Genomic DNA, 40,499 nt, shown 5'->3' with positions numbered 1-40,499 from the left:
GGACGCTGCACGACTACTCGCCGGTGTGCCACCGCAACCACCTGGTGCAGCCGGACGGGCGCTTCTGCGGCCTGGCGGCGGTGGCGGAGTGCCGGGTGTGCCTGGCGTCGGACGCGGACGGGTTCGAGGAGCCGGATCCGGGCGAGCGGCGGGCCACGTTCGGGCGGTTCCTGGCGGGGGCGGCGCGGGTGTTTGCGCCGTCCGCCGACACGGCGGGTCGGATCGCGGGGGTGTACCGGGATCTGGCGATCGCGGTGCGGCCGCACGCGGAGCCGGAGCGGGGGGTGCGCTCGACGGCGCTGCGGCGCCCGGGCCGGGTCCGGCGGGTCGCCGTGCTGGGGGCGATCAGCGCCACGAAGGGCGGGCTGGTCCTGCAGGCCCTGGCGACGGATGCGCGGGCGCGGGGCCTGCCGCTGCGCTTCGCCATCGTGGGATTCTCCGATCCGGCCCTGGCCGACGGTCTCGACCGCGAGGGCGTCTCGCAGACAGGCCGCTATGCGAGCGACAACGAGGCGCTGGACCTCGTCTGGCGTGTCTCGGCCGATCTGGTTCTCCTTCCGGCGATCTGGCCGGAGACGTACTCGTACGCGCTGACGCTGGCGCTGCGCACCGGGCTGCCGGTGGCGGCCTTCGACCTCGGCGCCCCGGCGGAGCGGCTGCGGGCCGAGCCAGATGGCCATCTCCTGCCCTATGACCTCCTCAACGACCCCGCCGCCTGCAACGACCGGCTGCTGGCCCTCGATCTCCCACCACCGGGCCGCGGCCGCACCACCATCCCGGCCGCCGCCTACGACGACCTGATGCGCGACTATTACGGCCTTGCCCCCATGTCGGCTGAGATCCGGCTCCCGCACGAGGCGGTCACCGCATGACGGGACACGACCCCATCTCTGCGCATGAGACCTATCATCGCGATCTCGTCGACGTCGCCCAGGGCGGGTCGTTGTCCATCGTCGAGCGGGACGGTGCCTCCCCCTGGCTCCGGATCGACCTCGGCCTGCGTGTCCCCATCCATTCCCTCGAGGTCGGTCCGTTCGACGGAGGGTCCGTTCCGGATGGCGATCCGTCCATCGGCTTCTCCGACGAGGGGGAGACTTGGTCGCCCCCCGAGATCCTGTCACCGACGGAGGGCGGGACGGTCCCGTCGCGGATCCTGATCGCGCCGGGGCCGGCGAGCTGGACGCGCTACATCCGTGTTCCGGTCCCGCCGGGACGAACACCGGAGGAGAGCAGGGCGCGGGTCTGGAGCGAGCGCGCCGCCTTCGACCTGATCGTCATGCGAAAGCTCTGGAACGTCGAGTTCTCCATCCTGACGGAACATCCGGAGATCGACGTCTATCGGGCCTACCGGCTGCTGGGCAGCCCGAACCAGCAGGGGTTGTCGCTCGTCGGCATCGATCTCTACGAGAACGGCGCCTTCGGGAACTTCATCATCCAGTGCCTGCTGGCGATCGGCATCTGCCGGGCGCTCAAGCTCAAATACCTCAAGCTGTCGATCATGGACCGCAGCGAGGTCCTGGCCCTCGAACAACCCCAGGAGATCGGCGGCATCACGTTCATCCCGGCGAACCACCCGCTTCCCGACGACGGGTATTTCCTGTCCGGCATGTTCTTCGACGTGAACATCCAGAAGCTCGCCGGCGAACTCGATCAGGCCGAATCGCGCCACATCATCACCCACTACATCCGGCCGCTCTTCGGCCGGCTGCCGGCGCAATTTCCCGAGAAGCCGGACGACCAGCTGCTGATCCATATCCGCTCGGGCGACATCTTCAGCACCTGGGTGGCGCCGCACTACCCGCAGCCGCCGCTGGCCTTCTACAAGCTCGTCATCCAGCGCCTCCTGCGGGAGAAGCGGATCGGCTCGATCAAGATGGTGTTCGAGAACCGCCTCAATCCCGTCATCGACCAGCTGGAAGCCTATATCGCCAACCTCGGCATCCCGTTGACGACGCAGAGCGGGACGCTCGCGGAGGACGTTGCGGCGCTGGCCAACGGACGATACCTCGTGTTCGGCCTCGGCACGTTCGGGCCCGGCGTGTGCCACCTGTCCGACCATGTCGAGCAGGTCTTCTACTTCGCATCCGGCTGGCCGCAGCATTTCCGGGGCATCCCGACGATCGGACGCCTGATCGAGGTCGTCGACACGGCGGGCGGATACACGAAGGTCGGGGAATGGGATAACTCTCCCGCGCGCCGCCAGTTGATGATCGACTACCCGATCGAGAACCTCGCCTTCGACGATTCCGGCGCCGAGGCATAGCCGGCGCGCCGCGATCGGGATTTGCGCCGCCGTGCCGATCGGCGGGACATCGGCGAGCCGCGTCGGGTCACGGCGCCGGAGAACGCACTTGGCCAGCATAGATCCGTCACCCACGCTCCTGCACGTCAACGCCTTCGCGATGCACCGGGCCGAAGTGTTGATGCGCCTGCGGCGCCGGCTCCGGCCGCGCCACACGACCCTCGTCAGCTTCGCCGCCAAGTACCATTACGTGGAGAGCCAGCGGCGCCTTGCCGCCGCCGCGGCGGCCACGGGCGATTTCGACACGATCGAGAGCTGGTCGCCCGATCGCCTGCGGGAGACGCCGTACTATCAGGCGCACCGGGAGATCCTCGACCGGTCCCGGGGGGCGGGGAACTGGGCCTGGAAGCCCTACATCATCGCCGAAGCCCTGGAACGGCGGCGCGACGGCGACTTCATCGTCTTCACCGATACCGGGATGCAGGCGATCGGCGAGGATCCGATGCCGCCGGTGGCGCCGTTGCTGACCTGGCTCGCCGGCTCGGAGCGGCGGGTCGCGGTGGGCGTGCTGCACGGAAAGCCGCAGCGGGCCTGGACCAAGCGCGACTGCTTCGTGCTCATGGAGTGCGATTCCGAGCGCTACTGGGATGCCGATCAGATCCAGGCCACCTGGATCGCCTTCATGGTCAGCCCCGCCACCCGCCACCTCGTCGCCGAATGGCTGCGCTACGCGGGCGACGCCCGGGTCGTCACCGATAGGCCGAACCAGATGGGCCTGCCCGATCTCGACGGCTTCATCGACCACCGCTTCGACCAGAGCATCCTGTCGAACCTGATCTACAAGCTCGACCTCGAAATCGCGCCGCTGCGGCAGCCCTCGAAGCAGATCCGGACGCTGATCGAGGAGCTGGAGACCGACACGCTGGTGGCGACGCGGCCCTCCGCGAACATCGCGCTCGGCAAGACCTGGACGGCGAGTTCCGCCTCGCCCTGGTCGGGGACGACCGGGACCTACGGCGAGCGGACGACGGGCGATCCGTCGTTCTTCTTCCACACCGCGCTCGAGCGGGACCCCTGGTTCGTCCTCGATCTCGGCGCCGTCACGCGCGTCTCGGAGATCCGGATCTACAACCGCTGGGGGCAGCTCAGCGAGCGCGCGCAGCTGATGCGGGTCTGGCTCGGCGAGACCGAGGACGCGTACCGCCTGGTCTTCGATGCCGTGGATGCCCATTGCCATCCCGGCCTGCCCCTGCACCTGCGGTTCGATGGAGCCCGCTTCCGCTACCTGAAGATCGATCTCGACGAGGAACAGCACCTGCATCTCGACGGCATCGAGATCTTCGCCGCCCCCCGGGACGGCGACGCGACCGAGCGCGCGTGAGCGGCCCGGTGTCGGACAAGCCGCTGTTCCCCCTCGGGCCGATCCTGTTCTTCGGCGATTCCCTGACCGCGGATCTGACCGCCGAGACGCCAAACCTGTTCTCCGGACCCCAGACAGTCGCCCGGGGCATCGCAGGCCAATCGACCCGCGACATGGCGCGGCGGCTGCGCTCCGACATCGCCCTCTACGGCGCGAAGGGCCTCCACCTGATCGGCGGCCGGGACGACATCCTCACCTCCGGTCGCGCGGTCTCGCTCGACGGCATCGTGGCCGACCTCACCGCCTTGCTGCGGGACGCGCGCGACCTCCATGTCCGGACCTGGGTCGGCGCGATCCCGCCGGTCGACCCGGCCGCGCCGGCGGCGACCGGGCGCCCGGTCGCGCTCATCAAGGCGGTGAACGCGTGGCTGCGCGACCACGCGCAGGATTACGGGGCCCTGTTCATCGATTACGAGGCCGTGCTGGCGGGGGAAGCCGGGGTGCTCCGGAGCGCCTTCAGCGATGACGGCATCCGCCTCAACGCCGCCGGCATCGCAGCGCTGCGAGAGGCCATGATGGCGGCGCTCACGGCCCCGGGCGTCGAGCAGATCTGGGCGCCGCCCGAGAGCGAGGATGCCGCGCGCCGGCGCAAGTTCCTGCACCATTTCGGCTATCTCGACTCGAACACGCGCTATCCGAGCCCGTTCATCCAGTTCGCCGGCAAGCCCGGGGCGAGCCATTACGGCGTCCCGTTCGACGCCGACGGCTTCCTCAACGCCGCCCCGATCGTCGAGCGGAAGCCCGAGGGCGAGACCCGGATCCTGGTCGTCGGCGACTCGACCACGATCGATGGCGGCGACATCGCCAACACGCTGCCGGGCCGGATCGAACGGATCCTCCGGGCCAGGGGGCTGACGCGCGCAAAGGTCTACAATTTCGGGGTGATGTCGAGCTGCCTCACGCAGATGACCCACCTGATCTGGTCGCGTCTCGTCACCTACAGCCCCGATGCCATCGTGGTGCTCAGCGGCAGCACGGATCTGTTCCAGCCCTGGACCTACGATCCCCGGCCCGGCCACCCCTACAACGCCTTCATCACCCAGCGGCTCTACGACCACTTCTTCGACACGCACGACCCCCGGGCGCGGGAGGACGGCCTGTCGTACGACGCGCTGGTCACGCTGATCTACGAGGAGCTGAAGCGGCTGCGCACGGAGGTGGGCTGGCAGAGCCCGGGCTGGGAGGACGCCATCGTCCACCATTACGAACGCGCCACGCACCGCCTCACCAAGCTGTCACACGATCACGCGGTGCCGATCGTGAGTGTCCTGCAGCCGACGGTCCTGCGCAAGCGCCACCTCACCGAGGTGGAAAGCAGCGTCGCCTCGGGGGCGTTCCTGGCCTATCTCGACCGGCAATACGCCAAGCTGGAGGCGTTCACCGCGCAGCTGGCCACGCGGCGCCCGTACCGGCGGACCTTCACGGCCCTCGACCTCAGCGGGATCTTCCGCGATCGGGAAGAAGGGACCTTCTACGACATCGTCCACTACGACGACCCCGCCCGGGAGATCGTGGCGACGCGGTTGGCGGGCGAGATCCGCGAGGCCCTGGAGCGGGCCCGGGGGCGGACGCCCCTGGAACGGGCGCGCCGCTTCCTCAGCCGCCTCAGCCCCGCGCGGCCGCCCACGTCACCCGATGCGTGACGATGACCAGGAGCCAAGACGCGAGCGGGTCCGCGACTGCGATGCCCCCTGCGACCGGGGATTCAGCACCGCGTTCGTCGTCAGGCCGCCAAGCTGATCGCATCCTCCGTCCGCTCCTCGAAGGCGGCCGGGGGCTGCGGGCTGCGCAGGCGCCGGCCGACGACGATCAGGATGGCGGCAGGAACCGACAGAATCAGACAGATGCCGAGGATACCGATGCGGCCCGCAAGGTGGCCGTAGAATCCGCCCGTGACACCGTAGGCCCACGAGGCCAGAGTCATGCCGAAGGCCGCGACGAGGAGCAGCGCGGCAATCTTGAACCACACGGGCAGGGCGCCGGGCGGACGATCCTTGACGGCGCGTGCGCGCGTGAACGACCGAGCCGTGTCCCGACTGGTCAGGAGCGCCTCCACTTGGCTCTCGAAATCCGCCCCGGTCAGGGGAGCCGCGGGGCTTCCGGCTGGCGCAGCCCGCGGCGGGGCGTCCGACCCGTCCAGACCCTCGGCGAGCGGACCCGGGATGGCGGCCTCGGCAGCGGCCATCAGGCGCGCCTCGTGCCGGCGCATGAACAGCCACAGCGCGACGGCTCCCAGCAGGACAAAAGCCAGGAGCCCGAGGCCGACCGGCCCCATGACGTTCTCGATCGACCGGCCGCACAGATAGGCGCCGAAGCCCATGATCGAGGCCCAGGCGACGCCGCCCAGCGCGTTGAAGGCGAAGAAGCGGCGCGCGTCGAGCTTGTTCACGCCGGCCAGCACCGCCGCGTAGGCGCGCAGCATCGCGGTGAAGCGACCGAAGAACACGATCTTCCCGCCGTGCCGGCGGAACAGGTATTGGCCGAGCTTGAGCCGTCCGTGATCGAGGCCGATCAGGTGGCCCTTGCGCAGGAGCAGCGGCAGACCCCACCGGCGCCCGACCCAGTAGCCGGCATTGTCACCCAGGACCGCGGCGGCGGCGGCGATCGCAACCACGACGGCGATGTTGATGTTGCCGGTGCTTCCGGCATAGGCGGCCGAGGTCAGCAGGACCGTCTCGCCGGGAAGGGGCAGCCCGGCGCTCTCCAGGGTGATGATCACGAAGATGGCGATATAACCGTAATGCGCGATCAGGTCGGCGATCGGCAGATCGTGCAGGAAGGACATAGGATCTCCTCGGATCTCCTCGCGGATCGAACCGTCGCGCTGTCGACGATAAACGTGGCCACTCAAGGGCGGCCGGCCGGAGAGGCCGGTCCGGCCCCTCAATCCGGGCGGATGGCCCGAGGCCCTGGAGAGCCCGCCCGCATCTCCGCCAGATGCGCCTTCATCCACGCGATCGTACTGACGAGTCCTTCGCGGAGCGGGACGCGGGGCTGCCAGCCCAGTTCGGACCGGATCAGCGCGGTGTCGAGGACGTTGGCAGGCACGTCCGCAGCGCGGCTCGGCTTGTGCACGCAGGGCAGGCGATCGCGCCCGAAGGCCGCTTCCAGCTCGGCGATGATCTGGATGACGCTCAGACCCACGCCGCTCCCGACGTTCAGGATCTTGTGAGCTCCCTGATAGGTCACGGCCGCGAGAAACGCGTCGCTGACATCGTCCACGTGCAGGAAGTCGCGCACCACGGCGCCAGTCCCCCAGACCTCCAGCGGCAGGTCGGAAAGGACGCGATGGATGTAGCTTCCGATGAGGCCCTGATGCTTGGTGCCGAGCTGAAACCGGCCGTACGGGTTGGCGATCCGAAGGATCTGATAATCGATCCCATGGAGATGCCGATACAGGTGGAGCGACTTCTCGATCATCAGCTTGCTGATGCCATACGCGGAGATCGGGTCGGTCGGCGCCTGCTCGGTGATCGGAATGGCGCGGGGAACCCCGTAGATCGCGCCTCCGGAGGACGAGAAGACGAGCTTCCGGATCCGGGCTGAGCGGCAGATCTCGAGGAGATGCAGGGTGGCGATCGGTGTGGCCGCGAGTTCCGCCGACGGGTCGCGATTCGAGCTCTCCGGGATGGATCCGGCGATCAGGTGGAAGACGATGTCCTGGCGCTCGACGGCGTTGGCCATGGTGAGGCGGTCGGCGAACTGACCGGTCACCCGGGCGACACGCCGGTCCAGCACATCAAGCTGGGGGTGGCTGCGGCTGAAGCAGGTGACCTCGGCTCCCGCGGCCGCGAGGCGGTTGCACAAGTTCAACCCGAGGAAGCCGCTGCCCCCCAGCACGAGGCAGCGCGCGCCTGCCAGGGACCGGGCGGCCTGATCCGCGGGCTGATCGCCGCTCATGACGGTGAATCGGCTCCGGGTGCGGCGTCCTCCCGCATCGCGATCAGGTCTTCGATCAAAGCCAGCGCGGAATGCCGAAGCGTCAGCCGTGTCGGTTCCAGCGGCGCCTTTCCGCAGGCCCGGGCCGCCGCGTAAGCGGCCGCGTAGGCCGCATCCCAGCCAGCGGCAAGGACGTGCGGACCGGCGGCCTCCAGCGCGTCACGGACGGTCACCCAGGCGGCCCGATGGGCCGCGTCCCAGGCCGCAGCCCGCACCAACGAACCGGTTTGCCGCAGCGTGAGGTTCGCGACCGCCGCACGCTTGCGCGCGCGCTTCAGGTGATCGCACAGGGTTGCGATGTCGCCGATGTCCAGGATCGCCGGGAGACCGGCGAGTTCGTCCGCCTCGACATTCAGCTTGGCGAGATGAAACCACGCAGGGAGATGGGTTCGAACGAGCCAATCGGCCACCCGGGCGACGCGCCGCCGCTCCAGCGCTTCCGAGCCGCGCGTCCCGACGAGGCGCGGGACGAGGGGGAGAATCAGGGCATCGCGCTCGGCTTGAGTCAGGCCGCCGCTCCAGGTGCGGATGAACGCCGCGAGGCTGGGCGCGGCGCTGGCCGGTTGGTCGGACACCGGTTCGCCGGCGAGGAAGGCCACGGCCTCCATCGCGCACAGGGCACCCCCATCCGGGTTTATGCCGGCCGCCAGGCTGGCAATCTGCGCGAGGCGATCAGGATTGACCGCCGGACTCTCGATCCGGACCATGCCGCTTTCCCTCTCCCCGATCCCCGCGCGAAGGCCCGCCCCTGTCCGGTGATGCCTCGATCGGCATCCCGGAACCATCGATCGAGCCGAACGGTCCGGCGAACCCGCCGGCCCCGTCTCCAAGCGGAGACCGCAGGATATTCATCCCCGCGAGCAGCGCGTTAATCCGTCTTCTTCACGCGATGCGTCAGGATGATCGACAGCCAGGGCACGACCTCGTGCCCGATCTCGATCCGCAACAACACTTCGAGGTGCAGCGCGTAGGGAAGGACGAACTGGAAGCCGCAGCGCGCTTCCTCCATCGTCGTCGGCATGTCGCCCAGGACCGCCGCGATCACATCCGGCCGGTGGACGTCGACGGGAATGCGCTGCACGACACCATCGACCTCCGCGACGAGCGTCGCCTTCTCCCGGTTTGCCGCGACGATCCAGCCCTTGAACACGACCTGTCCGTCCTGGATCTCGGCCCAGACCCGGTCCGGTGGCGATTCGAGATGGGCACGCGCGAAGGCATCCGGCACTGCGCCGTCGAGCTCGGCGACCGTGCAGCCGACCTCGAACTTCTCGAACCCGCGCCCCTCGCCGAAGATCGTCGCGAACCGCTTCTGGTACTGGGCGATGAGGAGGTTCTTGATGGTGTCGTCGAGACCCGACCACTGCCCCTTCGTCTGAATCGTGTAGACCGACAGGATCTCGCGCAGGAACGCGATGCGGCCCTTGTCGGCGACGTAGAGGTTAAGGAGCCAGTCGGCAGCGCCCTGCTCGTCATAAAAGGATTCCGGCACGCGGCGGAGCGCGTCGGCCCGATAGAAGCAGGCGGAGAAATTGGCGGTCAGCGGCGCCCGGGCAAGTACCGGGAAGCTGATCGTCCCGGTCTGGTAGCGGCCCTGCTCCTCGTGCGGCAGGAACGATCCGTTCGCGACATGGTGGAGCAGGACCCAGTTGAAGCACATGTCGAGCCCCGGGTCCGTCCGCAGCATGCGCAGCTGCAGGCCGATCTTGCGGTCGGAGATCCAGTGATCGTCGCCCTCGCAGAAAGCGACGAACCGGCCGGTGCAGGCCCCGATACAGTCGCGCATGTTCTGCAACATGCCGAGATTGCGCTCCCGGGGCCGGACGGTGATCCGATCCGGATGGCGTTGCCGGTACGCCTCGATGATCTCGGCGGTGCCGTCCGAGGACCGGTCGTCGCCGATCACGACCTGCATCCGGAACAGGCCACGCTGGCCGAGCACGCCGTCGAGGCAGCGCCGGATGGAATCGGCCTGATTGTAGGCCGTGACGACGACGCTGACGGTGAGCTGATCCTCGATCCAGGTCCGCAGGGCGGCGGGATCTTGCCGCGGCCGGTCGGCACCGTCGAGGCCCATCTCCTTCAGGGCCGTCTCGGCGATGTCGGGGTGATCCTCGATCAGCTGCGCGAGACGCTCCGGATCCTCCTCGTCGAGATAAGCCTCGGCCAAGCGTCGGAAGATGCGCCTCTGGGTGGCCTCGTACTCGGCGGCATAGCGGCCGCCGAAATGGCCGCGCAGCTGCCGGTAGAACTCGATCTCCGACTTCCCGAGCCGCTTGTGCCGCGCGAGCACGGTGTCGAAGGCGGCCCACATGCCGCCCGCGTGCTTGCGGTACACGGCCATGATCTGCGGCAGGAACCCGATCCGGCCGACCTCGGCATGCATCAGGTGGATGTACCAGTCGGCCGGGATGATGCCGCGGCCGATCTGGAGCGTCTCGCCGCCGCGATACCGCCAGCGGTAGAACACGCTGTTGGTCTGGATGAAGTTGTGCGCGACGAGGTCGGACAGGGATGGGGACGGGTTGGGTTGCTCCGGATACTGTTCCTCCACGGCCGGCATGTCTTCGTAGACGACCTTCACCGGGTGGTAGCACAGCGTGTATTCCGGCCGCTGCCGCATGTAGTCGAGCTGGCGCTGCAGCTTGTCGGGATCGGTCCAGTAGTCGTCGCCCTCACAGATGGCGACGTACTCGCCCGAGACGCGCGAAGCGATATCGTCCAGGTTCTTGACGACGCCGACATTCTCGGACCGCAGCACCGCGACGATGTTCGGATGGCGTGCCGCATACTCCGCGACGATCTCGGCGGTCCCGTCGGTCGACCTGTCGTCCCCGACGATCAGCTCGAAGGCGAAATCCGTCTTCTGGGTCAGGATGCTGTCCAGTGTCTGACGGATGAACGGCTCTTGATTGTACGTGATACAGAGGACCGAAACGACGGGCTTGCCGTCCTCAGGGCCGGTGGAGGCGAGGCCCTGCTGCTGCCGCAGCCAAGCCGCGAAGGGATTGACGTAGGCCGCATCCGCCGTCTCGTCCGGCGTACCCGGAAAGTCGGGCCGCGGCTGCCGGCCCAGCCGGGCGCCGTACTTCACGTAGTGCTCAAGCGGCGACAGGTCGGTCAGGCCGACATCGGGGTAGCGCGCCGCGTACCAGAGGTGATCGAACTGCCCGCTGCGGTAGATCGTCGAGAAGTCGTCCTGCCAGGACTCCAGCCGAGGCGGAGCCGAGGCGTCGGTCTCAGCGGCGGTCTGCATCGATCGTGTCCTCGCACAGGTCTCGGCCGCTGGCTGCCGTCGAGCGCGGCGACACTCCGATCACCGCAGCCGGCGCGGCGTTTGCCGGGCGCACTCGAATGATGGGTCTGTCACGGGCCGGGCCGGAGCGCGCGGCGCCGCCGGAAGGCCCGGAACGGCCTCAGAGGGCGCATGGCGGCCGCGCCTCGGCGTAGCCGTGATTGAAATAGTGCTGCGTCGGATCGGCTCCCGCGCCCGCCACATCGTCGTTGCACTTGAGGTAGAACTCCCGGTCGAACAGGCCCGAGGATTCCAGCCACCGGAGCATCGTGTCCTGGCCGACCACCGGCGCGCCGTCGGGCGCCGCCGCAGCAGCCTCACGATAGAGTTCGACCAGCCGCGCGATGCGGGCAGCCACGTCCTTGGCGGAGGGCCGACGGACCGACGCCGCGACGACGCTCGACTGTTCGCCCGGGCGCCGCCGCTGCAGGTCGGCCTCGGCCAGCCGGACCAGCCGGGCGAGTTCGCCCTGGGCTTCCTTCAGGCGAGCCTGCGTTTCGGCGAGCTCTGTCCGTAGCGTCTCGACGTCCTCGCCCAAGAACCGCTCCGTCCCAATCACGGCGCCCATGGCGCTCAAGCTGCGGTCGTGCAGCGGACGCCGCATACCGGCAGTCGCGACGGCTCGGCCGCCCGTCGCCCGGGTGATACGATCGCCCCGACAGCCCGGTCAACCCTTTCCGGGCGCTCGGGCTGGCCGAGGGGCGGGCGCCGGGCCGGCCCTGATCCCCGCCGCGGCGGGATCCGCGTCAGTCGAACGCCACGCCCTCGGCCTTCTGCGCGACCGTCACCGACAGCCAGGGGGCCAGCGCGTCCTCGGCCTTGATCAGGAGGCGGACCTCCAGGCGCCGATCGAACGGGAGGGTGAAGCGGAAGCCGCAGCGCGCCTCGTCGACCGGCGCCGGCGCGTCCCCGTACAGGGCGGCGATCACATCGGAGCGGGGTTGATCGACGGGCCATCGATGCGTCTCGCCGTCGACCTCGGCGACGAGCGTCACCCGGCCACCGTAGGTCGGGACCACCCACCCGGCAAAAACCACGTGCCCGTCCTCGATCTCGGCGCCGGCTCCGGTGGCCGGAGCCTCGAGATGGGCGCGGGCGAATTCGGGGGACAAGGCGGTGTCGAGATCCGCGACCGTGCAGACCAGCGCGTAGGGCTCAAACCCGCGCCCCCGGCCGAAGATGGCGGCGAATTGCCGGCGCCGGAGATCGATCCGGGCCGCCTGGATCGCGTCGGGGCGATCGGACCAAGACCGCTGGTCCCGGATGTCCCAGACGGAGAGGATCTCCCGCAGGAACGCGACGCGGCCCGCATCGGCGACATGGAGATCCATCAGCCAGTCGTCCGCGCGGACATCCGCGAAGAACGCATCCGGCAGACGCTTCAGCGCGGCGGCGCGGTAGAGGCCGCCCGAGCGGTGCGCGGTGATCGGCGCCCCGGCGAGATCCGAGAAGCGGATGGGTCCGGTCGCGAGACGCCCCTGCCCCTCATGCGGCAGCAGGGACCCCTCCGCCACGCGGTGCACGAGCACCCAGTTGAAGCACAGGGCGAGCCGGGGATCGGTCCGCAGCATCCGGAGCTGCTTGGCGATCTTGCGGTCGGAGATCCAGGGGGTATCCGGCTCGCAAAAGGCGATGTAGCGGCTGTCGCAGGCCGCGATGCAATCCTGCAGGTTCCGAAGCGGATCGAGATCCTGCGCGCGCGGACGCACGGCGATCCGGTCCGGATCGAGCGCACGGCAGGCTTCGACCGTCGGCGCGGCTCCTTGCGCCGCGCGCTCATAGCCAACGATGATCCGGAGCCGGAACAGGCCGCGCTGGGTGAGGATCCCGTCGAGGCAGCGGTGGAGATCGGTCGCGTGGTCGGGCGCGGTCACGACGACGCTGACGGTGAGCTGCTCCTCCAGCCAAGTGCGCAGAATCTCCGCATCGCCGGCCGGCAGGCGCGCGATGTCGAACCCCATCTCGCCGAGGGCCTCGTGGGCGATGTCGGGATGGGCCGCGATCAGGCTGTGCAGACCGGGCACGTCCGCCTCGTCGAGGCAGGCCTCCGCGAGGCGCGCGAAGATCATCCTCTGCGAGGCCGCGAAGCTCGCCGCGAAGCGACCGCCGAAATGGCCGCGCAAATCGCGGAACAGCGCGATCTCGGCGCCACCGAGCTTCCTGTGCCGCGCAAGTTCGGAGGCGTGGGCCCACATCCCGCCGGCATGCTTACGGTAGACCGCCATGACCTGCGGAAGGAAGCCGATACGCCCGACCTCCGCGTGCATGAGGTGCAGATACCAATCGCCTGGCGCGATGCCCTCGTCGAAGCGGAGCGGCTCGCCGGCACCGTAACGCCAGCGGTAGAGCACGCTGTTCGTCTGGATGAAGTTGCGGGTGGCGAGGTCGGCCAGGGACGGCTGGGGGGCGCAATGCGCCGGAAAGATCGTCTCGACGCCCGGCATATCCTCGTAGACGACGCGCACGGGGTGAAAGCACAGGGTGAACTCGGGGTGGTCCCTGAGGAAATCGACCTGCCTCTGCAGCTTCGTCGGATCGGTCCAGTAGTCGTCCCCTTCGCAGAAGGCGACGAACTCACCGCGGACGCGCATCGCGAGATCGGAGAGATTCCTGATGGATCCGAGATTCCGCGCGCGCGGAACCGCGATCAGGTTCGGATGCCGCGCCGCATATGCGGCGATGATCGCCGCGGTCTCATCGGTCGAGCAATCGTCGCCGACGAGTATCTCGAACGGAAAATCCGTGATCTGGCCGACGAGGCCCTCCAGGGTCTCTCCGATGAACCGCGCGTGGTTGTAGGTCGTGCACAACACGGAGACGACGGGCTTGTCCGGATCCGCCTGCGCGGTCGTTCCATCCCGGCGGCGGATCGAAGCGGCGAGGGGATTGACGAACGCAGCGTCCGCCGTCTCATCCGGGACGCCTGGACAATCCGCCCGCGGCTGCCGACCGAGGCGCGCACCGTACTTCACGTAATGCTCGAGGGGCGAGAGGTCCGTCAGGCCGACATCGGGGTAGCGGGCGGCGTACCACGCGTGGTCGAACAACCCGCTGCGGTAGATCGTCGAGAAGTCCTCCTGCCATCGTTCCAGCGACGGCCTGGGGCCGTGCCCGATCGCCTCGGTCACCAGGCCAAGCCCTCGTTGCGATGCGCTCTCGTGCGCCGGGCCGGCCTCCAACCCGGCGGAGGGCGCTCGAACCGGGGCAGCATCGCCAGCAGTGGTCTGCATCAATCGAATCCTCGGCTACATCCCGGCCGATTGCCGTCGTCGATCAGCGGGCGCGAAGCCTGCAAGCCCTGTGGGTCGCCACCGGTGCCCGATATCCCGCGACAGGCCGCTCAGGCCGCCGGACATTGCGCCATCCGGAGGCGGATCGGCTCTGCGCCCGCCCCGCCTCCGTCACGTCCTGATGCAGCCGGCAAGGGCAGGCGAACGCATCGTCAGCTGAGCGACCGCGTCGGTGACCCGCTTCGGATCGACGCGGTAATTGGCGTGAAAGGCATGCACGTTGTCCTTCCGCGCGCTCGACTTGCCGCGCAGGAACGTGATCTGCGCACCGCCGGCCTCGACGTAGCTGGTATAGCCGCGGAAGTTGAAGCTCAGATCCTCGTGAATGAGCCCGAGGATCTGGCATCCGGGCCGGGCGAAGAGCGCGTTGTTGAGGGAGGAGTTCGACGACCCGACGACCAGGGCCGCGGAGTGGAACAGGGCGACCTGCTCCAGGAACGAGAGCGTCTCCGGATAGATCACCTCGAAGCCGAGGGGGCGCAGGCGATCGGCGACCTCCTGCTCGTTCTCAAGGACGCGCTGCGTGAAGGCCTTGCGCGAGATGAACAGCCGCCGATCGTTCCGCTCGGACAGCACGCCCCGCTCGCGGGCTCGTTCGAGGATCCGCTCCCGGATCATCCCGAAGATGTCGGCGGGCCAGATCGTGTCGTAGAACGTTTGCCGGGGCTTCATATCGAACGGGAAGAAGGCCGGCACCGGCGCCATGCCGAGCGTCCCGAACGAGACCGGCCTGGGCGGCAGCTTGATCACCGGCCGGTTGCGGGTGTCGAGCAGGGACAGGATCTCCTCGTGGGTGCCCGGCATGTGGTCGTCGATGCAGAGCGGGATCCCGTCCGGGCAGCGCGGATCGTTGTAGCAGAGCATCCGCGGCACGAACTCGCTGAACCAGTGCCCGTAGTTCCGGCTCTGAAGGCCGAACATCACCAAGCCGGCCTCGATCCGCTCCGCGTTCTCCGGGATCTCGATCAGGGCGCGGGTCCGGCCGAACGCCGCCATCATGATCTGGTCGAGATTGACCCCGTCCTGGATCAGGATGTCCTTGCGGCGCGGGTGCGCGGCCACGTCGTAGACGACCCGATCGCCTTTCACGACGACGTTGCTGCGCGGAAACGCGTGGGCCTCCTGCAGGAACGCGAGGTAGAGCGGCGGCATGTCGAGATCACCCGGCTCCGACAGCAGGGGCGGGGGCGGCTCCCAGAACTTGAGGGCCGGGGCCTCGATCCGGCGGCCGGGCAGGATCTCGACGTAGGAGGCCTCGCCCGCTTCGGCGAGAGCCTTGACGCCGACGATCTCGTAGGCGGCGAGCGGCGCGGAGCCGTGCACGCGGCCGGTCCGTTTGTGGAGTTCGATCGCCTCATCGAACCGCCCCTCCGCGAGCAGCGCGTCGAACTGCAGGCGGCGCAGGTTCTTGATCTTCACCTCGAAGGTGTCGCCGTCATGCGTCAGCGCCGCGCCGCCGTGATGGTCGCGGGCGATCCGGGCGAGCAGGTAGAAGCGTACGGCCCGCTCGACCTCCCCGTGCATCTCGCACGCCCATCCCAGGTCGACGAAGGAGGGATCCGCCCGGCCGGGATCCTCGGCCGCCGTCTTGGCCTGCTGGAGATCGTCCAGCAACGGCTCGACCGGATCGAAGTCGTCGCGCCCGCACAGGTCGAGGATCCGGGCACGGATCGCGGCGAGCCGGTAGCGCGGCGCCCGGGACCGGGCAACCCGCGCGGCCAGCGCGTAGGCTTGGGCGGCGAGCCCCACCCTATCCTCGGACTCGAACCGAAATCCGAGCGTCGCGAGATGCTGGGCGGCCACGTCACTCGGCTCTGCTGCGCTCAGGGCGCGTTCCAGGGCCTCCAGCCCCTCCTGCGTGCCGGATTGGGCAGCCTGAACCAGGATCTGCCGGAATGCCTCGCCCATCATCGTCGCCCGTTCGGATGGCAGCTCAGCGGGATGACAGGACCTGCCCGGCGCACCCGCAGACTTCCGCGATCTGCTCCGGCGCGAGGCTCGGGAAAAACGGTATGCCGATCGTGGTCTCGGCCACGCCCCGCGTCGCGGCAAGGCCGTCGTGGGGGCAGGTGGCGAAGGTCGGGTGCGTGTGGCAGCCGCCGCCATACCAGCGCCGCCACTGGATCCCGGACCGGTCGAAGGCCGCGGTCACCTCGGCGACGGCGCCGGCGTCGAAGATCGCGTTGGCGGTCATCGTCAGCCAGTCGCGGCCGAAGCCCGCCTGCATCGGCACGCCGATCGCCTCGAACCCCGCCACATAGGCCAGCGAGACCTCGCGTAACCGGGCGATGCGCGCGTCGAGGCCGTCGAGGACGGCGAGCCCCACGGCGGCGGCATATTCGGAGATGCGGTAGTTCCCGCCGCGCATCTCCGAGACGCGGCTGCCGGCTGCGAACCCGAACCCCGTCATCCCGGTGATCGCCGCCGCCATCGCGGCATCAGCCGTGATGATCGCGCCGCCTTCCCCGATCCCGAGCGCCTTGGTGGCGTGCAGGCTGATGCACAGCGGTTGCGCGCCGACCTGCCGAAGATTCAAGCCGGCGGCCGCGGCGTCGAAGATCACCGGGACACCGTACTCGGCCTCGAATGCCTCCCAGGCCTCGATCTCGATCGGTGCGCCGCATGGGCTCACGACGACGACCGCCGCGACGTCGCCGGGATTGGCCCGCAGGGCGCGGGCGGCGATCTCCGGCGTAAGCGCCAGGGACCCGGGATCGACATCGGTGAAGTAGGGCGTGAGCCCGACATTGGCCGCCGCATGGGCGGAGGCGATGAAGGTCCAGGACGGCATGACGCAATACCGGCCGGGGCGGCCCGCGCTGCGGTAGCGCAGGGCGAGTTCGATCGCCGTAGTGCCGTTGCTGGTCAGCGCCGCGTGGACCGGGCCGTCACCGCTCTGCGCGCCGATGAGCCGGCACAGCCGGTCGGTGAACGCCTTGGTCAGGGGCCCGTAGTTGCTGTAGATGTGGGCCTCGTCGATCCGGCGCAGGTAGGGGACGATCGCGTCCGTCTCCGGGAGGCTCGGGATCAGTACCGGGATCATCGCTCGACCACGCCTTCGCTCTCGATCGCCGTCACCCATGCAATCCAGCGACGAGGCCCGCTATACATGCCCGTGCAGGGGTGCGGAAGGCGCCCCGACGGGCAGCCTGACCGGCAAAGCTTGGCACGGACGGGATCACGGGTGAGGCCGGAGCCTTCGGGTGCCTGTGCGTGATTGGGCAGCGAACGAGTCGTCGGCCCGCCCGCGCATCGATGCGCCCCGGGATCGGCGCTGGACCGCGACCGGTCGCGCTCGTCAGGGGAGGCGGCTTCCGATACCGGTCAGATCGTGATCCCCACGGCGAGGGGACAGGAGGGCAACATGCGGCCGAGCGCGGCGTTCATGGATCTGGTCAAGGGCGTGGGCGGCGCCAACGCGTCCCGGATCCTCGGAGAGCTCGCCGCGGTCGCGTCCAGGGAGATTGCAGCGGGCGTGGGCGCAGCGTCCATCGTGCAACACCTCGAGACCCTCGCTTTCCGGCTGGAGGGCAGCAACCGCCCCGTGGAAGCCTCCGGGACCTACGAGCTGATCGCCGATATCGATGCGGACCACCGCGAGCGCTGGCGGACGGCCGCCGTCACCGTGAGCCTCCGGGGCCTGTGCGGGCAAGGGCGCTTCGATGAGGCCACGGCGCGGGTGGCCGCCCTGCGGCGCGACGGGAATCCGGGCGTGGCGATCAAGGCGGGCATCGACGCGTTGATGAGTCTCGCGTGGCATCACGAATGCCGCTACGAGGCGGAGGCCGCGGTGCAATGCTACCGGCTGGCGCACGAGCTGAGCGGCGGCGGCCATGGGCTCGCGACGGTCGACGGGCACACGCTCGAGCGCAAGATCCGGGACATCCGGATCCTCCAGATGCGCGCGCTCGCGGAGGACGGCCGACACGAGGAGGCCATCGCCCTGCACGAGCAGACGCGCAGCCTGCTCGGCCTCGGGCCGATGCGCATCTACGACATCAGGTCGGCGCAGCAAGCCGCCGCCGACGGCCGGGGCCTCTACCACGTGGTGCGGCCGGGCCGCCGGATCCGCGAGCCTGAGATCAGGTTCCTCGAAGGCCCGGTCGCGCTCGAATCCCAGACCGGCTCCCTCGACGCCCCGCCCCAATATGTCGCGCTGTTCCGGAACTGTCTGGCGTTCCCGCGCAGCAACGTCGTGCTCCAGGACGACCGCCTGATCTATGACCTCGCCGCGCATCCGCAGAGCGCCACCTTCGATATCCGGGACGGCGTCAATCCCGATCAGATCATGATCGCCGCCTACGGCAGCGGACGCGCCCTCGTAGCGCCCCCGCCTCGGCTTCAGGAGATCGACGCGGGCCTGATGCTGTTCGGCCTCCAGAGCCGGAATTACGGCCACTGGCTCCTGGAATTCGTCGGGCGCATGCTGTGCTTCAACGACCGCGCCTGCCCGTCCGGTCTCCCGCTCTGCATCGACGACAACATGCCGGAGACGCATCGGCAGATCATCGAATTGATCGACGCGCGCGACCGGCCGGTGCTGCCACTACCGGCGGTGCCGGCGCGATTCCGGGAACTCGGCCTCGCGCCGGCGCCGACCCTCCTCCCGTTCGACACACACCCCGGTCACCCGGTCTACGATGCCGTCTGGCCGGGCGACGTCTTCGCCGACCTGCGAGCCCGTGTGTTCGAGCGGCTCGCGGCGCACGGCGTCGACCTGCGCCGGACGGGCCGGCGGATCGTACTCTCGCGGCGCGGCTTCGCGCAGCGCCAGCTTCTGAACGAGGCGGAGATCGTCGGCATCCTGCAGCAGCACGGGTTCGAGGTCGTCCACCCCGAGACCCTCGGCTTCGCCGAGCAGATCGCCACCTACCACGCGGCCGACATCATCGTCGGATCGGCGAGTTCCGCGCTGACCAACTGCATCTTCTGCCGGCCCGGTGCCAAGGTCGTCGCGCTGATCCACGAAGGCCTGTCGTTCAACTTCCGCGGCTATACCAGCATGATCGAGTCGAGCGGTGCCGACCTGCTCTTCGTGCGCGGCACCACCGAGCGGGCCGAGGGCGTGCATCCGTTCCACGCCAATTATACGGTCTCGCCGGACCAAGTCCTGCGCGCCCTGGAGAGGGTCGGCCGCGCATGATCCGTCCTGCATCCAGGGTCCGAAGGCCACGGCGCGCCGCAGCCTGCTCGGTGCGGCGGGACAGCTTCGTCCCCAGACTCGCGCCGCCCGGATAGGCTAGAGCCGGCCCGATCGCGGTGCAATCGGGCACGGCTCTAAGCCTTTGTTTTGTCGCGCTCTCTTGCGCCGAACCGGCTCCATTTCGGTGGAGCGCTCTAGTCGCGGCGCAGGATGCGGGCGGGATTGCCGACGACGGTGTGCCTGGGCAGGACATCCCGAATCACGATCGCGCCGGCGCCGACCAGGGCGTGGGCGCCGATCCGGATCCCCGGGATCACGGAGGCCCCCGTGCCGAGGAAGGCGCCCTCCTCGATGGTGACGCGTCCGGCCAGATGCACACCGGGGCTCAGGGTCGCGAAATCCCCGATCCGGTTGTCGTGCGCGATCGTGGTGCCCGGGTTGACCAGCACATGAGCGCCCAGATGGGCATCCGCCGTGATGGAGGCGTGACCGAGGATCATCGAGCCCTCACCCACGCTGCTGCTCGCACCGATCAGCGCCGCCGGATCGATGATCGAGGCGAAGCGTGCACCAATCGCGCGCAGGCGCTCCACCGCCCGTGCCCGTGCCCTCGGCTCACCCAGCGCCACGACGAAGCGGAGGGTCTCGTCGCCGGCAAAGTCATCGATGTTCCGGGACACCGGGCGATCCTGGAGACGGTCGGCGGCCGCGATGTCCGGATCGACGAGACAGGCGACAAACTCGATCGCACGTCCGAGGGTCTGCAGCCGCGGGAGCACGACCAAGATCTCGCGCGCCAGCGCTCCGGCGCCGAAGAGAACGAGCCGCTCGGTCTGTGATGTCGCCCGGATCATAAGATACCTTCGACGAGATCGAGGGACTCCGGACCGACCGTGATCGCACCACACATCTCGGCGACGTCTACGCGCTCCCGATACGAGTCGTCGATGAACATCGCATCCGGCCCGCGAACGTACTGAGACTTCCTCTCCCCATTCTTGAGGTGGATAATTTCGTCGAAGAATTTTTCGAGGCCTATCCGCGCAAGCTTCTCTTCGACGATACCGTCATGCCTCGTTAAGAGGACGATCCTTTTGCGCTTGTTGAATTTAGCGCCATACAGAATTCCGATCAAGCGATGGTTTATCTGGCTACCATCCAAGATTAACGTATCATCGAAGTCGACATAGAGGGTGTGAATTTCCGATCTGACGATCGTCTTAACGTAGAGCGCGCGATCATACACGAAGCTGAAATCGGCCGGGACGTGAAAGTTCACCGCCTGGCCGGAGAGCTGGTGAAGCCACGCATCCATGAAGTTGACGCCGCGGACCCGCTGGAATCCGGAGGAACCCGCGATCCTGTTGGCCACCTCCAGCAGCTTGTAGTGCCCATCGGCACCCTTCTTCATCTGGAAGAACCACGCTCCCGTCAGACGCAGCGCGTCCGAGATCTTGCCCGCGAAATGCGGGAGCTCGTCATCGTCGACCAAACGCGAGCGAACGGAGATGCCGCCGGTCGTGCGCACCCGGCTGCGGGCACTTGCAAACAGGACGCGGCCAGCCGGGTCGGAGAAGCAGTCGACCGTAACCTCCTCGCCCGTCAGCAATTCTTGAACGATGAGATTGCCGTCCGACTCGCGCATCCGCTCCAGTTCATCGCGATCGTGAACGATCTTGACGCCCCGCGAACCTTGCCCACGATCGGGCTTGCAGAAGACGGGGAAAATCTCCTCCCCGGGGGCATAGACCTGGGGCGCGGGAACAACGCCCTGCAATTTTGCAATCGTTGTCGATTTCAACTTCAGAACTTCGGCAAGGTCCGGCAGAGGTCCGGCGACGATGGCCCCCTCGATGCGACCGGCAAGCCGGAACAGCGCCTCGTCATGCGCTGGGATGACGAAGTCGATATTCAGCTTCCGGACCAGATCCTGCACGGAAGGCACGAAGTTCGGATCGATGACGAAAGGAACGAAGTGGCATTTATCCCCGAGGAGTATCTCAGAATGATCCTTGACGGAATTTCCGCCATGGACATCCCAGAATTTTGAAAACCTCAGGCTTTCGATGACCTCATGGGCGATCTCTGTCCCGGCGGGAACGACCAAAACCCTTTTTTTCATCGCTCACTCCAGGTCAAATACGGTCTTGCCGTTCACTACCATGTGGCACCTTCAACCTCCCGGCGCCCTCAGGCGCGTCGCTGCCCGGCGATCAGGGTAACGCATGAGAACGCGGTGAGCGGTGGCGGTGTGGTACGGGCGATAGCCTGGATCGGCAACCGTCCAGCCGGCGCGGTCCGCCGCGCTTGCGAAGCGCGATGCTTTGGGCGCTCCGCATCCATGGCCGCCGCGCGTAGGGACGGGCTCGCGGCGAGCCGGACGCGACGCGGTGCGCGACGCCGGGCGTGTTGCTCGTCACCACAGCCGCGATCCGTTACTGACCCGGGCAACACTGGATCCGAGGACGACGGACGGGAGAACCATGCGGCCGACGGCGATCTTCATCGACCTGATCCGGTCGATCGATAGCGGCAACGCCCCGGACAAGATCGAGGCGCTGGCCACCCTGCTCAGCATGGAGCCTCCAGGGGAAGCACGCGCGATCGCGACCCTGCGCCATCTGGAAGCGCTCGGGTTCAGGCTCGAAGGCAGCGGCCAGTTTGGGGCTGCGGCCCGCGCCTACGATCTCGCCGCCCCGCTCGACCCGCGGGGCCAAGAGCGCTGGCGGACGACCGCCGCGACGGCGCGCCTGCGCGACCTCGTCGAGCGAGGACTCTGGGACGAAGCGTCGGCGTTCGTCGCGGAGATGAGGCGGGGCGGCGGCGCCGAGCCGGCCCTCCGTGAGGTCGCCGCAACTCTCCTGCGGGTGGGTTGGGATCACGAGTGCCGGTACCGGGCGGAACCTGCGGTCCAATGTTACCGCCTCGCCTTCGCGCTCAATGGCGGGGATGCCGGGCTTGCGACCGGGGACGGCCACAACATCAGCACCAAGATCCGGAACCTGCGCATCCTGCAGATGAACGCCCTCGCGGAGGCGGGCCGGCACGAGGAGGCTGCGGCTCTTCACGAGAGTACCCGGACAATCGCCGGCCTTGGCCCCGTTGGTATCTACGACATCGTCTCGGCCCGGCAGGCCGCCCATGAAGGGCAGGGCGTCTATCGCGAGTTGCTGGCCGGCCGCAGGATGGCCGAGCCGGAGGTGCGGTTCCTTGACGGCCCGATCGCGCTGACCTCCCAACCCGGAACCCTCGATGCGCCGCCGCAATACGTCGCCCTGTTCACGGATTGCCTGACCTTCCCCCGGAGCAACGTCGTGTTGCACGGCCAGCGCCTGATCTACGACCTGGCGGCCCATCCGCTGAGCGGCGTTGCGGACATCAAGGACGGGGTCAATCCGGGACAGATCATGACGGCCGTCTGGGGCGCCGGCCGTGCCCTGATCGAGGCGCCGGCCGAGATCCGCGAGATCGAGGCCGGCCTGATGATGTTCGGATTTCAGAGCCGGCAATACGGCCACTGGTTGCTCGAGTTCGCCCCGCGCATGCTGTGGTTCAACGACCCCGCCTGCCCGGCGCACCTGCCGATCTGCGTCGACGATCATATGCCGGACACCCACCGACAGGTGATCGAACTCATGGACACGCGGGATCGACCCGTGATCGTGCTGCCCCCGGTCGCGACCCGGTTTCGCGAATTGGGCATCGCTCCCGTACCGGCTTTCTTCCCCTTCGACACACGGGAAGGATTGCCGACCTACGACGCGATCTGGCCGCAGGACGTGCTCGCCGCCATGCGGCGCGCGATCCTGGAGCGGCTCTCCGAGCATCCGGGCGGTCTCGGGCCCGCGGGACGGCGGATCGTCCTGTCCCGGCGCGGCTTCACGCAGCGCCAGCTCGTCAACGAGGCGGAGATCGTCGAGGCCTTGAGGCCCCACGGCTTCGAGGTCGTTCACCCGGAGCATCTGACGTTCGCCGAGCAGGTGAGGCTCTACCATTCGGCCGCGATCATCGTCGGGTCGGCGAGTTCCGCCCTCATCAATTGCATCTTCTGCCGACCGGATGCCCAGGTCGTGGCCCTGACCCACGAAAGTCCGGCCTTCTACTTCCGCGGCTTCACCAGCTTCGTCGAGTCCAGCGGCGCCCGCCTCCTGTTCGTTCGCGGCGCGACGCAGCACGCCGAGGGCGTACACCCGATGCATGCGAACTATTCGGTAGCGCCGAGCCAGATCTTGCGGGCACTCGCGCGCACGCAATCCGCGGGATAGCCCGCCCTTCGCCAGGCAACTCGCGCCGCGCGCCGGCCCGTCGGACGAAGCCCGGGCGGAGTCCGCCCCCGAACGGGTGGGTCGTCCCTATGGATTGGCGTACACCTTGTGGATCGGGAGACCGCAGAAATCGTCCTCGACGCCGAGGGCCCGCATCGGTTCGGACGGTGTGGTGATCAGGCCCTCCATCAGCATGCGTAGGAATTCCTGTGGCCCCCGCGAGGCGATGTCGGCCTTGAGCAGGTCCGCTCCATAGAGGTCCAGGGTTTCGGTGATGTACTGCTCGGCGCCCGCGTGCAGTTCGGAGAGGATGGCGTGCTCGGCCGGGCTGCGCGGGTCCGCCTTGAACAGGGGCGCGATCCGCCCGCCCGCCGTATCGTAGTCGACCACCTGTCCGTGGGGTGCGGTCAGGAAGGCCTCGACGGCGAGCGCGTGGGCCAGGACGGGCAGGGACGATGTCTCGGGATCGTCCTGGCCCGCGCTGAAGCAGCCGAACGCGGAGCCGCCGTCCTTCTCGACCGCAGCCGCCGTGTCGAGGGTGGTCATGTAGAAGCCGGTCAGCGGCCGGCCGAGCGCCACCTGCATCATCTTCTGGATCGTGGCCGAGTACCCGACATCGACCACGCCGTAGCTCCCGTCGGCGTCCAGCTTCTCCTGGCGGGCGTAGGCGCGAAACCGCTCGTTCAGGTCGGCGGCGTGCGCCATGATCTCCGCCTCCAGGGAGCTCATCACGCGCCGGACGACCGCCGCATCGTTCGGCAACCGCACGTCGTGGCGGTCCAGCCCGAGATGCGCCGGGGCCGTGAAGCTGGTCCTGTTCCAGAGAAGCCCCTGAAGGCTGCCGACGTAGCGTCCGGCCTCCGTCACCAGGTCCGGGCGGAACCCCTTCGCGAGGGCGGCACCGATCGCCATCTGGCGAGAAACGTAGAAGTACCTGCCCTCCGGCAGGGTCTTCAGATCGTAGCGTTCCTGGATCAGGCGGTAGATCTTGACCAAAAAATCGCCCTCGCGGGCGAGGAAATACAGCCGCTCGACCCGGGCCAGGGCCTCGTGCCGGATCAGCCAGGACATGAAGAGCAGCATGAGCGGCCCGAACACGGCATAGCCGACCTCGCGGGTCGAGCCGAGCGAGAGGTACGGTCGTTTCGCGCGCCCTAGGAACGGGTTGCCGCAGAGATGCAGCATGGCGTGGCCGACGACGAGATCGGATGGCCATGTCCGCGCGAGGTCGCCTTCGTCGCGGGCAAACCCGCTCTGGGCCAGGATCTTGGCCGGATGCGCGACGTGCAGGTACCGGATGTTGCGGTCGCACGCCGCCTGGATATCGGAATGCTCGTTGTCGCCGACATGCAGCCAGCGGGTGCGCGGCACCCCTTCGACGGCCTCGACATGGGCCCACAGGTCGCCCCTGTCCTTGCGGGCGCCGATCGCGTTCGAGACATAGACCGCCGCGAACAGGTCGGCGATTCCGACCTCGCGGAGGATGCCGCGGATGTCCGCCTCCTCGTAGTAAGTGTCCGTCATCAGGACGATGCGCTTGCCGCCTTCATGCGCGGCTCTGAGGACGGCGATGACCTCCGTGCGCGGGCGCAGGGCTCCGAGGTCGATCCGCTTCTCCAACGCATGCGCCCGCGCGACCACGTCGCGGGGGATCGGGCCGGAGGCCGCGAGTTCCGCGTAGATCTCCGACAAATCGACGTCGCCCTGGTGGTGACGACGGGCCCGGACCCGGTTCTCGGCAGCCCGGCGCTCCGCGAAGAGCGGAATGGGGCGGCCTTCCTCCATCGCGATGCGATGCTCGACGAGCTTGAGCACGGCATCCGGGCGCCGGGCCGGACGGCACACGAGTGTATCGAACAGGTCGAACGAGACGAGATCGACATCGCGCAACGCCTGCAGCGCCTGATCCTGGGTCCGGGCGCTGTACTGATGCCAGTTGCGGGCGCTGCTCCCGTAGCGGGCGAGCCCGCGGTCGTAGTCGAAGCAGACGGCGCGGTAGCCCTGCGAACGGCACACCAGGGGGATCACCCGCTCGATCGCGTGGGCGAGCGTCCCGTCAGTCTGGCCGTGCTCCTCCGGGAAGTCGTCGAGGGTCAGCCCTGCCATCAGCAGCGGTCGCAGGGCATCGACGCGTGCCCAGAACATGCCACCGACCGGATAGTCCAGATACTCGTCGAACCCGTCGTAGGACAGGCCGAGCCGGGCGAGCAGCCCGTGGCCGGTGCCGATATTCGCCAGCCATGTATGCGCCCAATAGACGATATGCGCACTGGTTTCGGGGAAGAACAGACCGATCTGGCGGTCCTCCTCCAGCAGCGCCAGGGCGATGGCGGCACAGGTGGAATTCGCGAACAGCGCCCGATAGATCTCGTCGCGCCAGCGCACCTGCTCGGCGCCGCTGAACAGCGATTTCTTGGTGTGAACGTGGAGTACGAGGTCGTAACGCAGGATGTCCTGCGCGAACACGGTGAAGAGGGGTCCGAAATTGCGGCCGCGGTTGCCCACCAGCGAGACCCGACAGCGGTGCTCCAGACCGGCGCGCGTCGCAGCCGCCTCGATCGCGCGCTTCTTCGCGGGCTCGTCGGTCGAAACCAGCAGGTCGAAATTCGGGACCGCGCGCACGAGGGGCGGGAGGAGGTCCTCGAATACGTCGACGTAGAAAGCATGGATGACGACGACGACCTGAGCCCCCACGCTGGTCCGCAGAATGACAGAGCGCCTCTCGATCGCCTGCGCGCAGGCATCGTGGGTGTAGGCCAAAGCGATGGGCCGTCCCTCCGCGCATCCACTGTCAAGATAATGCAGCAGCGGGTTCAGGCCGGCTTCGGCTACGTCGGGGTTGTTCCCGAGGTACCACAGCCCATCGAACAGCGGACCGGGATTCATCCCGAGCGCTGCTCCCTCAAGGAGGTAGTGGCGCGCAGCCCGGTCCGGCGGCAGCTCGGGGCGGTAGGTCGCCAGATACCACGGCGCATCGAAGTACGCGGAGGCCTCGATCCGCGCCAGCGCTTCCGGGTCGGCGAACGGACAGATCGGCCGCCCCTCCCGTCTCCCGTCGGTCAGGTAATGCAGCAGGGGATTCCGACCCGCTGCCGCGACATCGCGGTTGGTCTTGAGGTACCACGCCCCGTCGAAGAGCGGGCCCGGGCTCAGTCCACGCGCGGCCCCCTCTTGCAGGTAGTGCCGCGCAGCCCGGTCTAGCGCTATGTCGCGGGCTTGGGTTTCCCGGTACCACGCCGCATCGAACAGATCCGAAGCTGCGATCAGCGCCAGGGCCGCAGGATCGACAACCGGGCAAACCGGCCGCTGCTCGGAACGCCCGCATTCCACGTAGTGCAACAGCGGGTTCAACCCCGCCGTGGCGACGTCGCGATTGTTCTCGAGATACCACGGTCCGTCGAAGAGGGGGCCAGGGCTCAGGCCACGCGAGGCGCCCTCCTGCAAGTAGTGCCGTGCGGCTTGGTCCACCGCCACGTCGGGGGCCTGCGTCGCGTGGTACCAATGCGCATCGAACAGGTCGGAGTTCGCGATGCGCGCCACTGCCTTGGGATCGACGTACGGATGCGTCGGCCGCCCCTCGGCGCGGCCGTTCTCGAGATAGTGCAACAGCGGGTTCAGGCCCGCAGCCGCGACGTCGGGGTTGTTGGCGAGGTACCAGGGCCCGTCGAACGAGGGGCCGGGGCTCAGCCCCCGTGCGGCGCCTTCTTGCAGGTAGTGTCGCGCTGCCTGTCCCGGCGGCACTTCGGGCGCCTGCGTTGCCCGATACCATTCAGCGTCGAATAGCTCGGCCGTCGAGAGCCGCTGGACGGCCCCGAAATCGCGGTCGAGACCGAAAATGTTGCGCAGCGCCCGGCGGAACGCCCTGTCATTGATCATGTCGAGGCTCTGAGTGAAGATCCTACGGTGAGCGGGGCCGCCTCTCCGAGCATCGGACCCCCAGGGCGGAGGCTCGCGGCACTCCACAACGACCGTTGGTCTTTCCCCTGGCCGTCCGTGGCGCTTCCGACGCAACAGCGCTCTTATCCGCAAGAGACCTCATCAAGCCAGAAGAGACCTCATCGAACCGGCTGTGCCGACCGGCTTGCCGGGATCATATCGCCCACGGCCCAGCCTCGGTCCATCACTCCCAGCACCGTATCATCCTTCAGCCAAGTCCAATCGCCCCGAACCGAACGATCGAGAATGCGACGGTCGAGATCTCTCATGAGGGGGTTTCAGAACCCTGCGGGCATCGCGCCGGTAGACACCATCCTGGTTTCCACTGCGGCCTTGCCGCGTGACCCAAGCGGGATCACGGGCGGCTCTCAACGCGGGATCGCTCCTGAGCGTCCGCGAGCGGACTCGCGCCGCCGTGCTGACGCCCCGGATGACGGGCCCTATGGACAGACATCGCCGATCAGCTCGATGCAGCTGGCCACATCGACCAAATAGTCATTGCACGCCGCCGTGGGATGGGTGAATTTCAGTTCAAGACCTTTGAAAAAAATCACGCGGCATTCAGCTGCGCCCGCAATGCACGCGACCGTGCCGAAAGCATCCTCGCCGGACTCGTTGCAAACAATCACAATCGGCGTTTCGGGTCGGCAAGCAATCAGATTGATAAGAGCGGGCCCCATCTCGGCGACGACGATCGAAGCTGCCTGCGCGGCGCGAAGCTGATCCGGTACCGACGTCACAGCCGGATCGAGGGCGATAAAACCCGAGCGGCCGAGCTGGTCCTGAAGCACGGCCGAATTCCGGTTCACCATCCCGGCGGGTTCCGCAAAACCTTTCGATTGAAACAGACGAGAGACGGCTGAGATATCCGCCGGATCGTTGACCAGCCCCTTGATCAGACTCAAGACCGATGGAGACGGCAAACCACATGATTCGCGCCCCTGCGTCGGCCAGATGACCTTCAACTCTTGGACGAGGCGCGGCGCCGAAATGCTGATGAACTCAGCATTCGGACAAAGGATCGTCGCCCACGCCTCGTATTGCGACGGCAATCCGGCTTCGACGAGCGCAGGCCAACCGGCGTCGTCCCCCGCAGCCCTCAGACGGGGCAGCTTCTCCAGCACCCAGCTCTGGAGATCTCGTGAATTTGCACCCAAGAGGGAGATGCCACCGGGCAGAACCGAAGCATCGATCGGATCGCCAGACCAGTCCACAGCAGCAAGGCCGCCGAGAAAAGCTACGATTCCGCTTTTGGCCTCCAAGTTTACCCCGGGTTCAACGTCCGGCACATCTTCGCAGAAAACAATGATATTTTGCTGCGATAAGACGAAACTCCTCCCTGGAAATATCGTCACGTTGGGTAAGCCGGCCATAAATATGTCTGCGCTCGTCGAACGGACGGCAGGCGTCATGTCTTCCGCATAACCGCGCCGGTCACGGACGCTCCATGCGGGGACATCACAGTATTCTGATGGACTGATGTTTGCTGGCACGATCCCACTATCGAAACAGTAATCGGTAAGGGATTTTGCCGGGAAGACGGCCACGGACGGACGTTTCGCTTCCCCTGGCTTCAGAACGTACGGTGGGCCGACGCGATAGGTTTCGAAGAACGCTTCGGCAATTGCGGGCTCACCCACCGTCAAGGCGACGTATCCCAGCAAGATCGCCGCGTCTGACCCGTACAAGCCCTTCGGTCCAAGCCGCAGAAAAGACCTGAGGGCGGACCGTCGCTGCTGAGGCTCGATACCTTCGAGACCGAGACCGCCAACCCCGCGCCCATCGCCGGTCGGCGCGTGGACACTGCAATCAACTCCAAGCTGTTCCCACACCAGCGAGGCTTGAAGGCGGTCTACCAGACGCCCTTCCCAGAAGCCGAACTCACAAAAATGCCAGAGTGGATCCAGCCCGGCCTCCGACACATCCGGATAACGGGACAGATACGCGTCCGCGTGAAAACCAGCGGCTTCTGCCCAACCTTCACGGGTGTGAAAGCCGAATGTCCGGCTCCGCTCATAGCGACCAAATTGAATAAAATGCGCGAATGGATCGAGCCCAGCCTCACGCACATCAGAATTATAAACGATATAATTTTCGTTCGAAAAATTCAGATACCGCCGAAGATCGGCCATAAGATCGATCGTTGGATGGTTCTCTGGTAAGGCACGCATGAAGTCCCCGCGGGATCAGGACGTCGAGCTCTCCGGATTGAAGTGCCCCCTGATGCATTAAATCAAATCTAAACGATAGACGTCGTGGACAACCGAACTTCCGCCGAACTCTTCCTTTTGGCAGACTAAACCTTCGTTGAGAACCCGGCCGGCATCTGTCGTGGAAATTCCAAAATCGAAGAATCGCTTTTCTGAAACATAGCGCGCGATCGTTTCCTCGAAGACCAGATCGAGCGCCCCGGTTTCACGACCGCGCAAACCGGTGGCGATGTATTGCGCATGGGCGACGGTCTGAGTTTCGAAGATCACCGTTCCCGCTACGACGACACCGGCTTCCTCGGCAACAAAAAGCCGAATGTTGTCGGGAAAGAGATCGGCGAGACGTACTATCTCGTCCAAACTATGGGTCGGGGCGACCCCATGACGTTCTTCGAGCGTCGCATGCAGCAACGCCCAATAGTCTGACCAGCGCTCGGACCGTCCAACCTGCAGGCCTGCCCGACGTGCAGTGCGCGCCCCGCGAACGCGCCGCGACCCGCGACGACCAGGCGCGCGCAGATCAATGGTGGTCGTCAGGTCGCGGCGAACGAGGCGCGCCCCGAGTCTCGTCAACGCGTATAGATCTTCCTCGGTTGGGCGACGATGATAGATATGGGGCACGGCCTTGTAGGTGAGGCCGGAGACGCCGCATCGGCGCCAATACGTCATAATTTCCTGGAGGATGGCAATGACCCGGGGGGCGGTTGCACGTTCGCTCAGAACTAAGCCACCAAACGTCAAGCCTCCATGTGAGACAACGTCACTTCCGACCCGGTTCCCCGGCAGCAAGGCGACAAGTTCGTTGTCGCTGAAGACCAAGAGCGAGGAATCCACATAGCGATCTGCGTGATATTCCATGAAGGCGCGGTCGAACAGAAAATGGCCATTGCGCGCAGATATATTGAAGGTATTCCACTCAATCGCCCGGTCATGAGTGTATGGTATGACTTCGATCATAGCACGTACAGATTTTTAGCCGTCAGGATTCCTTGACTCGGCAGAAGCGAGTGGCTGCAACCTTTCGACGTTCCGCAGGGTTGCCTTGATACACACCGTCCGGCTCAGTCGATGCACCGATGACAGAGCCCATCGCAATGAAATTGTCACTTGCGATAGTCACATGGTGAGCGAGGCTCGCATTCACACCGATGTAAGACGATTTTTCAATCTCGCAGAAGCCCGAAATAACGACATGAGATGTGATAAAAACGTTTTCATGAATCGTCGTGCTATGCCCGATATGGTTTCCACTCCATAGAGTAACATTATTCTTGATTTTTACGAACGGCTGCAAAGTATTATGCTCCAAGATGAAGCAGTTCTCGCCAATCTCGACGTTATGCCAACGGAAACACTGTGAGCTTACATAACTCGCAACCCGGTAGTTGTGTCGTTTTATTGTATCATAAAGGCGCCTGCGGAGACGGTTGAGCTGAGTATCTCCAACAGCAACAAAGGCGTCCACTTGCCCAGGAGGAAATCGCTGCGTAACCTCATCAAGATCGACGAGAGGCAATCCCTGGAAAGTGTCGCTGGTGCGATAGGGGCGTTCGACGGCGAAGGCGACCGGCATGAAGTCCGAGTCATGTCGAAAATATTCGCACGCAAGCGCTGCGATTTCGCCGCCGCCAACAATAAGCAGGGGTTTACCGCCGCTGAGGCTCATGATTAAGGCTGCCGGATCAAGAGGTCATCACGACGGTTTGCCATGGGTAGGCCCTCCGCCTGAGGCAAGACGTAACCGTGGCACCCCGCGAGTTGCGCACGTTGAACCAGAGCGGCCAGAACCGCATCGTTGATGCGGCCCCGATCCAGGTCATAATGAGTTACACTTAGATCTTCGTCTCGGCCGGAAAAGGCGCGGTGGAAACGCTGTCCATTCGGCGAGGAAAAGAAGCGCAGCCGCTTCGATGCGTTCGGAACATCGCCAAACAAGGCGTCGCCGCCCGGCGCCAGCAGGTCGATCGTGGCATCAATCACATCGAAGATATTTCCATCCACGAACATGTATTGCAAAACACTGTAGCACAACAGCGCGTCGACACCAACGTCCCCGGCGGTATCGCGCACGGCGTCTGCAACGGCAGGAAACGGACCTGCTATCTTTATGACGTGGTCGGCATCTGGGAGTTGCGTCAACATCTCGGGCGAATCGACCAAGATGAGCCGATGGCCGTTCTTACGGCACAGTTCAATCAGCAAGCGCGGGAGTTCGGCGCACCCTGGGCCCACATCGACGATGACCTGCCCTTGGCGGTTTAAGGCGGGTAATTTACTTTGAATATCTGACAAGATTGCGGATTCTTGTCCGGCACGATACGAATCCGGAAACCCCGTCCTCTCATGCAGAGAAAGATGCGTATTTCGAGCCAAGGCTCGAAATCCATCATAGTTGAGATCAATCGTCGCCAGATCTACCGATCGCTGATTTTCAAGGTCATCCGACATTAGGGGTAGCCCGCTCAGAGCGACCGGCCCTGAAATAGTTGCGAACGACATCGATCACCCTGTCGATCTCATCATCCGAGTGGAGCGGATCGAGAGGAAGGCTCAGCGTCTGTGAGCAGAATTGGTCGGCGATGGGAAAGCCCTCCGCGCGCCAACGCTTGTTAGAAAAACACGGCTGCCTGTGAATTGGGATTGGATAATGAATGTTGGTACCAATATCATGTTCCCGGAGATAGTCCTGCAACGCTTCTCGCCGACCCTCCTGAACCTGAACGGCATATACATGCCAAACGGGTTCGGCCCAAGGCCGTACAACCGGTGTCACAAGGCCCTCGATCCCACCGAGTCCGCGCTGGTATCGGTTAGCCAGCGCCCGTCGACGCTCATTCCAGCCCCCAAGCTCGGTCAATTTCCGGCGAAGGATGCTTGCCTGGATAGGATCCAGACGAGAGTTCAGTCCGAGCTTCTCATGTTCATAGCGAACACGAGATCCATAATTTGCAAGCGTGCGTATCCGCTCCGCGCGGGATACGGTGGTTGTTGTGACCGCACCGCCATCCCCCGCCGCCCCGAGGTTCTTCGTCGGATAGAAGCTGAATGCGGCAGCCTCTGACAAGCTACCGCAGGGGCGCCCTTTATAAGCGGCACCATGAGACTGGGCGGCATCCTCGATCACGAGGATGTTATGCGATTTCGCGAGGGCCGTGAGCGGGTCCATATCGACGGGATGTCCATAGAGATGGACCGGGATGATCGCCCGCGTTCGCGGCGTGATTGCCGCGGCCACCTGACTCACATCGATAAGACCGGTGTCTTGTTCCACATCGACCAAGACTGGCTCCGCGCCAACTTGGGTCACCGCCAATGCTGTGGCGACGAAGGTGTGAGCGGGTAAGATCACTTCGTCGCCGCATCCGATACCGGCATCCATCAGGCAGAGTTGAAGGGCCTCCAGCCCATTCGCAACGCCGACCGCCTGTTCCGCGCCGCAGAGAGCTGCGAATTCAGTCTCGAAAGCGCTCACTTCTGGACCACCGATATATTGGCCGGACTTGAGCGTTTCTCGCACGGACTCACTCAAGTCCGATGCCAAGCGTCCGACGTATCGCGAATCCGTGTACCGCTTGATTGGAAGATAAGAGACTTCCCTCGTTTCCTGCTTACGACGGTCCCAGTGCAAGAATGTCTCAAAATCCCGGATATAGTCCGATTCATCGTATGGTTTAGAAGCGAGGACACCCACCGTACAATGGGTGCTGAAATCCCGAAGATCACGCCAGTAACCAGGTGGTACAATGAGCGCTTGCTCGAACGATGATAATTGAAATGAGAATTTCTGCTCGCTGTCGCAGAGATCGACTGTAACTGATCCGCTGAGACAAATAATACATTGCCGCAAAGTTTTATGCGCATGAGCGCCCCGCGACGCACCCTCGGGGATATCCGTTATGAAATAGAAGCGCTCGAAGTCGAAGCCGAGGTCGCGGAACGCTTCAACAACCCCGAGCGTGCCCTCTGGCCGACAAATAGTCCTAACAAGCTGAAGGCGCGGCGGCTCCCTGCTCATTGGTCTCTTGCCACCGTGGCCCCTCAAGCGATTAGCGACTTCTAACGCCGCGCATGCTGTTTAGCCGCGCCCCCTGCCATTCGCAAGGTTGCCGCTTTTGGGCCCGGCTTGACGGGAACCGGCTCCGGCGGTTGTTAGGCGGCGGGGGCAAAAATTCAAACGGCGGAGGTAGGATTTGCAACAGGACTCGCTCGCTTCGGACGAGCGGTTTGCAGGACTGCCTCCGAATATGAAATCTTGGCTCTTGCAAACTGTAGCCGCCTATCGCGTCGGCGACGTCGATGCGGGACTAGCCCTTCTTTGCGATGGGGTTAGAACCTTCAACGATGCACGCTTGGGCATCGGGACCGTGTTTGGCTGCCAGGAAATGGATGAGTTGTGTCTCGAGGCGGGCCGCATCGTCGGCCACCTTGGACATTGCCCTGAGCATAGTCAAAGAAACAGTCAGGATATTGCCAGTAACCAGATCGACGACGATTTGCGCAAGAGTAAAATTGTTTATCTCGTCACCGAAATTTATTCCATAGGCGGCCATAGTCGCGTGATCGAAGATCTAGTCTCGGCATACCCAGAGGCTGAGCACGTCATTGTTGTTACCGATATACTGGATCGCCAGACTGGCTCCGATTTCACCACGGCGATGCGTGTGCCGTGTCAGATTGTCAGGCTTGCGGCCGGTCGTCCTGCACAGAAGCTTGCTGAGCTCACAAAGCTCCTCGACGATTGTTCCCCGAGCCATATCGTTCATCTCGCTCATCATTTCGATGCCGTGGCCACAGCTGTCATGCAAGCGCATCGTTTTCCGGTGCAGCTAATTTATATACACCACGCAGACCACCAGCTCGCGTTCGGCATTTTCTTACCAGACGTCATGCATGTTGATCTCCATCCGCGGGGCACTCACATATGCACGTACGATCTGGGGGTTCATTCTCATTATCTTCCGATGGTCTGCCGGACAGAACCGGTATTATCGCGCTCGCTTTCGACTTTCGTCACGGCAAGTTGCGGATCGTTCGTGAAATTCACCGGCGATGCACCGATGAGCCTAGAAGATATGATCATCACGCGCTTGACGGTGCGCGAGGGATTTCACGTTCACGTCGGTCTTTTGCCCGCCACGTTTGAAGCATCAGTACGCGAGCGCTGTGAACGTCTGGGCATCAAGGAAAGTCGTTTTATATATATCCCCTTCGTCGATGATCTGGCTCAGGCGCTGGCGACGCTTTCATGCGATCTATATATTGCCTCCTTCCCAATTGGAGGGGGAAAGGCAGTTCTAGAAGCCATGTCCGCAGGCGCAGGCGTTCTTTGCTTCGGCCGCCCCGATCTCCAACTTTTATCTGCTATCGACATAGCGTATCCGCAGGCGCTCGTCTGGCGAACAGCGGATGAGTTCAAGCACAGGCTGGCGCAGTACGATGATACAGCACGTCAGGCCCATCGCGAATTCGCTCTCGCACATTTCAGGGCGCATCACACATTTGAAGCTTTAATCAAGCAATGGACCTCTTTGCTAACTCGGACTGATAGCGACTTGGTCCCGCCACCGATCAAGCCTTTCCGTGGCAGCCCGTTGGCACGCTTTGACATCCCCGAGAACATGGCGGCTCGATTTACATTATAAGCCGCTCGGATCAGGATATGGAGTCAGGATTGTATAAAATCGCCCGCGGCAATGTGCTTCTGAAGGTTGCGCCGGCACGTCATGGCGGCTGAAACCGTAAGGGGCCCTTGAGAGAGGCTCTGGCAAAGGGCTGTGGTGGCTTGGTTACGTATGATTCGCGCCGCCCAAGAGTGTCAGCAGCCTTTTTCCGTATGCGAGCGCGGCTGAATGGGTCGGACAGCCTGTTCAGGACAATTCGGTTCTAGCCCTCATTGAGCAGAGTAGATCGGTGCTGTGTCCCCACGGCCGGGGTCAGGCCACGCAGGCTCTGGGCCCGCCGGGACGAGGCGGCCCATAATGTGACCGAATGCAGCACGAACAGGATGCTGCCAGGGCCGCGCCGTCGCATGTCCGGGGGCGATCGCTCTTCGCGGCTTGGCCGTTTGAAGCGGCAGAGCAATGGTGCAATCTCTGCCCAGCGGCCATCGGCAGGGAGCGGTCTCCCCATCTCCCCTCAAGGCCCCGCGGCCGGTTTTGTTGGAGGCTCTAGGTTCCTGGAAGCCCTTGGCGCGCCCTACGGGAATCGAACCCGTGTTTTCGCCGTGAAAGAGACGCTGTCAGATCTATCTGCGTCTACCCTTGTCGCAAAATCCGCAGCTTCTCCAATCTGATAGCCGATCTGCGCCTAGTCTTGTCTATCGCGGTCTAGCTACACATATTGGACATCTGTTGGACATCGCTTGCAGAGGAGCCCCGTTGTGGCCCGCAGTGTTCGTGACGCCAACCTTGAGACCCGCACCGCTCGCCAGCGGCTGCTGCCGCGCGGGAAACCGTATTATCGCACGCTGGAGCCGGGCCTGCACCTTGGCTATCGCCGGCCGCAGAAGGGCGCCGGCAAGTGGGTCGCCCGCCACTACATCGGCGAACGCGACTACGAGGTCGAGACGCTCGCCGTCGCGGACGATTACTCCGATCCGGACGGCGTCGCCGTGCTGAGCTTCCGGCAGGCGCAGGATCTGGCACGCTCCCGGATGGTTCAGCGGGCGCACAGTGCCGCCGGCAAGACCGGGCCGCTTACCGTCCGCGACGCGGTCAACGCCTATGTCGATTTCCTCGACGCCAACCGGAAGACCGGTGTCGATGCTCGCAAGAGGGCAGGGGCCCATATCTTGCCGACTCTCGGCGACATCGAGGTCGAGGCGCTCACCACCAAGCAGCTTGAGAAGTGGCTCGCCGACATGGCGAAGGCCGCACCCCGGATCCGGACGAAGGCCGGCGACGAGCAGCGCTACGGCAAGATGGCAGTCGATGACGAGACGAAGCGGAAGCGACGCTCCTCGGCCAACCGCACGCTGACGATCCTGAAGGGCGCGCTCAATCGGGCGTGGAGGGGAGGGGGCATCTCATCGGATCTTGCTTGGCGCCGGGTTGAGCCTTTCGAGAACGTAGACGCCGCCCGCGTGCGCTACCTGACGATCGCCGAGGCCAAGCGCCTGATCAACGCGGCAGAGCCAGGATTCCGTGCTCTGGTTCAAGCCGGCCTGGAGACCGGTGCCCGCTACGGCGAGCTGTGCGCCTTGGAGGTCCGCGACTTCAATCCGGACTCCGGCACCGTCGCGATCCGTACCTCAAAGTCAGGCAAGCCCCGACACATCGTGTTGACGGACGACGGCGCCTCCTTCTTCGCCCGCCACGTAGCTGGTCGTCCCGGCACCGAGCGAATGTTCGTGAAGTCTCACGGCGAACCGTGGGCGGCCTCGCATCAGCTGCGGCCGATGGCAGACGCCTGCATCAACGGCAGGATCACGCCCCCTATTGGCTTTCACGGGCTACGGCACACCTGGGCCTCGCTGGCGGTCATGGCCGGCGTGCCACTGATGGTGGTGTCCCGCAACCTCGGCCACGCCGACACGAGGATGGTCGAGAAGCACTACGGGCACCTCGCACCGAGCTACGTCGCCGATGCGATCCGGGCCGGTGCCCCACGGTTTGGCGGGGCCGGCGACAACGTTGAACCGATGCGAGCCGTTTGATGCCGCTCACCAAGCCATCATTTTTGCCTGTCGGACTGGTGCAATTCGTGAAAGTACGCGAGCAAATTGGATCTGAGATACTTGGGTCGGCCTTAGCAGGCAGACAGCTAGTTGCGATCTACTACGATCCAGGGGGAAATTTTCTGCCGTTACTGGATCATTTTTGGCAAGGGCCCCATGGCGCCGTGATCATGGATCATGGCTACATACCGTCTGCAGTTGCTTGGCAGATCGGAATACCCAACGGCGGAGAGGACATAAGCATCTACCTGGATGCTCTACAGGCCCAGGCGCTCGAGCGAGTGAGTAGCACAGCCAAGCAGGCTGCCAGCCCGCCCGGGGAAGCGGACAGGCCCAAATCGATGCGCGATCGGGATATTGAGGAGGCCATAGCAGCGCTTCAGGCTGAAACGCTGACGAAAAGGCTGACGCGAGCACAAGCTAGTGAATTCTTGCGCCAGCGTTTTCCCAGCCGACACATCACCGAAACCGATTTTCGAAGCATTTTCAAGCGAGTACCGACATCTATCGGCAGGCCGAGAAATGTCGACAAAAAACCCTGACACAAAATATCTGCGTCAGTGTTATCATGGTTTTTTCCAGGACAGATCTGCCTAATCTTGGATGCACCGCCATAGACAAAGGCAGGTGCCGAGATGCAAGTCTGGACAATTCCCGAGTGGTGCGCGCACCGGAAGATCTCCCGCGCAACCTTCTACAACCTGATTAAGGCCGGCAAAGCGCCGCGCACCATGAAGTTCGGCAATTCCGTCCGGATCTCGGCGGAGGCTGATCTGGAATGGCTGCGCGCGTGTGAGGCGGAGTCTGCCTCGCGGACCAAGGAGGCCGCATAGCATGCAAAAGAAAACCTGCGCTCAGCGCGGGCCGAGGCAGGTTTCCTTGATTGTCGCTTCGCAGGCCGACACTCACGGAAATACTCCCGCCCCCGCCTTTCGGCAAGATCTCTATCTCGCCGCACGCTACGGCCTGTCGCCGGCCGTCGCCAGCGTCGTCGCCGAGTTGGCGCTCGCGACACCTGAGCACTGGAGGCGCGCATGAGCGCCTCCCCCCTCAATCCCAACGACTTCGCCTACGGCGATCCGGACAAGCTCCGGGCCCACATCGCCGAGTTGATGGCCCTCGTCAGCATGCGCGCCAACATGGTCGGCGACTACGCGGTCCTACGGGACGATGCCGGGCTGAAATACTCGATGCGCTGCGCCGCAGCTGAGTTCCGGGCTGCCCTGAACTTGCTCGGTGACCTAACCGAACAGACCGATCGAGATCGCCAGCGCGATCAGTCAGCCAGGGCACCTCGTACCTATTCGAATCCGGAGGCGCGCCTATGAAAGCGCAGCATTTCGCTGCCGAGTTGGGTCGCCTCGGCCCGGCCGCCGACGATCACCGTCATGGTGATCACGGCAGGCCTAACGGCGCCAACGACACTATCGGCACAGGGAGGAAAGATGGATGGGCGGAGCCCGATCTGAGCTTGCTTGGCACCGGCCGGCGCGCGCCGCCGCCGTTCCCACTGCATCTGCTTGGCCCGTGGTCAGGCTGGTGCGAGCGCAAGGCCAAGGGCGCGTCCGCGCCGGTCGACTACGTGGCGGTGGCTCTGCTCGCCAGCGTCGGCGCCGCCATCGCCAACGTGCGTTGGCCGCAGGCCGGTACCGCGTGGTCGGAGCCGCCGGTGTTGTGGTGCGCCGAGGTCGGGCCACCTTCCTCATCCAAGTCGCCGAGCATGGACGCGGCCTTCAACCTCGTGCGGTTTGCCGAGGACCGGATGGCCGACGGCTTCGAGCAGATCCAGCAGGAGCATGCCACCGCCAAGCAGGCCTGCGAGGCCCGCATCGAAGCGTGGAAGGTCGAGGTCAAAACCGCCGTGAAGAACGGCGACTCGGCGCCTGTCATGCCAGCCGACGCTCAGGAGCCACCCGCGCCGGTCCGGCCGCGGATCCGAGTCGCGGATGCCACGGTCGAGGCACTTGGCGCCCTGGCCGCTGGCCTGCCGCGCGGACTCCTGCTTGTCCGTGACGAACTGGCCGGCTGGCTCGGCGCCTTCGACAAGTACGGCGGGGGAGGATCGGACCGGGCGTTCGCGATCGAGATGTATGGAGGCCGCGCCTACGTCGTCGACCGGATGAAGAACCCGGAGCCGCTACGGATCCGTCATCTCAGCGTCGGCGTGCTGGGCGGCGTGCAGCCGGACAAGCTGGAGATGATCCTGAACGGGCCGGACGATGGGCTGGCTTCCCGGCTCCTGTGGGCATGGCCGGAGACTAAGCCCGAGTTCCACTTGGCGCGCGGCGCGCAGGACGACGGGCCGATGCAGCGCGCCTTCGCCCGGCTCACCGACCTGTTGCAGCTCCATGACGAGTTCGGCCACCCTGAGCCGGTGATCGTGCCGCTCGCCCGCGAGGCGGAGGACCGGCTGGAGGCGTTCGCCAGAGATATTGTGGAGCGCTGCCACATGGCCAGCGGCCTGCTCGCCGGCACGCTCGGCAAGGCGCGCGGGCACTGCCTGCGCCTGTCCGCCGTGCTGGAGTATCTGTGGTGGTGCGGCGGCACCGAGGAATTGGAGCCGAAGACGATTTCGCCCGACGCGGTGACGGCGGCGGCTGATCTGCTGAACGCCTACTTCCTGCCGATGGCCGAGCGGGTGTTCGGGGACGCTGTGATCCCGGTGGCCGAGCGGCGCGGGATGCTATTGGCACAGCACCTTCGGCAGAACCGGATCGCGGAGTTCAACGCCCGCGATGTTCGGCGGCAGATCGGCGGCATGCTCCGCGACGCGGCCGACATGGAGGCGGCCTGCAAGCAGCTCGTGGAGGCCGGCCTGATCCGACCGCGCTTCACCCGGGTTGGCGAAGGCAAGGGGCGCAAGGCCCTGAACTATGAGGTCCGTCCGGAGGTGCAAACCGACCGCCCTTTTGGCCTCAGCCCGGTTCCTGAAAAGATCTCCCCCCTCGTGCCGGCAGTGCCAATGGCGCCGATAGCAGCGATTTCGCCCCTAGAGCGTTTTCGGTTTGAGCTGAATCGGCCAGTTGGGGTTCACGTCGGGCTGTCGAGTTGATTCATTGCGCGCTCCAGATGAGGAGCAGAGCA

28 protein-coding genes and 1 pseudogene are annotated in these 40,499 nt (G+C 65.6%); 13 read left to right on the top strand and 16 right to left on the bottom strand.

Annotation, left to right across the window (positions count from 1 at the left end):
- From BLQ49_RS27180 to BLQ49_RS27165, 4 genes are all read left to right on the top strand, one after another.
- Positions 1–872: glycosyltransferase family 4 protein (locus BLQ49_RS27180; RefSeq protein WP_167627800.1), on the top strand; the 872-nt coding region annotated here is incomplete at its 5' end.
- Positions 869–2,263, top strand: coding sequence for a coagulation factor 5 8 type domain-containing protein (locus tag BLQ49_RS27175; protein WP_091722351.1), 1,395 nt, complete (start codon positions 869–871; stop codon positions 2,261–2,263). The genes BLQ49_RS27180 and BLQ49_RS27175, both read left to right, overlap by 4 nt.
- An 88-nt stretch (positions 2,264–2,351) precedes the next feature.
- The gene (locus BLQ49_RS27170) at positions 2,352–3,623 is read left to right on the top strand and encodes a hypothetical protein (protein WP_091722348.1); all 1,272 of its coding nucleotides are present in this window, start codon (positions 2,352–2,354) and stop codon (positions 3,621–3,623) included.
- Positions 3,620–5,305, top strand: a complete 1,686-nt coding sequence (locus tag BLQ49_RS27165; RefSeq protein ID WP_091722345.1) for an SGNH/GDSL hydrolase family protein — start codon at positions 3,620–3,622, stop codon at positions 5,303–5,305. The genes BLQ49_RS27170 and BLQ49_RS27165 overlap by 4 nt, the downstream gene beginning before the upstream one ends.
- A 506-nt stretch (positions 5,306–5,811) precedes the next feature.
- Here BLQ49_RS27165 and BLQ49_RS30480 read toward each other — a convergent pair.
- The 8 genes and pseudogenes from BLQ49_RS30480 to BLQ49_RS27125 all read right to left on the bottom strand — a co-directional run.
- A pseudogene (locus BLQ49_RS30480) lies at positions 5,812–6,447 on the bottom strand (DedA family protein); the annotation flags it as partial.
- A 98-nt stretch (positions 6,448–6,545) separates the two neighbouring features.
- Complete coding sequence (locus tag BLQ49_RS27155; RefSeq protein ID WP_091722339.1) at positions 6,546–7,562, bottom strand: NAD-dependent epimerase/dehydratase family protein; 1,017 nt, start codon at positions 7,560–7,562, stop codon at positions 6,546–6,548.
- On the bottom strand, positions 7,559–8,308 hold the full coding sequence (locus BLQ49_RS27150; protein ID WP_091722337.1) for a hypothetical protein: 750 nt from the start codon (positions 8,306–8,308) through the stop codon (positions 7,559–7,561). Before BLQ49_RS27150 ends, BLQ49_RS27155 begins: the two co-directional genes overlap by 4 nt.
- Positions 8,309–8,469: 161 nt before the next feature.
- The gene (locus BLQ49_RS27145; protein WP_091722334.1) at positions 8,470–10,857 is read right to left on the bottom strand and encodes a glycosyltransferase family 2 protein; all 2,388 of its coding nucleotides are present in this window, start codon (positions 10,855–10,857) and stop codon (positions 8,470–8,472) included.
- Positions 10,858–11,017: 160 nt separating this feature from the next.
- Positions 11,018–11,500 (bottom strand): hypothetical protein, encoded by a 483-nt coding sequence (locus BLQ49_RS27140; protein WP_244507775.1) that lies wholly within the window; start codon positions 11,498–11,500, stop codon positions 11,018–11,020.
- Between the two features lie 142 nt (positions 11,501–11,642).
- Positions 11,643–14,126, bottom strand: a complete 2,484-nt coding sequence (locus BLQ49_RS27135) for a glycosyltransferase (protein ID WP_091722329.1) — start codon at positions 14,124–14,126, stop codon at positions 11,643–11,645.
- Positions 14,127–14,297: 171 nt separating this feature from the next.
- A complete protein-coding gene (locus tag BLQ49_RS27130) occupies positions 14,298–16,094 on the bottom strand; it encodes a glycosyltransferase family 61 protein (protein ID WP_091722353.1) in 1,797 nt (598 codons plus the stop codon).
- Between the two features lie 25 nt (positions 16,095–16,119).
- A complete protein-coding gene (locus BLQ49_RS27125; protein WP_091722326.1) occupies positions 16,120–17,229 on the bottom strand; it encodes an aminotransferase class I/II-fold pyridoxal phosphate-dependent enzyme in 1,110 nt (369 codons plus the stop codon).
- A 321-nt stretch (positions 17,230–17,550) separates the two neighbouring features.
- Here BLQ49_RS27125 and BLQ49_RS27120 point away from each other — a divergent pair, with 321 nt between their 5' ends.
- On the top strand, positions 17,551–19,329 hold the full coding sequence (locus tag BLQ49_RS27120) for a glycosyltransferase family 61 protein (RefSeq protein WP_091722323.1): 1,779 nt from the start codon (positions 17,551–17,553) through the stop codon (positions 19,327–19,329).
- A gap of 194 nt (positions 19,330–19,523) precedes the next feature.
- On the opposite strand, the gene BLQ49_RS27115 is transcribed toward BLQ49_RS27120, so the two are convergent.
- Both BLQ49_RS27115 and BLQ49_RS27110 read right to left on the bottom strand, forming a co-directional pair.
- Entirely contained in the window at positions 19,524–20,183 is a 660-nt protein-coding gene (locus BLQ49_RS27115; protein ID WP_091722321.1) for an acetyltransferase, read from the bottom strand.
- Entirely contained in the window at positions 20,180–21,451 is a 1,272-nt protein-coding gene (locus BLQ49_RS27110) for an ATP-grasp domain-containing protein (protein WP_091722318.1), read from the bottom strand. The genes BLQ49_RS27115 and BLQ49_RS27110 overlap by 4 nt, the downstream gene beginning before the upstream one ends.
- A 361-nt stretch (positions 21,452–21,812) precedes the next feature.
- Between BLQ49_RS27110 and BLQ49_RS27105 the strand changes: the two genes are divergently transcribed.
- Positions 21,813–23,594, top strand: coding sequence for a glycosyltransferase family 61 protein (locus BLQ49_RS27105; RefSeq protein WP_091722315.1), 1,782 nt, complete (start codon positions 21,813–21,815; stop codon positions 23,592–23,594).
- A gap of 87 nt (positions 23,595–23,681) precedes the next feature.
- On the opposite strand, the gene BLQ49_RS27100 is transcribed toward BLQ49_RS27105, so the two are convergent.
- The 6 genes from BLQ49_RS27100 to BLQ49_RS27075 form a co-directional block, all read right to left on the bottom strand.
- Entirely contained in the window at positions 23,682–27,470 is a 3,789-nt protein-coding gene (locus BLQ49_RS27100; RefSeq protein ID WP_091722312.1) for a rhamnan synthesis F family protein, read from the bottom strand.
- A gap of 500 nt (positions 27,471–27,970) precedes the next feature.
- Complete coding sequence (locus BLQ49_RS27095; protein ID WP_167627799.1) at positions 27,971–29,662, bottom strand: glycosyltransferase family 61 protein; 1,692 nt, start codon at positions 29,660–29,662, stop codon at positions 27,971–27,973.
- A gap of 96 nt (positions 29,663–29,758) precedes the next feature.
- Entirely contained in the window at positions 29,759–30,697 is a 939-nt protein-coding gene (locus BLQ49_RS27090) for a GNAT family N-acetyltransferase (RefSeq protein ID WP_091722307.1), read from the bottom strand.
- A 22-nt stretch (positions 30,698–30,719) separates the two neighbouring features.
- Positions 30,720–31,406: an acetyltransferase gene (locus BLQ49_RS27085; RefSeq protein ID WP_091722305.1), complete on the bottom strand. Its 687-nt coding sequence runs from the start codon at positions 31,404–31,406 to the stop codon at positions 30,720–30,722.
- Between the two features lie 2 nt (positions 31,407–31,408).
- Entirely contained in the window at positions 31,409–32,188 is a 780-nt protein-coding gene (locus BLQ49_RS27080) for a class I SAM-dependent methyltransferase (protein ID WP_091722302.1), read from the bottom strand.
- Positions 32,178–33,755 carry a DegT/DnrJ/EryC1/StrS family aminotransferase gene (locus BLQ49_RS27075; protein ID WP_091722300.1) on the bottom strand — a complete coding sequence of 526 codons (1,578 nt, stop codon included), beginning with the start codon at positions 33,753–33,755 and terminating at the stop codon, positions 32,178–32,180. Before BLQ49_RS27075 ends, BLQ49_RS27080 begins: the two co-directional genes overlap by 11 nt.
- Positions 33,756–33,930: 175 nt before the next feature.
- Here BLQ49_RS27075 and BLQ49_RS29335 point away from each other — a divergent pair, with 175 nt between their 5' ends.
- The 7 genes from BLQ49_RS29335 to BLQ49_RS27050 all read left to right on the top strand — a co-directional run bounded on the left by BLQ49_RS29335 (position 33,931) and on the right by BLQ49_RS27050 (position 40,467).
- Positions 33,931–35,382 carry a glycosyltransferase gene (locus tag BLQ49_RS29335; protein WP_143012349.1) on the top strand — a complete coding sequence of 484 codons (1,452 nt, stop codon included), beginning with the start codon at positions 33,931–33,933 and terminating at the stop codon, positions 35,380–35,382.
- A gap of 737 nt (positions 35,383–36,119) precedes the next feature.
- Positions 36,120–37,394, top strand: coding sequence for a tyrosine-type recombinase/integrase (locus BLQ49_RS27065; RefSeq protein ID WP_091722295.1), 1,275 nt, complete (start codon positions 36,120–36,122; stop codon positions 37,392–37,394).
- A complete protein-coding gene (locus tag BLQ49_RS29330; RefSeq protein WP_143012348.1) occupies positions 37,394–37,957 on the top strand; it encodes a GH3 auxin-responsive promoter family protein in 564 nt (187 codons plus the stop codon). Before BLQ49_RS27065 ends, BLQ49_RS29330 begins: the two co-directional genes overlap by 1 nt.
- Before the next feature lie 93 nt (positions 37,958–38,050).
- A complete protein-coding gene (locus BLQ49_RS27060; RefSeq protein WP_091722291.1) occupies positions 38,051–38,248 on the top strand; it encodes a helix-turn-helix transcriptional regulator in 198 nt (65 codons plus the stop codon).
- Position 38,249: 1 nt separating this feature from the next.
- Positions 38,250–38,453 (top strand): hypothetical protein, encoded by a 204-nt coding sequence (locus tag BLQ49_RS29325; RefSeq protein WP_143012347.1) that lies wholly within the window; start codon positions 38,250–38,252, stop codon positions 38,451–38,453.
- Complete coding sequence (locus BLQ49_RS27055) at positions 38,450–38,743, top strand: hypothetical protein (protein WP_091722288.1); 294 nt, start codon at positions 38,450–38,452, stop codon at positions 38,741–38,743. The genes BLQ49_RS29325 and BLQ49_RS27055 overlap by 4 nt, the downstream gene beginning before the upstream one ends.
- A gap of 23 nt (positions 38,744–38,766) precedes the next feature.
- A complete protein-coding gene (locus tag BLQ49_RS27050; RefSeq protein ID WP_167627798.1) occupies positions 38,767–40,467 on the top strand; it encodes a DUF3987 domain-containing protein in 1,701 nt (566 codons plus the stop codon).
- Positions 40,468–40,499: the final 32 nt, after the last annotated feature.

Source organism: Methylobacterium phyllostachyos, assembly GCF_900103445.1.
In the GTDB taxonomy this organism is placed as follows: Bacteria; Pseudomonadota; Alphaproteobacteria; order Rhizobiales; family Beijerinckiaceae; genus Methylobacterium; species Methylobacterium phyllostachyos.
The sequence above is the reverse complement of the archived record's forward strand: the minus strand, read 5'-3'. Positions and strand labels throughout refer to the sequence as shown.

Bases quoted from the DNA above. Each gene is read 5' to 3' on its own strand.
- BLQ49_RS27175 (WP_091722351.1), top strand. From the start codon at position 869: ATGACGGGACACGACCCCATCTCTGCGCATGAGACCTATCATCGCGAT.
- BLQ49_RS27155 (WP_091722339.1), bottom strand. From the start codon at position 7,562: ATGAGCGGCGATCAGCCCGCGGATCAGGCCGCCCGGTCCCTGGCAGGC.
- BLQ49_RS27150 (WP_091722337.1), bottom strand. From the start codon at position 8,308: ATGGTCCGGATCGAGAGTCCGGCGGTCAATCCTGATCGCCTCGCGCAG.
- BLQ49_RS27145 (WP_091722334.1), bottom strand. From the start codon at position 10,857: ATGCAGACCGCCGCTGAGACCGACGCCTCGGCTCCGCCTCGGCTGGAG.
- BLQ49_RS27140 (WP_244507775.1), bottom strand. From the start codon at position 11,500: ATGCGGCGTCCGCTGCACGACCGCAGCTTGAGCGCCATGGGCGCCGTG.
- BLQ49_RS27135 (WP_091722329.1), bottom strand. From the start codon at position 14,126: ATGCAGACCACTGCTGGCGATGCTGCCCCGGTTCGAGCGCCCTCCGCC.
- BLQ49_RS27130 (WP_091722353.1), bottom strand. From the start codon at position 16,094: ATGGGCGAGGCATTCCGGCAGATCCTGGTTCAGGCTGCCCAATCCGGC.
- BLQ49_RS27125 (WP_091722326.1), bottom strand. From the start codon at position 17,229: ATGATCCCGGTACTGATCCCGAGCCTCCCGGAGACGGACGCGATCGTC.
- BLQ49_RS27120 (WP_091722323.1), top strand. From the start codon at position 17,551: ATGCGGCCGAGCGCGGCGTTCATGGATCTGGTCAAGGGCGTGGGCGGC.
- BLQ49_RS27115 (WP_091722321.1), bottom strand. From the start codon at position 20,183: ATGATCCGGGCGACATCACAGACCGAGCGGCTCGTTCTCTTCGGCGCC.
- BLQ49_RS27110 (WP_091722318.1), bottom strand. From the start codon at position 21,451: ATGAAAAAAAGGGTTTTGGTCGTTCCCGCCGGGACAGAGATCGCCCAT.
- BLQ49_RS27105 (WP_091722315.1), top strand. From the start codon at position 21,813: ATGCGGCCGACGGCGATCTTCATCGACCTGATCCGGTCGATCGATAGC.
- BLQ49_RS27100 (WP_091722312.1), bottom strand. From the start codon at position 27,470: ATGATCAATGACAGGGCGTTCCGCCGGGCGCTGCGCAACATTTTCGGT.
- BLQ49_RS27095 (WP_167627799.1), bottom strand. From the start codon at position 29,662: ATGGCCGATCTTCGGCGGTATCTGAATTTTTCGAACGAAAATTATATC.
- BLQ49_RS27090 (WP_091722307.1), bottom strand. From the start codon at position 30,697: ATGATCGAAGTCATACCATACACTCATGACCGGGCGATTGAGTGGAAT.
- BLQ49_RS27085 (WP_091722305.1), bottom strand. From the start codon at position 31,406: ATGAGCCTCAGCGGCGGTAAACCCCTGCTTATTGTTGGCGGCGGCGAA.
- BLQ49_RS27080 (WP_091722302.1), bottom strand. From the start codon at position 32,188: ATGTCGGATGACCTTGAAAATCAGCGATCGGTAGATCTGGCGACGATT.
- BLQ49_RS27075 (WP_091722300.1), bottom strand. From the start codon at position 33,755: ATGAGCAGGGAGCCGCCGCGCCTTCAGCTTGTTAGGACTATTTGTCGG.
- BLQ49_RS29330 (WP_143012348.1), top strand. From the start codon at position 37,394: ATGCCGCTCACCAAGCCATCATTTTTGCCTGTCGGACTGGTGCAATTC.
- BLQ49_RS27060 (WP_091722291.1), top strand. From the start codon at position 38,051: ATGCAAGTCTGGACAATTCCCGAGTGGTGCGCGCACCGGAAGATCTCC.
- BLQ49_RS29325 (WP_143012347.1), top strand. From the start codon at position 38,250: ATGCAAAAGAAAACCTGCGCTCAGCGCGGGCCGAGGCAGGTTTCCTTG.
- BLQ49_RS27055 (WP_091722288.1), top strand. From the start codon at position 38,450: ATGAGCGCCTCCCCCCTCAATCCCAACGACTTCGCCTACGGCGATCCG.